Below are 57,671 nucleotides of genomic sequence, written 5' to 3' on the forward strand. Positions count from 1 at the left end.
CCTTTTTAAGCGGCGATGATGATGCCATTGAAAAAATCAAAAGTAGTCTTTTCTTGGTGGAAAAAATCAACCGTTATGTCCGTTCGATTGCACCGATCGGTCCCTTGTTCCGTGATCTAAAAATCCAAGGGCAAACCTATTTGACAAAAGAACAGATTCGCCGCTGGTATCAAGAAACCAATAACGAACTGCCGATTTACCAAAGAACCCAACTGCTTCAAACGAAATTATTAAAAAAAATCGGCGGCTTGGAAAAAGATGAAGCCAAAAAAGACTGGGTCAAAGAAGCGACCGAAGAACAATTGCAACAAGTATTTGCCAATGATCCTCATCAAGAATACAGCGAAGAAAACGAACGCCGTTTGCGGAAGAAACTTAGACAGCAGATCGTCCGCAAGAAGTTCCGTTCCTTGACGCGGGGAGTGAAAAACTTTCAGTTTATCAACCAAGCCAAGCAATACTTACACTTTTTACAATCGGTTGAGTCTGCTGCAGTCAAAGAAACTGGCATCGAGGCTGCGGCTTGGCAGCAAAGTATTGCCGATATTCGACAAGGCATGCGCCAAAGACAGATCAAACAAGAAGACGCCGTTTTGTTTTTCTTACTGATCAAACAGCTTTATCCTGTTCACGTCGAAGAAAAAGCTCGGTTTATCTTTATCGATGAAATGCAGGATTTTCCACCAGCACAAGTGGCTCTACTGCGTCAGCTTTATCCAAAGGCTGGCATCACCCTGTGCGGCGATTTGAATCAAAAAGTGTATGGCAATGAAACGATCGTCGGGGCATTAGCAGAATTATTCCCCCGCGAAAGTGTGAAACGTTATCAATTGAAAACCAGCTATCGTTCGACTAAGGAAATCACAGATTTCGCCAATCAATTTTTAGTTGGCAGTGATCAAGTGGAATTGACGGCTCGTAAAGGGGCGGTACCAACAATTGTTAAAGGAACTGCAACTGAAAATCTGGCTTTCCTAGAAACCAGTATTCGTGACGCCGCTGAGAATCAGCGTTGGCGCACCGCGATCATTTGTAAAACCGCAAAGGATTGCCAGCAGTTATATGCCCAGCTGGCAGAAACAATGCAGGAACAAGTGCAGCTGATCACCTCTGAAGAAGACTTCATGAAACGCAATGTGATGATCTTCCCGGCCTTTTTAGCAAAAGGGCTAGAGTTTGACCAAGTATTTGTCTGGACACCAGGTTCCACTTTCGTGACTGAACAAGACCAATTGATTTTTTATACAATGGCGACACGGGCGATGCATCAGTTGACCGTCCTCACCCAAGAGGAATTGCCGCTGCTAGCAAAAGCTGATCCTACCACTTATCAGTTCCAAGAAGCATCAACGATCGGATAACAAAAAACATCACGATCGGCGAGTTCCCAAAGGAAACAAGCCGATCGTGATGTTTTTTTAGCCTTTTAACTCGCCAATAAATAAACGGGTTTCTGGATAGCGCATCCCTACGATGGTTAAAATCATTTGCAGCTCAGAAACGTGTTCGGGATCTTCTGGAACGAATAATTTTGTATGTCGTCCAATGCTGCCGTTATCGATCAAGCGATGGGTACGATTCCACTCACTAAATTCTTCAATCGTCGTAAAGCGACTAAGAGGAAAGCCAGCGCCATCCAGAATTTCTGTCAATCGAAAAAGTACATAGGAACTGTCGATGACAAATTCTTTTCTATGAGGCAAAGCACGCGTTCGTTTATAATCAATAATTGCTTTTTCTGGTCGGTGCTCTAAAAGCCAATCCAACAGCAAGAAGAACCCTTCCATTCGATACTCATCGATAAAGAGCCGTTCAGAGTATTCCGACATGCGAAAGACTAATGGAATCAAGAATCGCTCTTTATAAATTAATAAGGGTGCGCGATCAACGACGACATTTAAATAACGATTCAAATAAGAAGAACCACGATAATCACCTAGACGATACCCTTCTACCCCATACTTTTGATATTTCCGACAAAGAGCCGAGCAGTCAGAAATCGATACAGACACTTCTGCTAGCTTTTCAAAACCACTTAAGATTCGATTAAATGGCTCTAAAACGATTTTTTCTTCCATGTCTGCCCCCCTAACGATTTGTTTGCTTATGTAGTAAATCATAACACATAAAATGTATAGAAACCAACTGAAAAGATGATCAACACAGAAGAATTTTCAGTAAATGAGCAACGCTACCGCTTCATTATTTCTCTTGCATAAGCGACAAAGCCTCTACATAAAAAAACATACTAAAAAAATGGCAGCCAGATTGTCTCTAGGCTGCCAAGTGACACTTATTCTTCCGCATCTGCCACATTGTGATAGACGTTTTGTACGTCTTCAAGATCTTCTAACACATCGATCATTTTTTCGAATTTTTCTAGATCGTCACCCGTCAAGGTTACTTCATTTTGAGGAATCATTTGCATTTCTGCAATTGAGAATTCAGTGATTCCTTTTTCTTTCAAGGCTTCTTGAATGGCATGGAAGTCACTTGGTTCACCGTGAACGATGATTTGTCCATCTTCTTCAACGACATCACGAACATCGATCTCTTTGTCCATCAAGTATTCTAAGATTTCATCCGCATCGTCACCGGCAAAGCCAAAGAGTGCCGTGTTATCAAACATATAAGCAACGGCCCCTGAAACACCCATATTCCCGCCGTTTTTACCAAAAGCGGCCCGAACATCGGCTGCGGTACGGTTGACGTTATTTGTCAACGTATCGACGATCACCATTGATCCATTTGGTCCAAATCCTTCGTATCGAAGTTCTGAGTATTGTTCATCGCCAGAACCTTTGGCTTTTTCAATCGCACGGTCAATAATGTGTTTTGGCACATTGTAGGTTTTCGCACGTTCGATAACAAAGCGTAATTTTTGGTTCGCGTGAGGATCAGGATCACCCGATTTTGCTGCTGCGTAGATTTCGATTCCAAATTTTGCATAAACTCGGCTATTGTTTGCATCTTTAGCAGTTTTTTTCGCTACGATATTTGCCCATTTACGACCCATGATTTCACTTCGCTTTCTTGTTTTTAAAAATCCTTATTCATTATACTTGTCAAATGGCGTTCTGTGAAGTAATTTTCACTTATTTATCAATAAAAAGCGGAATTCTTCGAAAATTTTGTTCTGTGATTTGAGGATTCCCTTGCTGATAAATCTGGTCGATCCGCAATGACAAGCCATAGCGCTGTGCTTCTTGCTTACCAAATTTAGCGATCAGCGGCAGGGTCAGCTCTTTTTTGACCTCTTTTAAATAGTGCTGCCCTTGCTTCGTATACCCTAAGACTCGAATAAAGGAATGTTCTTGAGCTTCCTTCATTTCAGCTTTTGTCACTTGGAACAATACATAACAAGCAAGACGCTGCAGTCTCGTTTGGGTATAGCGTTTTGTCTTTAACAACTTGATAAAATCTGCAAAAGAATCCGCCGCCGTCACATATTGTTTTAGTCGATATTCTAGTCCTTCTTCCATCTGGTAAATAGCAGCTAATTTTTCGATTGGGGCAGAAATGATCTGGTATTGAAGATACGGCCAAAAGGCTTCCCAGTCGACTGTTGCTTGTGAAAGAAAGTTTTGTGTGGCTTCAGGAACAAAATCCACAACAGCTGCACCTTGTTTGATTGCTTGGCGAATGGCTGTTGCACTGGCGATTGTTGGATGATCGAATTGTTCTGAATGATAAGACGCCGCAACGCGTTGGATGGGGACCAAACGCATTGGTTTTTCATAATGCAGCACTTCCCGTGCATACGCCATACCCAACAGATGATTCGGCTGGTCTTTTTCTGCATGGTACTCAGGATAAAGCTCACTGAGGACCATACTCATTTTTTTACTATAGGTAGCATTTTGCCTAGCTATGCGTTGAAATGCGTCATCGATCATCCGCTGATTTTCTTTTTCAAACTGAGCGAACTTTGCATAGTCAAAGGGTTGTTTCGCATCTGTTCCAAAACACAAAGAATCACATTGCAGATTTTGTAAGATCCTAATCGCTCCCTCTGCAAAAAAATCAGCAGACTGGACGGCCCAAGCGGATGGCAGTTCAACGACCAAATCGACGCCATTTTGCAATGCCGCTTGGGCTCGTTGCCATTTATCGATGATTGCTGGTTCGCCACGCTGTAAAAAATTCCCACTCATCACAGCTACAATGACATCAGCGTTGGTTTCTTGCCTGGCTTTGTCCACATGGTATTGGTGGCCATGGTGAAAAGGGTTATATTCTACGACTAGTCCGCAAGCCTTCATCGACATCCCTCCTGTTTTACATAACGGTTACTTATGGCAGACAAAAAACCAGCGACGGCTTTTTTCATTTGGTTTTGTATCGATAAAATCAGCGTAGCATTCAACATTAGCAAAACCAGCATTTTCTAACATTCTTAAATAGCTTTCAAGAGGATAGGTTCTTTCTTGATGAAGCTCATCTAAGCGTTCAAACAACCCATTCTCTTGTGCAACAAAAAAGGTCAAGAAGTGTTCAATGCTATGGTCTTTTTCGCCTTGATAGCTTTCCCAAAGAAAGGCAAATTCATCGGTTTGGTAATGATAGCTATAATCAGGAAAGACTTCATCGATTTGATATACGGAATGCACATCAAATAAAAAGACGCCATCTTCTTCTAAACAACTGTAAACACCATCAAACACTTGCTGCACACTCTGCTCGTCTTCCATGTAGCAAAGGGAGTCAGAATAGCAGGTAATTGCTTGATAGGTGCCAACATCTACGAGATCCAGCATGTCACCCGCAACAAATTGCACAGCCGCCTCTTCTTTTTCAGCCCGTTGACTAGCGATCATCAGCATCTCTTCTGAAAGATCTAACCCAGTCACGTCAAAACCAGCCTTGGCAAACTCAACGGCTAACGCACCAGTTCCACAAGCCAATTCTAACAGCTGTTTTCTTTTTCCTAAATGACGACAAGAAAAATCCAGCCACTTTTTATAGAGACTGGAATCCATTACTTCGTCATAGACAAATGCGAAGGTTTCGTAAGCCATTACGCCACGACCCATTCATTAAGATCCACCAGCGGCGCATCAGACCATAATTTTTCTAGGTTGTAAAAAGCACGTTCTGAGGCACTGAATACGTGAACGATCACGTCACCTAAGTCGATCAAGACCCATTTTCCACCATCTTTTCCTTCGACACGGCGAACAGATACTTGATTTTCTTCTTCTTTATCGATGACTTCATCAATGATCGCATTGATTTGACGTTCGCTATTTCCTGAACAGATCACAAAGTAATCTGCTAGCAAAGAGATTTCCCGCACATCTAATGCCATAATATCTTCGGCATGTTTGGAATCGGCGGCTTTTACAGCAATTTCTAATATTTTCTGACTATCTATGGTAATTCCCTCCTATATTTGGCTACCCAAAAATTGTAGGTTTCGATCGTTTTTGGGTAGATAACTGCTTCTGTTTCGATCAAATGAAGCAAGGTATGTTTCGTTTCGTAAGCAACAGCGGCATCTAAGTCAATCATTGCGATCTCTCTGGCTTCAACGACTCCAGGAAACGTACGTCCGGGTTCGATATAATCTGCCACATAGATGATTTTATCTAACAGGCTCATCTTAGCAGCTCCGGTGGTGTGCAAACGGATCGCTTGTAAGATTTCTTCGTCATCGATTTCTAATTCTCGTTGAACGAAATCAGCACCGACAAGTCCATGCCAGATGGCATTGTTCCAGTTCAAGAGATCCAAGTCGAATCCGTCTCTACGAATGACTAATTGAAATTCTTCATCGCTGCGTTCTTTCGCATAATCATGCGTCAAGGCGGCGATGCTGGCTTTGACCGGTGAAGCACCATATTTTTCCGCAAGGGCAACGGCCGTTTTTTCGACACCTAACACATGCTCAAAGCGCTTTTGACTCATCTGCATTTGGACCTTTTGCATCAAAAGTTCCCGTTCTGCTTGTGTGTAGTGTTCACTCTTCATCCAAGTACAACCCCTTTTCTTGAATATAGTGTAACACATTATCTGGCAATAAGTAGCGAACCGAACAACCTTGTTGCACTTTTTTACGAATTGTTGTTGAGCTGACATCCATTAGCGGGATATCGATCCAAATAATCGGGTATGGGCTATCGATCGGCACTTCTGGACGACGAACCCCCACAAAAGTCACCAATTCCATCAGCTCATCGATTTGATGCCATTTTGGTAAATAGTTCACCATATCCCCGCCAATGATAAAATAATAATTGGTATCTGGATTCTTAGCTGTCAATTCCCGCATCGTATCAACCGTATAACTCTTACCTTTTCGTTCCAACTCAATGGTCTCTACAGCAAATCGCGGATTATCGGCGATCGCCAACTCCAACATCGCCAAGCGGTGCTCAGCTGGGATCGTCTTTTTCTCATCAACATGAGGCGGTAAATACTCAGGCATGAAATAAACTTTATCCAGCCCTAATGCTTGCCCTACTTGCTCACCCATAACCAGATGTGCGTAGTGTACTGGATTAAAATTCCCACCAAGAATGCCCACTTGCTTTTTCGGTACAAGTTCTTGTGTTTGTGTCTCTAAAACCGTTTGTACCTTTCCAAATGTTTGTCCTTGCATGCCTTCTCCCTCCTAAATTGAACGAACTTTGCTTGAAATCGTTTGGTATTTTTCTTTGCTTGACGGTTTGAATAAAACGATCACTCGTCCGATGATCTGTACCACTTCACAGCCGACTTTCTCACGGATCGTTTCAGCTGCTTCGTCAGCAACCTCATCAGTATTTTGGAGCAATGAGACTTTGATCAATTCTCGTTTTTCTAGCGCTTCCTCAATTTGCGCCATCATCGCGTCATTCAAGCCGCCTTTGCCGATTTGAAAAATCGGGTTTAAATGGTGCGCTTCACTTCGTAAAAATCTTTTTTGTTTTCCTCGTAAGTCCATATTCTTCCTTCTTCCTTATACTAATGCTTTACGTCTAAGCACATCGACACCCTTTGGCGCCCACCCAGCGATGACACACGGTTTGGTGATCGTGATCCAGCCAAGTCCAGCAAAAACGATATCGGTTTTTTCTTTGATTGAAAATTCGAAACGGACGAGTTCAGGAAAATCCGCCACTTCATCTGCTCGCGGCGGCTGCAGCAGCCCACCAACATGTTTCTCATAAAACTCATCGGCTTTCGTTAATTTGGTCCGATGGATCGCCACATCATTTGCTACATAAGCAATAAATGAACTGCGTTCTCCTTGAATGAAATCAAATCGGGCAAGTCCTCCTAAGAACAAAGTTTGTTCTGGATTCAACTGATACACCTTTGGTTTGATCTCTTTGGCTGGTGCCACGATTTTTAGATCTTTTTTACCTAAATAATGCGCCATTTGATGACGATGAATGATTCCTGGTGTGTCGATCAAGAAGTGTCCGTCATCCAATGGAATCTCGATTTTATCCAATGTGGTTCCTGGGAAACGCGAAGTCGTGATCAATTCGTTGATCCCCGCTGTTTGTTTGATGATTTGATTGATCAATGTTGATTTTCCAACATTCGTCACACCCACCACATAGACATCGCGTCCTTCACGATACGTTTCGATCGCTTGCAGTAAAGCTTCCGTTTCACCTGGCTTCTTGGCACTCGTCAATAATACATCCACTGGTCTTAAACCAGCTTCATGAGCACGTTCCTTCATCCATTGGGTCATCTTCGATTTTTTCAAAGATTTTGGTAAAATATCCACCTTGTTGCCCACTAATAAAACAGGATTATTGCCGACAAAGCGGTGCAGTCCTGGGATCAATGAACCATTAAAATCGAAAATATCAACGACATTAACGATCAAGGCTTCTTTTTCCCCGATTTCATTCAGTAGACGCAGAAAATCATCGTCGGTAAGGGAAACATCTTGGATTTCATTGTAATGGCGCAAACGGAAGCAGCGTTGACAATAGACTTCTCCTGATTCAAGTCCTTTTTCTAATGCGGATTGCGGGGTGTAGCCCAATTCATTGGGGTTCGTTGTCTGAATCACTGCCCCGCAGCCGATACAGTGAATTTCTTCGATTCCTTCTGTCATATTAAATTCCTCCACGCCATTTTAACTCTGGGTTGTGCTTCAATAAATAGTTCATGATTTTTCTTTCTGCGGCTCGATTAAATTGGGTTTTCCAAGAATCCGTTGGGATCACTGGTTTCACTAAAATACTGCGAACACCGGCACGATTGGCACCTCGTACATCCGTCATGATTTGATCGCCGATCATCACGACCTCTTCTTTTTTCAAGCCTAATTGTTGATAGCCTTGTTTGATCCCTCTTGAAAAGGGTTTTAATGCGCGGTGTACGTACTTTAAACCAAAGGGCGCAACTGCCCGTGCCACTCGTTCACTATTGTTGTTGGAAACGACAACTACCGGTATCCCAGCATTTTTCATTTCCAGTAGCCAGTTTTTTAGTTCTTCGGTTCCGTCAGGATTGTTCCAAGCAATCAAGGTATTATCAAGATCGGTCAAAATCCCTTTGATCCCCTGTGCCTTTAGTTGGCTAGGGGTGATTTTATAAATCGCATCGACCATCCAAGTCGGTTTATAATTTGAAAACATAAAATCTCCTTTGCTGCATGATTTCTTCACGTATTAAAAATCGGCGACTAGTCATCGATCCAAATTGTCGATCCTTAAAAAGAAACAGTCCGATCTGCCTACAATCACGCAGATGGTTTCTATCAAGATCAGACCTCTTCAACCTGTAATTATACAATAGAATCTTTTTGAATACTAGCAAGTGCGCCAGTTTCTGCAGGTTTCTTGTAAAAGAACTGAAAAAGGAACCTGCCAAGACAACCGTTTGTCCTATCACTTCTTTAAAGTAGTCTTTTTTCCGTCAAAAAAGCATCCTTTTACTGAAAGGATGCTTAGGAAAGGTCCAAATTTATCACTAACAACTGCGAACTTCTCGCAGTTTACAATACTTTACTCAAAAAATCAATGGTTCGTGGATTTTTCGGATGATCAAAGATCTGTTCTGGCGTTCCTTCCTCCATAATGATTCCCTGATCCATAAATAAAATCCGATCCGCGACTTCTTTCGCAAAGCCCATTTCATGAGTGACGATGACCATCGTCATTCCTTGCTGAGCCAAACGCTGCATGACGGACAATACTTCGCCAACCATTTCTGGGTCTAACGCTGAAGTCGGTTCATCAAAGAGCATCACGTCTGGTTCCATCGCCAAGGCACGTGCGATAGCGATTCGTTGCATTTGTCCACCAGAAAGACTTTGAGGATAGGCTTTTGCTTTGTCTGGTAAGCCAACATCATTTAGTAGTTGTTTTGCCAACTGATCAGCCGCCGATTTTGCTACCTTCTTGACTTTCGTCGGGGACAAAGTAATGTTTTCTAAAACCGTCATATTCGGAAAAAGATTAAAATTTTGAAATACCATACCCATTTTTTCACGCATCTTATACAAATCATTCTTTGGATCGGTAATATCGGTTCCTTCAAAAAAGATTTTTCCGCTTGTCGGTACTTCTAATAGGTTCAAACAGCGTAAAAACGTGCTTTTTCCTGACCCAGATGGCCCAATCACCACAACGACTTCTCCTTGATCGATCGTCGTTGTGATCCCTTTTAGCACTTGATTGCTGCCAAAGGTTTTGTGTAAATCTTGAATATCTAACATCATAGCTTGTCTTCTCCTTTTAACGACGATAGCCTTTGCCTAGTTTCTTTTCCCATAAACTCAATAGTCGCGAAGTCGTAAACGTCAAGATGAAGTAAATGACCGCCGCCACATAGAAAGGCGTTAATGGTTGGAAAGAACTGGTGACAACGATCTGCGCACTGTTCATCAGCTCGTAGATGCCGATCGTTGAAAGCAAAGAGGAATCCTTAATCAAAACGATAAATTCATTGCCTAGTGGCGGCAAAATGTTGCGTAGTGCTTGTGGCAATACGACATAACGCATCGTTTGAAAAGGCCGCAACCCTAAAGAACCAGCCGCTTCTGTTTGACCGTAATCAACGGCATTGATTCCCCCTCGGACGATCTCAGCAACATATGCCCCAGAATTAAGCGAGAGCGCAATGATCCCAGGAAATAGCCGCCCAAAATCAAGACTCAACACGCCGATCGAGACCGTCGGCAAGGCAAACATTCCTTGCAAAAGACCAAAAGCGATCAATATCTGCACCAGCATCGGTGTGCCGCGGATGACTTCAATATACGCATTAGCAAACCAGCGCAAAGGCGTCACTTTTGATAATTTCATTAGGGCGAAAATCACCCCTAGAATCGTTCCAAAGATCACGGTGATGATAGAGATCACGATGGTGATCACCACACCAGAAAGAAAATAAGGGTAATATATCGCTAAAAAGGATAAATCCATAATTGTGTCTACTCCGTTCTATCTATTGCGCCGCATTTTCGTTGGCTAGATCTGTGTTCTTTTGTACATACTCATCGATTGTACCATCTTCAATCAATTCTTTCAAAATACTGTTTAGTTCTTCTTGTAATTCGATACTCCCTTTAGGTAAAGCAATTGCATAAGAATCGCCTTCAGATGCTTCTAATGCTACATCAGTGATCACGAGGTCATCATTTTGTGCAACATACGATTCAGCAACCGCACTTTCAAGGACCAAACCGTCGATCGAGCCTTGTTTCAATTCATTGACTAGATTCGGAACTTTGGCGATGGAAACCAATTGCGAATCAGCTAATTGATCTTGAACGATCATTTCTTGGATCGAGCCTTTTTGAGCGCCTACTTTTTTGCCAGACAAGCTTTCGATTGAATCAAATGCCGATTCATTGTTTTTATTAACAACTAATTTTTGTTCTGGTGTAAAATAGTTATCGGTGAAATCAAAAGTCTGTTTACGTTCGTCAGTTGCTGAGATGCCTGAAACAGCGATATCGGCTTTCCCTTGTTGCAAAGCAGTCAAAACAGCATTGAAATCAAGGTCCAAAATATTCACTTCGACACCAAGACGATCAGCGATCTCATTGACCATATCGATATCTGCGCCCACGATCGTATCTTTGCCATCGATCAAGGCATGAAATTCAAACGGGGCAAAGTCAGCAGAAGTTGCCACATTTAACACACCAGCTGCTTTGATGGCTTCCAATTGATTATCCGCCGAACCGCTGGCACTAGAACTTCCAGTACTCGATGAGCCGCCATTCCCACAAGCTCCTAAAACCAAAATCCCCGTCAATACAACAAGTGCTCCAAATAATTTTTTCATTAAAAACGCTCCTCTTCAAAACAAATATTTATGCAATATAATCTTCTTATATTCAGAATATATACATAATAGCACAGAATAATTAAATTTTAAACTAAAAACTTCGCCATTTGTACGATTTATTCAATAACACTTTTAATAAAAAAATACTAGGATACCCATCCTCTAATCAGAGTGGATATCCTAGTTTTTAAAATCGGCGAAAACGTTGATACCTTGCCTCAAGCAATTCATCTGTTTGCAAGGTAGAAAGTTCGGCAAGTTTCGTTGAAATTGCCGCTTTCATCTGTTCCATCAATTGCTCTTTCGGTAAAAAGGCCTCTTCATGGGTTTCTGCAATCACTTTTTCAATAACACCGAGTTCATATAGTTCTTGAGCTGTGATCTTCATCAAGCCAGCAGCTTCTTTGGCACGGCTGCCATCTTTCCATAGGATCGAAGCAAAGCCTTCGGGAGATAAAATGGCATAGATCGAATGTTCCATCATCCAAACCTCATCGCCTAATGCCAGTGCTAAGGCACCGCCGCTGCCGCCTTCACCAATGATGATTGCCAAGATCGGCACCGTTAAATCGGACATTTCCATCAAGTTACGGGCAATCGCTTCGCCTTCTCCGCGCTCTTCCGCGCCAATACCGCAAAACGCCCCTGCTGTATTGATCAATGTGACCACAGGTCGCTGAAATTTTTCTGCTTGCTTCATTAAGCGTAACGCTTTGCGATAACCTTCAGGATGTGGCGAGCCAAAGTTTCTGCGTAAATTTTCAGGCAGATTACGGCCTTTTTGAATACCGATCACGGTCACTGGCTTGCCATCTAAACAAGCAATGCCGCCAACAACGGCTTCATCTTCGCCAAACAGACGGTCTCCATGAAACTCTTCAAACTCAGAAAAAATGCCGTCAAAGTAATCCAGTGCCGTCAAACGGTCTTTGCTGCGAGCGAGTTCAACGATCTCGTGGGCTGCTCTAGTCATTGCGATCCCATCCTTTCCGCGTATGCAAAGAAATCAAATGGTGAATTTTCTCCCGCAAGTTCGTCCGTGGAACGATTTGATCGACAAAGCCATGATCTAACAGAAACTCTGCCTTTTGAAAGTCTTCAGGTAGTTCCTGACGAATGGTTTGTTCAATCACACGTCGTCCAGCAAAACCGATCAAGGCTTGCGGTTCTGCCAGGATGATATCCCCTTCCATCGCAAAACTAGCGGTGACGCCACCGGTTGTCGGGTCCGTTAAAACCGTTAGATAAAACAAGCCAGCTTTACTGTGGCGTTTTACCGCGGCAGAGATTTTTGCCATTTGCATCAGTGACAAAATTCCTTCTTGCATCCGTGCACCACCTGAAGCGGTAAAAAGAACAACTGGTAGCTGTTTTTCGATCGCACGTTCAAACAAACGGGTGATCTTCTCCCCCACGACCGTTCCCATACTGCCCATGATGAAATTCGCATCCATGATCCCGATCGCTAATGGCAATCCTTGAACTTTTGCTTCTCCTGTGAGGACAGCCTCATGCAACCCAGTTTTTTCTTGCATTTGTGCGACTTTATCCAAATATCCAGGAAAATCAAGAGGATCTTTTGTGGTTACATCTGTGTCCCATTCTTCAAAACTTTTCTCATCAATCGTGATAGCGATCCGTTCCCAGGCACTGATTCGGAAATTATACCCGCAGTGAGGACAGACTTTCTCTGCCCCCATCTCCTTCGTATAAAGCGTTCGTTTGCAACTAGGACATTTCGCCCAAAGATTATCTGGTACGACTGGTTCGTTCGTTGGCAGCTGACCTCGATTAGGATTGATGCGAATGTAGTTTTTCTTCTTAAATAAAGCCACTCATCTTCCCTCCTATTGTTCAGGTGTCCAATTTGGCAAAAATTCCTCTTGTAAAAAGGCGGTTGTATAGTCTCCCGCAATCACTTTCGGGTGACTGATCAAGTCCATTTGGAATTCTGCATTCGTAATGACACCATCGGTCACTAATTCGGCTAACGCCCGCTGCATCTTCATCAACGCTTCGAAACGGTTCTCGCCGTGAACGATCACTTTAGCGATCATAGAATCATAATAAGGTGGGATCGTGTAGCCAGAATACATGGCACTGTCTACACGAACGCCTAGACCGCCGCTTGGTAAAAACAAATTGTTGATCTTGCCTGGTGACGGTGCAAAATTGAAGGCTGGATTTTCTGCATTGATCCGACATTCGATCGCCGCGCCCGTCATCTTGATGTCTGCTTGCGTCAAACCTAGCGGTTCGCCACTAGCGACTTCAAGTTGTTTTTTGACTAAATCAATGTTTGTCACCATTTCGGTGATCGGGTGTTCCACTTGGATTCGAGTGTTCATTTCCATGAAATAAAACTCCCCAGTGTCCGCCATTAAAAACTCGATCGTGCCAGCATTACGATACCCTACCGCTTGTGCGGCACGCACCGCTGCTTCTCCTAGTTCTGCTCGCTTGCTTTCAGAAATCACCACAGAAGGGGATTCTTCCAACACTTTTTGGTTGTTGCGTTGTAGCGAGCAATCGCGTTCACCAAGGTGGATAATATTACCAAAAGAATCACCTAACACTTGCACTTCTATGTGTCGAGCAGGATAAATGATTTTTTCAATGTACATTTCATCGTTGCCAAATGCTGCTTTTGCTTCTTGCTGTGCGGAAGCAAAATGATGCGGCAACGCTTCTTTATCGGTGACTTTACGTATCCCTTTACCGCCACCGCCGGCCGCTGCTTTGAGCATGACTGGGTAACCAATCTCTTCAGCGATCGTTAAAGCTTCTTCCACATCAGAAATCGCGCCTTTGCTTCCGGGAATGACCGGTACTTCTGCTTCGATCATCAAGCGTCTTGCATTGATTTTGTTTCCCATTGCATCGATAGTCTCACTCTTTGGCCCAATAAAGACGATATTGCATTCCTCGCACATCGCAGCAAAGCGGCTATTCTCTGAAAGGAAGCCAAATCCAGGATGGATCGCCTCAGCCTTTGTGACGATCGCAGCGCTTAGGATCTGCTGTACATTCAAATAAGAGTCGGCTGCTTTGGCAGGTCCGATACAAATCGCTTCATCGGCAAGCTCTGTATGCAACGCTTCTTTATCTGCTTCTGAATAAACGGCGACCGTTTGAATACCTAATTCGCGACAAGCGCGAATGATTCGTACGGCGATTTCGCCACGGTTTGCGATCAATACTTTAGAAAACATGTCTCACCTATCCAATCATGAAAGTCAATTCTGCTTCCGCCACTTTTTTCCCATCAACATAGGCAATTCCTTTGCCGATGCCAGCTGCAGATTTCACTTTGATTATTTCTACTTCTAAGATCAAGGTATCGCCTGGTGTTACTTTTTTTCTGAATTTCGCTTTGTCTAAACCGCCAAAGTAGGCAGTTTTCCCACGAAAATCTTCCAATGATAGCAATGCCACAGCACCTGCTTGTGCCATTGCTTCCACGATCAATACTCCGGGCATCACTGGTTCATGGGGAAAATGACCTTGGAAAAACGGCTCATTGATAGTAACGTTTTTCTTCGCAACGACCCGTTTGCCTTCTTCTAACTCCTCTACCCGATCCACTAAAAGCATCGGATAACGATGAGGGATGATTTCTTTGATTTCTTGAATCGTTAATGCGCTCATTTTTTTACCCTTCTTTCACACGGAATAATGGTTGATTGTATTCAACGATTTGTTCGCTTTCAACCAAGACTTCAACTAATTCGCCATCGACGTCGCTGACGATTTCATTCATGACTTTCATCGCTTCAACGATACAGAGAATATCACCTTTTTTCACGTGATCGCCGATTTGTTTGAAGTTGTCTTTATCAGGACTTGGTTTCAAATAAACGACACCCACTAATGGAGAGACAACTTCTTTGCCCTCTAAAACAGGTTTTGCCGTTTCTACTGTGTCAGGTGTTGCTGAGACAGCAGGCGTTGGTGCAACAGGAGTTGGCGCAGCATTCGCTGCAGGAGCAGGTGCAGAGGATGCATTTTGTAGCCCACTTGTCGTATTTTTATTAAAATAAAGTTCAAATGTCTCTTTTTTTAATTGAAGCTCAGTTAACGTCGATTGATCGAATTGGCTGAGCAGCTCTTTTACCTCATGTGTTTCCAATTACGCTTCCTCCCAACGTTTCAACAAGATCACTGCATTATGACCGCCAAACCCAAGTGAATTACTCATGGCATAGGTCAATTCTGCTGGTTGGCTTTGATTGATAACAACGTTCAAGTCGATCTCAGGATCTTGTTCTGTCACGTTGATGGTTGGTGGAATAAATTGATGTTGTAATGCTAATAGTGAAGCAATGGCTTCGATTCCACCAGCCGCCCCAAGCAAATGGCCAGTCATTGACTTTGTACTGCTGACATATGGTTTTTTATAGTCTTCGCCCAATCCGTATTGGATCGATGTCGCTTCTGCACTGTCATTGGCAGGCGTGCTTGTACCGTGGGCATTGATGTAGCCAACTTCAGCTGGGGAGATCGCTGCTTCTTGCATCGCCAATTTCATTGCTTTTCCAGCACCTGATCCATCAGGATTTGGCGCAGTCATATGGTAGGCATCACAGTTCGCACCGTATCCTACGACTTCACCTAAAATCGTTGCCCCACGTTTTTGCGCATGCGCCAATGATTCTAAAATGAAGACGCCAGCGCCTTCACCCATGACAAACCCACTACGATTTTTATCAAACGGAACGGAAGCTTTGTCAGGGTCTGATTCAGTGGTTAACGCCGTCAGAGACGCAAAACCAGCAATACCGATTTCACAGATCGTCGCTTCTGAACCACCAGCGATCATGACATCTGCATAGCCATGCTTGATGTTCCGAAAAGCTTCACCGATTGAATGGGTACCAGAAGCACAGGCGGAAACAGTCGTCGTACAAATGCCTTTCGCACCTACCCGTAACGCAATGTTGCCGGCAACCATATTTACGATCGACATCGGTACGAACATTGGTGATACCCGATTTGCTCCTTTGTCATGCATCCGAATCACTTGGTCTTGAATCGTTGGCAAGCCGCCGATCCCTGAACCAACCATCACGCCAAAACGATCCACATCAATGGTTTCTGTATCTAACTTCGCCATTTCCATCGCTTCTAACGCCGCATAAATTCCATAAATGGAAAAAAGATCCATCCGCTTCGTATCTTTTTTAACGAAGTACTTTTCTAACGGAAAATCTTTGACTTCAGCGGCAACTGAGATCCCTGTTGCTTCTGCGTCAAATTTTGTAATCGGGCCGATGCCGTTGGTCCCGTTTTGTAAACTTGCTAAAAATGTTTCTGGGTCATTTCCGATTGGAGAAGTGACGCCGTATCCTGTAACTACTACTCGATTCATCTATTCTTCCTCCTACCCTTGCATTGCCATCCCGCCGTCTACACTGATCACCTGACCAGTGATGTAGGGGCTTTTTGCTAAAAAGACTGCTGTTTGCGCAACATCCTGTGTGGAACCAAAACGCTGTAATGGAATATTTGCCAATGATTGTTCTTTGACTTTATCCGACAGCACTTCAGTCATCTCTGTTTCGATAAATCCTGGGGCGATCGCATTGCAGGTGATCCCCCGAGCGGCACCTTCACGAGCGGCAGATTTCGTAAAACCGATCACGCCAGCTTTACTTGCCGCATAGTTGGCTTGCCCGATATTTCCCGTCAAGCCGACCACACTCGTCAAATTGATGATGCGGCCTTCTCGCAGCTTCATCATTTTTTTCAACGCGTGCTGCGTCATATTGAAGGTACCAGTCAAATTGATTTTGATCACTGAATCAAAATCTTCGGGTTTCATTCTCAACAATAATTTGTCATTCGTGATCCCGGCATTATTGACTAAAATGTGGATCGGTCCGACTGCCGCTTCTGCTTCCAAAAGCATGGCTGCCGCTTGATCAAAATCAGAAATGTCCCCATTGATCGCTACACATTTCACGCCGTAGCTGGTGATGCGATCGATCAGTGATTGGGGAATTTCTTTTCGTCCATTTAAAACGATATTCGCTCCTTCTTTGGCAAAGGCTTCCGCGATGGTAAAACCGATTCCTCGCGAGCTACCAGTTACAAAGACGTTTTTATTTTGCAGATCCATAAATTCCTCCTAGTTGAATCGGGCTAGTGTATCTGCCAATGTTTGGCTATCTTCTACACGCGCAGTCTGGATTTCCTTGTCTATTTTCTTCATAAAACCGCTCAATACTTTTCCTGGTCCGATCTCGATGACTTGTTGGATGCCAAGCTGCTTCAGTGTCGCAATGCTTTCGTAAAAACGTACTGGCGATTTCACCTGCAGCGTCAACAGTTCCTTGATTTGGTCTTGCTGCATTGGCTGCGCGGTCGTATTGCTGATAACAGGTACTTGTAACTCATCAAAGGTGATTTGAGCTAATTCCTGTGCTAATTGCTGCGATGCGGGTTCCAACAAAGCAGTATGGAAAGGACCGCTGACATTTAAAGGAATCACCCGTTTGGTTCCAGCAGCTTGTAACAATTCCACCGCTTTATCCACTGCCGGCGCTTCACCGCCAATGACGATCTGCTGCGGCGTATTGTAATTCGCTGGTGTCACGATCCCCACTTGACTTGCTTCTTTACAGATTTCTTCAATCGTTTCAGCGGGTGTGTTCATCACAGCGACCATTTTCCCAACACCTGCTGGCGCCGCACTTGCCATATACCGACCGCGCTTTTGTACCAATGCGACTGCTGTCTGGAAATCAAGCGCACCACTAGCGACTAAGGCTGTATATTCGCCTAAACTCAAGCCAGCAACAGCATCTGCTTTGATTCCTTGCGCATCCAAAAGACGCCAAAAAGCCGTACTTACCGTTAAGATGGCAGGCTGCGTATATTCCGTCTGGTTTAAACGTTCGTTTTCAGTAAAGCATAGCTCGGCCATGTCATATCCTAGAATGGTGCTGGCTTTTTCAAACGTCTCACGAACGATTGCTTCTTGGTGATAGAGCTCTTCTCCCATTTGGGGGTACTGTGCGCCTTGACCGCTAAATAAAAAGGCTGTCTTCATCTTGCACTCCTTCTTTACTTTGATCGTTGTCGTTGGAGAACATGGCTTCTTGCAGTTCATCTATGAATCAGCAAAAACACGTTCTTAAAAAGGAAAGGCTAGGCTGTCTGCCTAGCCTTTGTTTTATGCTTGTTGTTTTTCTACATATTTAACTAGATCTTCAACGGTTGTGATACCATCTTCTGTTTCGATCTTCACATCGAATTCATCTTCGATCTCGTTAATGATTTGGAAAAGATCCAAGCTGTCTGCTTCTAAATCTTCTTGGATGTTTGTGTTCAATTTGATTTCTTCTTTTTCTTTTCCTAATTCTTCTGCTACGATTTCTTGAATTTTTTCGAATACCATGTGTATATTCCTCCAATGTGTTTTTCAATAGTAATTTTGTTTCGTGAACAAGTTATAAGGTGGCTAACATAGTTCCCCATGTCAATCCGCCGCCAAAACCTGAGAACACCACTTTTTGACCACTGCCAAGTGACAGTGTACCTCGTTTGATTTCTTCATCTAGCAATAACGGAATCGAGGCTGCCGAAGTATTGCCATAATCTTGCATATTTTGCAAAAATTTCTCACGGGGCTGCTTCAGCTTGCGAGCAACTTTGTCTAAAATACGTGAATTTGCTTGGTGAAGCAAAAAATAATCGATTGCTTCATCTTGTGTCAGATCATTGATCGAGGCGACCACATCACGCGTCGCAAAATCAAAGATTTCTCGTCCAATCATTTGCATACAAGCACTATACGCCGGAGCGTTTTGTGAAAAAGGATTCTCATTCGTTCGAAAACCAGATGTTAAGGACATGCCTCGCGTCCCATCTGCTTTTAAAGACTCTTTGAGCAAATGCTGCTCTGAAGATGCTTCCAGCAATAGACCGCCGGCACCATCTCCGAATAAAACAGCCGTCGAACGGTCGTTCCAATCCAAGACTTTTGAAAGTACTTCTCCACCGATGACCAATCCTTTTTTAGCGCCCGTTCGAATCAGTTTTTCAGCCATAGACAATGCATACACGAAACCAGCACATGCTGCACTGATATCAAAAGCAAAGGCATTGACTGCCCCAATCGCCCCTTGGACTTGGCAAGCAACCGCCGGTGTATTGAAATCCGGTGTGATCGTCGCTACCAAGATAAAATCTAGACTTTCTGCTGAAAGCTGAGCATCTTGTAAGAGCGTTTGAGCGACGCGAATACAAAGGTCTGAAGTGTTTTCGCCAACAGCGACTCTTCTTTTTTTGATTCCCGTGCGAGAATGGATCCATTCATCTGAAGTATCCATCAAATTTGATAGATCATCATTTGTTACGATTTTTTCTGGAACATAACTTGCAGTCGCGGTAATTTTTCCAAACATATTCATCCATTATTCTCACTTATAATCTTGTAAAAAGTCATGCAGATTTTTCAGTGCTTTCAACAGTGCCTGTTCCTCTTCAGGAGACATCTGACTCAAGACACCTTTCACCATCTCACGATGAAAATGCTGATGAACACGATAAAGGAGTTTTCCTTTTTTCGTCAAACCTAGTTTGACGACTCGCCGATCATCTTCACTGCGAATCCGTTCTACATATTCTTTTTTCACCAAACGATTGATCGCGATGGTCAAAGTCCCAACAGTGATCGAAAGCTCTTTGGCAACTTCAGTCGTGGTCTTTTTTTTGTACATCCCGATGGCTTCGATGGTATGCATTTCGGTAATTGAAAGGTCTTTGAATTGAGATTTTTTCAATTCAGATTCTTCAATCACTAAGATGTCATTAAAGACGCTGACTAAGTAGTCATTAACTGTTTCTAAATTGGGTTCCATAACCTTCACCATCCGAATACTTTGATAATCAAATCATTTGATAGTCAAACTATATCGGAAGTTATTGAGAAATGCAAGAATTTTTTCGAACTTTTTTTATTTTTAAGCGCATTTTTATTTAAGAATTGATTTTCTAAGATTTTAAAAGCTGCGAGTTGACAAAATAATCTGTTTCCGTTATAGAGAAATTTCCTTTGAATGTCAAAGTTTATCATTGCGTTGCCTCCACTCTATTTCTAATTTTTTCTTGTCAATGGCCAGCAAACGTTGCTCTCTTACGCTTCATCTGCTACTCTTTGGAGGAAGGAGAGGAACGATCGATGAATCCGAACAAAGAGTTTCTAAAAAACAAAGCAAATGCACTGCCTGAAAATCCTGGTGTTTATCTAATGAAAGATCAGCACAACGAAGTCTTGTATGTAGGAAAAGCCAAATCATTGAAACAGCGTGTCGTTTCTTACTTCCGAAAAAATCAGCAGCATGCCAATAAGGTGCTTCGACTTGTTTATAATGTCGTTGATTTTGAAACGATCGAAACAGATACAGAATTGGATGCACTATTACTTGAATGTCGTTTGATCCAAGCTTTTCATCCTATCTACAACCGACAAATGAACCATTCAGCGAACTATTGCTTTGTTGATTTGACGAATCATAGCTTCACGATCACTCAAACACCACAAATTGGCAGTTATGGCCCCTTTCGGCAAACAAAAAAATTGCCTGTGTTGTTTCAATTATTGTCAGAAACGTTTCAATTGCCGACTGTCAACGAACTGACGCTATTAACCTTACGTAAACAACTCCCTCAAATGGAGGCGTATCCCTTGGAAGAGAAGTGGCGAGAGATCGGCTGTTTTTTTGCAGGAAAGAAGACCGACTGTTTTTCACTCCTTAAAAAACGCTTAGCATATCTGATTGATCACCTATTGTTTGAACAAGCTAGTGTACTGCAGCGCCAGATCCATTTAGCACAAAGCTTTTACCAAGAAATCGTGAGGGTCAATCAGTTTATTCAAGAACCAGAAGTGATTTTTTCTATTCTCCTTGACTTAGAGGAGCCAGGATCACAGACGACTCAAATCAAATACTATCAAGTTAGCTTTGGCAAGTTGATCCAAACAAAAGTTCTTTCTCCCGAGGAAACATTCCAGCCACTCCCGCCAGCAAGCGCTGCGCTTCCTTTAGCCCCGGAAGATCTCGATCCATTAGGGATCATCCTTAATCACTTGTATCGCCAAGAAAAAGCAGCAGATAAATAAAAAACAGCAAGCCCAAGTAGGCTTGCTGTTTAGAAATGAGAAAGCGACGACGAACGTCCCACTCATTCTTATTGGATCAAATCATAGATTTCCATGGCTACAATATCAACATTATCAAATTGATAAGATTGACTTGATTCTGCTTCCGTTAATTCAAACGTTTCTGTCGAATTGTCATAAGTAACGGTACATTTTTCGACGCCTTCTTTTTCAAAACGACGTACTTGAACTTCATTGTCTTGCGCTTCGACCATCGCTTCTAAACGTTTGATGATAGCGACTAATTGCGAACTTTTCATTCGTAAGCCTCCTTTTTCTGTCCGTTATATTGTATCAAAACATCCTCTATCTTGCATTGATTTTTCGTATTTTTTTTGTCATTTTAAGATTTTTTTCCATCTTGCCACCAAAGTTTAATCAGCGCCTGCGTTCCGTCATTTTCGAAGCCTTTTTCAGCTAACTGATCATACAATTTTTTAGCTAAAGCGGTGCTTGGCAAATCCAATCCCATCTTCTTGGCCTCATCCAAAGCGATCCCCAAATCTTTGATGAAATGTTTGACAAAAAAGCCTGGTGAATAATCCTCTTTTAGGATACGAGGACTGTAATTCGTCATGGACCAATTGGCTGCCCCACCGCCAGAAAGCGTGTCAATCACTCGTGGTAAATCAAGACCGGCTTGATTCGCATAGACCAGCATTTCTGTCATCCCCGTCATGGTTCCGGCAATCATGATCTGATTGGCCATTTTCGTATGCTGACCTTTTCCTGCCCCTCCTTGAAGTTGAAACGTCTTTCCTAATACTTCAAAAAGTGGTTTTACTTGTTGGTAAGCTTCTTCATCGCCACCAACCATAATCGTTAGCGTAGCGTTTCTCGCACCAAGATCCCCACCAGAAACTGGCGCATCGATACTCGCTGCTCCTTTTTCCTTCGCTGTCTGGTAGATTCGTTCTGCCAAATCAGGTGTACTGGTGGTAAAATCCACCAATGTTTTGCCCGTCACAGCCGTTTGAAAAATCCCTTGAGGCCCATAGTAAACCTCTTCAACATCGGATGGATAACCAACCATTGTAAAGATGATTTCACTTTCTGATGCAACTTCTGTTGGGGTGTCACACCAAATTGCTCCATTCGCAACGAGTTCATCTGTTTTTTCTTTCGTCCGATTGTAAACATTCACTGTATGTCCTGCAGCTAAGAGATGACCAACCATCGCTTGACCCATGACACCAGTACCGATAAATCCTAATTCCATGCAGATCCCTCCAAAATAAAAAAGTTCATGTCTTTAGTATACGCTAAAAACATGAACTTGCGAAAATTTTCTGTTTAATCGATCGTTCGGCGAAAGGCCTTTAATTTTACTTTGAATTTTTCTAGTGTCTGCTCGGTTTCTTTTTCGATGCGTTCTGTTTCATAATAAGCGACCATGTCATGGTAGAAAGATAGCATCGACTCACCGAAGCGCAATGCCGAGATCTCGTACATTTTTCTAGCAAGAACTTCGGGATCAGCAGGAATCTTTCGTTCATAATAATCAATAAATGCTTTTGCGAAATCCCGATCACTCTCATAGGTGACGCCTAAAGACGGATCATCGATCAAGGTATTTAAGTAGTCATTGCCTTCAACGACTAATGGCGTTCCAGCAGCCATTGCTTCCGTGTAAGTCAGTCCTTGTGTTTCTGATGTGGACGCACTAACGAAGTAATCCGCAGCGTGGTAATAGATCGCCACTTTATCATTTGCCACTTCACCGACGAATTGAACATGGTCAGATAAAGCCATATCCACCACTTTTTCTTCTAATTTTTCTTTATGCGGACCTTTCCCAACAATCACTAATTGCGCATCAGGAATCTTCGTTAAAATTTCTGGCATGCCGTCGATGATTGCTTGGATATTTTTTTCATAAGAAATACGACTGAGGGAAAGCAGCATGGGCTGATTCTCAGTGATGCCCAATTTCTCCCGCAATTCTTTTTTCATGTCAGTTGTAATATCCGGTCGGCGAAACTTCTCAACTTCGATCCCTGTGGGGATGATCCGCATTGGTGAAACCACACCATACCCTCTCAGCGTATCGATGACCCGTTCACTTGGACAAACAACACCTGTCGAGTGGTTGGCAAATAGCCGTGAAAGATATTTCACGTGAGATGGCCGCAAGACCTTTCCGTTTGCGATATAGTGCAAGTAATCTTCATACATTGTATGGTAGGTATGGATCACAGGAATCTGCAATTTACGCCCCACCATTTTCCCCAACATCCCAGAACCAAACTCTGTATGGGTATGGATCAATTCCAATTCTAATTCTTTGGCGATCAAATAGGCATACAACATGCCGCGAACCACGATTCGCCGATCTTTGAAGGACACAAACGGGACACTTGGCATGCGAATGATATCTTCTTCATCCAGATCAGCATTTGGATCGGTCGTTGTAAAGATATACACTTTATGGCCTTTTTTCTCAAGCTCTTCTTTCAATGTCTTGATCGATGTCGCCACACCACTTACCTGGGGGAAGTAGGTGTCTGTAAAAAATCCGATTTTCAAAACGGTACCTCCAAACTTTACATTAGTTTCTTCATTCCGTATTCATCACTTTTGTATAAACCTCTTGTAATTTAAACCCAATTTCATCAATACTCTTTTGCTTTGCTGTTTCATAACCCGCTTCACTCAATGGTGGCAACGTGCCCTCCACGATTCCTTTGATTTTCTCAATAAATCCTTCATTGGTTTTTTCCATGTATGCATTGCGCCCATTACTTAGCCACCCTTTATAAACAGGAATATCCCGAACAAGCACATTTTGGCGGCTGGCTAACGCCTCAAGGACTACGATCCCTTCTGTTTCTTCATAAGAAGGAAAGAAGAATAAATCGGCAGCGGAATATGCGCCTTCGATAATGTCTCCTTTGATATAACCTGGAAACAACACATTTTCTGGATGGTCTTCATTGACGAGGTCGCGGATCTGTTTAGGAATCGTCATCATTGGTGTATGACCAAACCAGATAAACGTATACTCAGGCAACTGTCTAGCTATCTCTACAAAATCAAGAATGCCTTTTCGTTCAAAAAATAAACCGACGGATATAATGACTTTTTGATCTGGTAAGAGATTGAAATACTCGCGAAAGGCTTTTTCTTTCTCTTGATCCGGCTGATATTTGTCAAGATCGATGCCGTTTGAGATTGCCTCGATCGGTACTTGGATACCATACCCTTCCAAAAGTTCTTTCGAATAAGGAGTCGGGGTGATCAACTGATCGGCTCTAGAATAAAGATTGATCAAATATTTTTTATATAATGGCGAAAGCTGGTTTGAGCCGATAAATGAATTCCGAAAATCCTCTTCTGTAGAATGGGCATGGTAAATCACTTTTTTCCCTTGTCTTTTGGCTTTGTTGACCATGTGCATACTATTGATCCCATACGTGTTGATATGAAGGATATCATAGTCCTCATCATTTTTATCAAGAGTAAAAGGAATCCCGACAGATGTCAGCGCTCGTTGCTGATGGGCCAACGCTCGACCGATACCTGATTTAGCTAATAATTTTTCTCCTTCAAAATAAAGAAGTACTTTCAAAGATGATTCCTCCTTGGAAATGCTTATATCTGATATTAGTATACCATAGGCAATCGGAGACATACTCCTACCATGGTCCTAGATTTTGTTCCCCATTTAATCATGATACGTGAAAAACCTACGGAATCATAGCTTTATACAAAGATATGACAAAATTGTTCGTTTTCTGAAAAAACGAGCAGGCTGTTGCAAGTCAAATCGAACAAGATGGCTTCTTATAACAAAAAAAAGGCAACAAGCAAAATTGCTTGTTGCCTAGAAATGATTAGTTAACATACTGTTCGATTAGCTCAACAACTTCTTCCATTGTATCGCAATCTTCTAAAGCACGTTTTGCTAATTCTTGCATGTCAGTCGTTGACAAGCGTTTCATTAAGCTACGTGTTTTCAGAACAGATGTTGCACTCATTGAGAACTCATCTAAGCCCATACCTACAAGAAGTGGCACAGCAGTTTGATCGCCCGCCATTTCTCCACACATACCAGCCCATTTGCCTTCAGCATGCGCTGAGTCGATCACGTTTTTGATCAAACGTAAAATTGATGGGTTGTATGGTTGGTACAAGTAAGACACGCGCTCGTTCATGCGGTCTGCAGCCATTGTGTATTGGATCAAGTCATTGGTACCAATACTGAAGAAGTCAACTTCCTTCGCAAACTTGTCTGCTAAGACAGCAGCTGCTGGAATTTCGATCATGATTCCGACTTGGATCTCGTTAGAAACCTCAACGCCTTCGTCAATCAATTTTTGACGCTCTTCTTCATACATTTTCTTCGCAGTACGGAACTCTTTCAATGTTGCCACCATTGGGAACATGATACGTAAGTTGCCGTGAGCAGAAGCACGTAACAACGCACGAAGTTGGGTACGGAACATGTCATCCCCAAGTTCAGATAAGCTGATACGCAATGCACGATAGCCTAAGAAAGGATTCATTTCATGAGGCAATTTTAGGTAAGGAAGTTCTTTATCGCCACCGATATCCATTGTACGGACAACCACTGGTTTGCCAGCCATTCCTTCTAAAACTGCTTTGTATGCTTTGTATTGGTCTTCTTCTGTTGGGAAATCAGGAGAATCCATGTACAAGAATTCAGTACGGTATAAACCGACTGCTTCTGCACCATTGTTGTGGACACCTTCTAAATCTTTTGGCGTTCCAATGTTCGCAGCTAATTCAAAGTGCTTGCCATCAGCGGTAACTGTTTCGGCATCTTTCAATTTTTCCCATTCTGCTTTTTGTTCTGCGTAGGCTTTCCCAGCTTCAACAAATTCAGCTGCTTGGTCATCTGTCGGGTTGACGATAACGTCACCGATAATACCGTTAACAGCTAAGATGTCGCCCGCTTTCACTTTTGCAGTGATCTCCATTGTTCCAACGATTGCTGGGATTTCAAGAGAACGTGCCATGATAGCGGAATGAGAAGTACGTCCACCGATATCTGTTACAAAAGCTTTTACAAAGTTGCGGTCTAATTGTGCAGTATCACTTGGTGTCAAGTCATGCGCAACAACGACTACTTCTTCGTTGATCATTGAAGGATTAGGCAAAGTCACATTCAGCAAATGCGCCAAGATACGTTTTGCGACATCTTTAATGTCAGCTGCCCGTTCTTGCATGTAAGCATTGTCATCCATTGCTTCAAACATACCAATATACATGTCAGTAACTTCTTTCAACGCAGCTTCTGCATTGACTTTGTTATCTGTCACGTTTTGTTTGATTTGACCAATCATCTCAGGATCTGAAAGAACCATTAAATGAGCATCAAATACTTGTGCTTCTGCTTCACCTAAAGTTTGCGCTGCTTTGTCACGGATTTGTTGTAATTCCGCTGTTGACTTCGCTAACGCATCATCTAAGCGTGCTTCCTCTGCTGCAGTATCTTCAACTGATACTTTTGAAAAAGATAAATCAGGTTGTACTAACAGGTAGGCTTTCGCAACGGCTACACCATCACTAGCAGCAATTCCTTTTAGCATCTCAACCATTATTCAGACAAACCTTCTTTTTTCATTGTTTCTACGATTGCAGCGATTGCATCTGCTTCGTCAGCACCTTCAGCAGTGATAGTTACATCAGAACCTTGGCCAACGCCTAATGACATTACGCCCATGATTGATTTAAGGTTTACTGATTTACCTTTGTACTCTAAGTTGATATCAGAGTTGAATTTGCTTGCTGTTTGAACCAATAATGTAGCTGGACGTGCGTGAATCCCTGTCTCAGCAACTACGTGAAAATCTTTCTTTTCCATATTGATCAATCTCCTTTATGATACGTTTTTTTGTGTGAAGGCAAAATTTCCATGCATGCAATGACACCCGAAAAAAATCGCCCTTTCAACTGTTAAGATTACCATTTTTTTCCTCGATAGACAACCGTTTTCTCTTAAATAAACGATTGAAATAAATGTCCTATTTATTTTCTTGCACATAACGGTAGATGATCTTCCCATTTAAGCCCGCTTCTCCGACAAAAGAAGACCGATCTTCCAACTGGAGCCAGACATCTCTAAACGCCAGGAATTCTGGCTGTTGGACAATCAATTCTTGGATCTCTCCATTGCGCAAACGCGTTATTTCTGAAGCAAAATCTCTGTTCTCCATCCTCAATTCTCACCTCTTTCTTTCTATTATAATGGAATTACTTTTTATTTAAAAGACGCTTCTGCTAATGAAAGAGCGGCAAAAATTTTTACGAGTAAAATTCTTGCAGTCTGACAAAAAGTTAGTATAATAGAATTATGGTCAGTAAAGGTCAATAACACATTACCTCGAAGATGACCGTTTCTATGCACACAGCCCCTTTTCTTTTACAAGTGTAAAAAAGCGCCGTAAAATAAGGGTGTTGGAACAAATATGAAAGGTCGTGAATCTATGCTTTGTCAAAATTGCGGCAAAAATGAAGCGTCTATTCATTTATATGCCAGTGTCAATGGTCAAAGAAAACAACTCGATTATTGTCAAAGTTGTTACCAAAAATTAAAAGCTCAATCTGGGAATGCTGCAGCTGCAATGGCGCAAGATCCTTTTGGATTCGGCAATATTGATGATCTATTTCGTCAAATGTCTCGCCAGATGCAGCAAGGAAATACCCCTTATGAACAAACCCCTCCGACGCAAACCGGCGGTAACGGTTTTGTCGGCGGTCAGCCTCCACGCAATAACCAAGCACCTGCAGGTCTGTTAGGAGAATACGGTATCAATATTACCCAAATGGCTCGTGATGGCGAAGTCGATCCAGTCGTTGGTCGTGATTCAGAGATCAAACGAGTGATTGAGATCCTTAATCGTCGAACAAAAAACAACCCTGTGCTTATTGGAGAACCTGGGGTTGGGAAAACTGCCGTCGTTGAAGGGTTAGCCCAAAAAATCGTCGATGGCGATGTACCACAAAAACTGATGGACAAAGAAGTCATTCGTTTGGACGTTGCGTCTCTTGTTCAAGGCACAGGTATTCGTGGCCAATTTGAAGAACGCATCCAAAAATTGATTGAAGAAATCAAGCAAGCAGAAAACGTGATTTTGTTCATTGATGAAGTCCATGAAATCGTTGGCGCTGGTGCAGCTGGCGACGGAAATATGGATGCTGGAAACATCTTAAAACCAGCTCTTGCCCGTGGAGAACTACAAATGGTCGGAGCAACGACGTTAAATGAATACCGCATCATCGAAAAAGATGCTGCTTTAGAACGCCGTTTGCAACCAGTACGTGTGGATGAACCTTCTGTGGAAGAAACGATCCGCATCTTAAAAGGTTTGCAACCACGTTATGAAGATTATCATCATGTGAAATATACTGATGAAGCGATTGCAGCTGCCGCTACCCTTTCTAACCGATACATCCAAGACCGATTCTTGCCTGATAAAGCAATCGATCTACTAGATGAAACAGGTTCTAAGAAAAACTTAACGATCCAAATCGTTGATCCAAAAACGATCGAAAAGAAATTACAAGAAGCAGAAGAACAAAAACAAGCTGCCTCTCGAGAAGAAGATTTCGAAAAAGCTGCTTACTATCGCGATCAAATCAATAAATTGCAAAAAATGAAGGAACGCCAAATCAGCGAAGAAGAAACGCCAGTCATTACCGAAAAAGACATGGAACAAATCGTTGAAGAACGGACAAATATTCCAGTTGGTGAATTGAAAGAAAAAGAACAAACGCAATTGAAAAATCTTGCGGATGACTTGAAAGCTAAAGTTATCGGACAAGATGAAGCGATCGATAAAGTAGCCAAAGCGATCCGCAGAAATCGGGTCGGTTTAGGCAAACAAAACCGTCCAATTGGCTCTTTCTTATTCGTCGGTCCAACCGGTGTCGGGAAAACCGAATTAGCAAAACAATTAGCCTATGAGATGTTTGGTTCTGAAGAATCGATGATTCGTTTCGATATGTCAGAATACATGGAAAAACACAGTGTATCCAAACTGATTGGCTCTCCTCCTGGTTACGTTGGCTATGAAGAAGCGGGTCAATTGACGGAAAAAGTTCGTCGGAATCCATATAGCCTGATTTTATTAGACGAAGTGGAAAAAGCCCATCCTGATGTATTGCATATGTTCTTGCAAATTCTCGATGATGGTCGTTTGACGGATGCCCAAGGACGTACAGTCAGCTTTAAAGATACCTTGATCATCATGACAAGTAATGCTGGAACTGGCAAAGTTGAAGCCAACGTCGGCTTTGGAGCAGCGCGTGAAGGCATCACTCGTTCCGTGTTAAATCAATTGAACAATTACTTTACGCCAGAATTTCTCAATCGCTTTGACGGGATCATCGAATTCAAAGCACTTAGCAAGGAAAACTTGTTATCGATCGTGTCCCTTATGCTGCATGATGTCAATCAAACACTTAGTCATCAAAAATTGCATATCGATGTTCCACAAGACGTGCAAGAAAAACTGGTCGATCTAGGTTACAGCGCAACGATGGGTGCTCGCCCATTGCGCAGGACCATCCAAGATCAAATCGAAGACGGGATTGCTGAATATTATCTTGAGCATCCTCAAGTTCGTCAATTAAAAGCACAATTGGAGGATTCCGATAAAATCGTTGTAACTTCAGCTGAATCCTCTGCACTTCCTGAAGAAACACCTTCTGCTGAAGAGGAAAAACCATCGGAAACAGATGAGCAATAACGTGTCAAAACGGTGACCAAACCGTTCGTTTTGCCAGACAACCATGTTTTGCCAAAAAATTGGGTAATTCCGAGTTGTCTGGCTTTTCTTTTGAAAAAAAACGACCTATAATGTTATTAATAAATACATAGAATGTGAGGTGAGTCTGGTGAAATTAATCAACGTTACAAACAGCCATTCTCGACTAGTATTGAATCAACTTGAAAATACCGACGCAGAACTTGTAAAGGTTTACACTGCCGGAGACACGACAGTGATCTTTACCTCAGCGCCGAACCACAATGAAATTTTGCTGATCAATAAAAAACGGAATATTCGCCCGACGGAGGTAGAAGAAATCAAAAATTACTTCTTGAAAAAATTACCTGATGGCTCCTATGATCCTGCTACGATCTCTGTGATTCAAATGCCCGAAGTGGTAGAAATCTCCATCAAAAAAACGTTGTCTTCCTCACGTTAGCTTTGCCTAATCACGTGTTTAAAAAATATCTATAAAAGGTGACTGTCGCAGCCCTCTTTTATAGATATCTTTTTTTGTCTTCTCTCCTCCTTCTTTCGTCTAGTACTTCGACCAACGCTACCTGATAGTCAAGCAAAAAAAGAGAGCGTTACGCTCTCTTTTTCAAGTATATTTATTAGAAATCATCGACTGGATCATCACATGTAGATTGTGCCAATCCTTGGTACTATGAACATTGCCAAAAAATGTAAATTTCTGTGACTCATTATGGATCAGCACGCCATCAGAAACCAGTATGTCTGAGTCTCCTAAGTTCGAACTAAAGTGAATCACATTTTCATTGTAAATTTTCAATAGTTTGTTCTTAATGACCGGAATATATTCTGGGTGGTTCAAAAGAGAAATACCAATGCGAATCGGTTCCTCTTTTTGGATAGGTAAATAAGATGCTGTAATCTGAGCGATTTTCCTTAAGAAAAGGGCTTCTTTTTCTATTACAAACGAATGGCGCTGCAAGACGGTCGCAATCAACTCCTCCACCTCTAATACACGTTCGTTCGTAGAGGACAAATCTTCAGTAGACACAAAACTATCCAAAAAGAGATGAAGACAGCCCCATGTATTCATCACTAATTCATAGGTAAGAAACGCTTCGATCGCTTTGGAAAGATCATACTTTTGCGACAAGACAGCCACAACATCGGCAGAAAATTCGACCAATGGATTCCCCGAGAGGTTTCGCAGCTGTTTCCCCAAAAGAAGTTTCTCTTGATCCGAGATCGTTTCAGGTATGAAGAGAAAAACCCAGAAGTGATAAAAAATCTGTTCTTTCTCGATATCTTGCTGACTTCTGATCGGCAGCAGCTTGATCACTTGCTTTTCCCCATTGAGTTGCTTGATTTGCTCATAAATAGCGATGGAAGCTTCGTCTAATTCATTGACGATATAGCCCCTCAACACCGCATTTTCAATGATTGAAAACATAATGTCGTGCTTCACTTTAGTAGTTTTCAACGGCTCATATTCTTTCGCAGCTAATTCAACGCTTGCACGGGTGCGCTGATTGATGTAAACATTGCAAGCCATGATCTCAACTAAATAATGGTACATCCGCACACAAGGCTCTGCCCCTGTCAGATCAATGGAATCTGTATTGTTATTGATAGTAATCGGGACATTTTGGATAACCAGCATTTTTTTCAGATAGCTGATCAATTTATAACAATAAGAAATACTAAAAATCAATTCTTCTGAGATGTCCACCATACGGGTCTTTCTTTTTCTTAACAAATAGGATAATAGACGATAATAAGGAGATTCTAAGAAATACTTCTTCTTTAGATTCACAAAAATATGCAGGCTTTGTTCTTCGTTTAATTCTCGTGACAAATAAACGGTTCTCTTTTTCAGCAAAAAAATAGACTCGTCAAAGGTCGTAAACTCTCTCATATCTTCGGCGATTTCATTGATCAATATTTTCACCTGATACAAAGATTTGTTTATCGTTTCACATATTTTATCAAGAGACAGCTGCTTCTCCAAAATGATATTTCTAATAATAGTTAATTTATCTACCTGTTTTTTGGTTAAATAAAACCTATACAACTTTTCTATATACTCCAAAATTTTTTACCCGCCTTATTTAAAAAGTATCCTAGTTTCCAATTATAGTAAAATAAACTTAAATTTGAGCCTCTTTTTTCATTAAACGGACAATTTTAATAAAAACTTCAGAAAAATCCCCGCTTCTTTAAAACAGAACGGGTGAGAAAAACTTGTGAAACGATTCTTACCTTTTATAACAAAAAAGTGTTGGAAACCATTAAAAAGATCCTGTGAATTAGCTGTTTCCATAGACTTAGAAAAAATTCGTATTCTTTCATTGATTGGTAAGTGACTTGGAGAGTAAAATCATTTTCTAGCTGGACAAACTTCTTTGAGGAATCAAGTTCATTTCAAAGAGCTTGTAATAAAATATCTTCTCTTTTTAGCCAGCAATCTTTGTATTCATAAATGTTGATGATCGACAATTCATCACTGATCTCATTAATTGACCGCATAATTTCTTCATCATCCGAATCAACATTGCCAATGACATGCAAATCATAATGAATACCAGATTTATCCACGCACTCAACGATATAACTGATGACATCTCCCCAAAAATGTTCCAATCGATGCGTGCCTCCTGCTTTTTCTAGCCTTGAACGTTCAGCGATACACAAAACGTTTTTCGAAGAGTATTGCAAGATGTTGATTTCCCCTAGTGATTCTGCTAAGTAGTCAAGAACCGATTGACGATCATCCTCTTGATCCACAATTAAATTTCTCTCTAAAATCGTGTTCGTCTTGTTGCTGAAAAAGCGCACAGTCAACATGGTAGCATTCTTTTGTCCACTGAAATTTATTCTGGTTTGCAGCATTTTGATTCACTCCTTAAAAGAACTTTGATCCTCTGCTATTAAGGATATAGTAAGAACCAGCTGATTTTTATCGTCTTTTTTTCAAAAAAACTACAAATAAAATAATCATTGTCACTCTTTTTCTTTCTACTGACTAAAAGACCTGTCGATTAGAAACGAGTAGCAACTTCATAAAATTAAGAAAGACAAAAAAACTCTTTCAAAGCTTTCTTCAAAGAGTCTGATTGTATATTCTTAAAAAAATATGCTTCCTATTAAAATCTATGGTTCATGAGATAGCCATCCCACACAGTTAGTTTTTTGAGATTTCTTTATAACGAAACAAACATGAACGTTTATTAACACAGGAGTAACCCTTGATGTCTCTGTCGCTTGAAGCTAGAAGAATTGTAGGTGCAGATTACTAATTGAATGAAAACGTTAATTGATATTTTTTCATAAGTAACTTCGATATACCTATCCAATAGGAACGCATAAATAGAATCATACTTTTCAATCCCCACCCTACGCAACTGTTCATACGCGTAAAGCTACTTCCAAAATAGTTTCTTAAAAATGATAAAAAGTTGATTTCTATTGAATTGCAGGGGTTCACTAAAGAAATATTAAACATGAATTTTCAGAACTAGTTTCTCTGACAGCGACTGATTCAGAGCAAATTCTCAGAGACTACGAATAACATTTTTTTCGTTTTTTAGGTCCAATTCTAGTTGGAACGACAATTCTTTTAACTCTGAGAAGACTTTGACTTAAAATAAAAGCCAAAATATAACCCTGCAACAAATTTACTTTCATAGTGATTATTACCGAATTGATAATTCGTAGACAGAAAGATAGGTCGACTTGATAATCAGCATCATTTGACCACTAGAATATTTAATTAAATTATTGTATAAAAAAATCAGATTAATAAAATACTTTCTACTTTTTCATTAAAAATAGCGAAAAAACGGATAATAACATAATACACCATCATTGTATACTTTATTTAAGCAGTAAATCATCTGCAAAAATTAAAGTGAGGTTTTATTATGAAGAAAGTTATTTTGGGTACAACATTGGCAACATCTTTACTACTAGTAGGAGGAATCACTGCGTCAGCGACTATTGGAGACCCGGTTACCGCTCCCCCAATCGCTGTTACTATCACCGAACCAGAAAATGGTGTTAGCTTTACATTTAACACCTTGACTTTAAATGAATTCGAAATTAGTGAAGACTTATTGGATGGAACTCAGGAAGGAACTATTGAAAACGTTGGTGGAACATTAACAAACTTGACCCGTGACTCTATGAGCGTTACCATTAGAGTTTCTTCTGGATCTGATGGTATCTACTTCTCAAATTCACTGAAAGAAATCTCTTTGACAGCAATAACTGCAGACCCTATCGCTCGTTCAACAGAAGGCGAGCCCGTTGACTTCACATTCAATCGTCAAACTGCTTTGCTAGATGGCACACCCACTATCACAGTAACTGCATCAGATACTACTGACTCAGGCAATGGTCAACAACTTTAATTCTTAAAAAGGATAGCATATGGATAAAATATCAAAACACAGAGACTCTTTTCTAAGAGTTTCTGTGTTCTTCCTCATATTGACAATAATCGCAAATATAAATATAAGTATTGCAACAGCGAATGAGACGACGAATACTTTAAAACTATCACTTAGTGATACCGAATATGAAACATCAAGAAATACTCTTACTTTTCCTTCTGATGTTGATAAAAAGTATACATTTGAAATTAAACTGGAAAACATTGGAGCTGGTGATTCATCAATAGCGGTCACTCCCTTTTCTTCAACTGCTATTTCAAGAGAATCCTCTATTTTGTACACCTCGAATACAGAGAACCTTCTCGATGATAAATACGACTTTTCAAATTATGTTACTATCGCTTCAGATGCTATAGACGAAGAGAATCAAATAGAAATTGCCCCTAATGAATCTGTTGGTGTCAGCATTACCATAAATGTTCCAGACGACATAGAGCTTGAAGGTACTGTAATGGGTGGAATTAATTTTAAGCAAATATTAGGTGTTCAAACAGCTGAAGATTCTATTAGTATTGCGTCTGCCTACGAGTCTATCATTTTTATCAACTTACTTTTTAGTGAAGTGGAAGAGATCAAAGACGTCGTTTATGAAGACTTCTCCTTCGTTGCTCTTCAGGACATGGCAAACCTACAATTTTATGCACTTAACTATAATCCTATTTTAGGCAACTTAAACAATGCGCTCTACGAACTAATAAACCCCAATGGAGAAACAATTGCCTCTGGGGAGTTAGCAGATTCCGTTCTTTTAACGCCGTTAACCAAATCAAGAATGCAGATTCCTTTAATAGACGATAGTGAACTTATTGAAGGCGAATACCGTTTAACTATAGAAACAACTAGAAAAGCGATCACGACTACTTTTTCTTATGAGAAAGAAGACTTGGATAACTTCAAAAAAGAGAACCGTCCAACGAACACTGCCGATGTTCAGACAAATAATCAAATCCTTATCTGGATCATCTTTGTTCTCGTTGCAGCGTTGGCAGCTGAAGTCATCTATATTTTTAAATCAAAAAGAAAAAGAGAGGGCTAGTGTTGTGACCCCAAAAGTTAGCTTTTAGGACTAACTTTTGGAGGTCGCTTCAAAGCTCCTTTTTTTAGTACCACCAATTAGTCTCAAACTTATTCAGCAAAAGCACTTTTCACCTAGTATTAGAAAAAGATGTGCAAAAAAACCGCTCCTATTCAGCTAAGCGGTTTTTTCTACACTAGTTTTAAACATATCTTTTATCAAAAATCACTTCTTTTGTAAAAATTGTCGCTATCTCGTACTGGCACTCTTCCTCTAAACGATCCTCATGGACAGTATCATCATTGATATCCTCAAGTGATTCTTCTTGGCTGAATGAATCATTCTCTAATGAGTCTTCTTCCTCTGGGCGTTCAGATTCATCTTCAATGCCATTGTCTTCTTGCTTTTCATCCTCTTGGTCTTCATCTGTCAAGTTTTCATCTGGAATCTCTTCTTTTTCCTCATCCGTCTGATTCATTTTCATCTCTTTCGTAAAGGTCTCTGAATCATCAATTGCTGTAAACGTGACTGATAGGTAGTACTCAGAGTTGGCATCAAGATATTCCTTTATGTTCAATGTTGCAGCTACGTTAAGAATCATTGATGTTTCATCAGTATCCTCAATCAGAATGATCTTCTCTTCCGAACCGTTCACGCTGTTTAGTTCTGCTGAAAATCCTTCTCCGACAGTCGTGATCGTTACGTCAAAAGCACCTTCACTGCCGTTGCTATTGACGGTCAGCTGAAGATCTTGTGTGGTTTTCAACAAATAATAGTGTTCGTCCTTAAAGTCAATCGTGTTCAAATCAAAAATCAACGTTTCGGAAACCTCATCAGCTGCAGCCTCTATTGTTGGAAAGAAAAATATCGCCGAAAATATGAATAACAAACTTTTTAGCACTACCTGGTCCCCTTTCTGGTTTCAGAAATCACTTTTATTTAATAAATAATCATTTGCTTTAGCAAAATCGATAGATAGATAACTAGTAGACTAGCAATAAGACTAATTCATTTTGGCGTCCCGAAGCCATGGTTCACCAACTGAAAACTTAAACCATCTGTTAGAAGTGCTTCAAATGAAGTTTCAAGGGCTATCACCGATTCATGCTCAGATAAAGAAAGCTTAGGCTTCACTAGTAGCATCTGACAAAAAGAACATGTCCTCGATCAAATGATTAAACGACCTCTATCACTGGCAATCTATTCTCTGCTATCCCTCTACTTTCAAACAAGTGAAAATTTCCTGAATCATCAAATGGGCCTATGATATTTTTCTATTCATTTCAAATGCATTTCCTTGTGGTCACCTTTAATACTACGCTCTTTTTCCGACTCATTTTATCTTCTTTTAAAAGAATGGTTATAAATTAGGATAATTGTCTGATCATTGGACGATTGCCCCCAATCATGCAACCTTCCTTCTGTATCAAAAGCACGTTTTCAGCAAAAAAAGCCCCTTCTTATCCATTTGAATAAGAAAGGACTTTCTACGATCGTTCAATTAAAAAAGATTAGCCTAACGTACAAACTTGCACCTACCTAGACAGTCTCGCGGGAAACGACTCTTACATCAAACTCTTCAATTCGACGTCTGGGTACTTATCTGCGAACCAACGCATTGCAAATTGATTTTCAAATAAGAACAATGGCTGGTCGAAACGGTCTTTCGCTAAAATGTTACGGCTTGAGCTCATACGCTCATCCAAGTCTTTCGGATCGATCCAACGGGCGATCTTGTGGCCCATTGGGGTCATAATGACTTCGGCATTGTACTCATTCATCATGCGGTATTGGAAAACTTCAAATTGCAGTTGCCCGACAGCACCGATGATATACTCATCACTAAGATACGTCTTGTACAACTGGATGGCTCCTTCTTGGACCAACTGATAGATTCCTTTGTGGAAAGATTTTTGTTTCATCACATTTTTTGCAGTGACTTTCATAAAGAGTTCCGGAGTAAATGATGGTAGCTCTTCGTAAGCAACTTTTAGTTTTCCTTCATAGATCGTATCGCCAATTTGGTAATTTCCCGTATCATAAACCCCGATGATATCTCCAGCGACTGCTTCTTCAATATTTTCTCGGGTATCTGCCATAAATTGTGTCACATTGCTGAGTTTCATTTTTTTGCCAGTACGCTCAAGTGTCACGTCCATGCCTCGTTCAAAGGTTCCTGAACAAATACGGACAAAGGCGATCCGGTCACGATGGGCAGGGTTCATATTTGCTTGGATCTTGAACACAAACCCAGACATTTCTGGTTCATATGGACTGACTTCATCACCAGCCAAAGTTTTGTGACCGTAAGGCGCTGGTGCAAAGGACAAGAAGGTTTCCAAAAAGGTCTGCACACCGAAATTCGTAAGGGCGGAACCAAAGAACACGGGCGTTTGATCGCCTCGTGCGATTTTTTCTGTATCAAAGGCATCGCCAGCTTCTTGCAGTAATTCTACTTCTTCTAAAACTTGTTGGAACAACCCGTCTTCGGCAAATGGATGATCTGCAGGAAATTGACCATTTTCATCTAGGGCAACTAAACGTTCCCCACCGTGATTGTCTGGACGATAAAATTCGACCCGTTGGTTATGGATATCATACAGTCCTTCTAAGCCTTTCCCCATGCCGATCGGCCAATTCATTGGAAATGATTCGATCTCTAAAAGATCTTCTAGTTCTTCTAATAATTCTAATGGTTCGCGGCCATCACGGTCGAGTTTATTGATAAAGGTAAAGATCGGAATACCGCGTTTTTTAACGACCTGGAAGAGTTTTTTCGTTTGCGCTTCGATCCCTTTTGCGCTATCGATCACCATGACCGCACTATCCACCGCCATCAAGGTACGGTAGGTATCTTCAGAAAAGTCCTCATGCCCAGGGGTATCTAAAATATTGACCCGTTTGCCTTGGTAATCAAACTGCATAACGGAACTGGTCACGGAGATCCCCCGTTGTTTTTCAATTTCCATCCAGTCGGACTTTGCGAAATTCCCAGTCTTTTTCCCTTTGACCGTACCAGCTTGGCGAATCGCGCCACCGAATAATAATAATTGTTCTGTAATGGTTGTTTTCCCCGCATCCGGGTGGGAAATAATCGCAAAGGTACGGCGACTATCTACTTGTTGTTTTAATTTTGGATTATCCATTGATTCTATTGCTCCATTTCTTGTATTTACAATGCGAACAGTGACCATTTTAGACTGTCGCTAGTTTTCTGACCAAATCAGTATATCATGGATAAGGGTGATAAAAAAGCAAAAAAAGACAAGAAACCCCTTTGACTACTCTCTTTTACAGAGTTAGGCAAAGGGCGTTCCTTCCATTTGATGGAAATAAATTAAAATGCTGGCAGTAAGGTATCGCTATGGTCGTTTTCTAAAAATTCGCGAACTTTATCGCTAGTCATGGCACGGCGCAAGACGGCGATTTTTTCAGAATCTTGATTGTCTTCTCGAGCAACCAATGAGATAGCAAAGCGATCATCGATCGTTTTTTCTAAGAAAAGGGCATCGGCTGGTTTCAAACCGATTTTCGCAATATAGGTTGGGTAGTTGTATACCAAGGATACATTCGGCTCATCATAGGCTTCCGCAAGATTCAGTAAATCAACAGATAACCATTCAAAATTTTTCGGATTTTCGGTAACGTCTTTAAGTGTTCCATTGACACCAACGCCTTCTTTAAGAGTGATCAACCCTTCTTCTGCTAAAATCGCTAACGCTCGACCTTCGTTAGACACATCATTCGGCAATGCAACTTTTGTTCCTTCTGGAATATCATTGATATCCGTATACTCTTTGGAATAAAAACCGACTTTTGCGTTGTAGATTTTATCTAATGCCACTAGGTTTGCATCTTTTTCTTCATTATACATTTGCATATATGGTTCATGTTGCGCAAAGTTGGCATCGACCTCGTCATTATTCAGCAGCTCATTGTACTGGATATTGTCATTGACTTGGACCAACTGGATTTCCCAGCCATCTTCCACTGCTTCCGCTGCAACTTTTACGACATCGGTCATTGGTGTCGTTTGCGAAGCGACTTTGATGATTTTCTCTTCGCTCGCCTCATCAGAGCTGGAACCGCAAGCTCCCAATACACCTAATGCCAATACACTCAATCCTAAAACAAATCCTTTTTTCACTTTCATTCCTCCTATTTTCGTTTATCAAGTTTTCTTGCTGCCTGATTGCCAATCCCTTGCAGGATAAAGACCAAAAGAATCATGATGATAATTGCAAAATACATGACGCCATATTCATAGCGTTGATAGCCATAGCGGATCGCAAAATCGCCGATACCACCACCGCCGACGATCCCCATCACTGTTGAATAAGAAACCATGCTGACTGCTGTCGTCGTTAAAGATAAAATCAAGCCGCTTCTAGCTTCCACCAGTAAAAACGACCAAACGTATTGCCATTGACTGACACCAAGGGATTTCGCCAAATAAGAAACTTCTTCGGGGACATCCAGCAATACTTGCTCCGTCAAACGAGCAAAAATACTCATAGCAACGATGCTCAAAGGGAAACTGGCGGGAATTGGTCCAAATGAGCTACCTAAAAGCATTCGCGTCAGTGGAATCAAGGCTACGACAAATAATAGAAACGGAAATGAGCGGATAATCGTCACAACGAGATTCAAACCCTCATAAAGAAATGAGATTTTTTTCCCACGACTGCGGCTAAGAAAGAGCCAGACACCTAGCGGTAGTCCTAAGACAATGGCTGCGAGCATCGAAATCCCCATCATGATCGCTGTTTCTTTCAAAGACTGAAGTAATTCAGGTAAATAATACAAAATACTCTCACTGATCGTCATGCAGCAAACTCCTCTCCACTTTGTCCACATAAGAGCTTTCTTTGCGGACAATTGGCTGCGGATGATTGACAAATTCCGCCGCAAAGACGGTATCTTCCAATACAAACACACGTTGACAAATTTGTCTGACTGCGGTTAGCTCATGACTAACGAAAATGACTGCTGGCTGAAACGTCTGTTGAACTTTTTGCAGTAAAGCAAGTACATCGGCTTTCGTATCTTCATCCAGCGCACTAGTGGGTTCGTCACACAGCAAGATTTTCGGCTCACGGATCAACGCCCGTGCGATAGCTACTCGTTGTTTCTCCCCACCGCTCAACTTGGCTGGATAACTGTCGGCTTTGTCTTCCATCCCAACAAATGAAAGCATCTCCAACACCTTCTCCGATGATTTCCCCATTAACTTCAAGGGCAAATAGACATTTTCAAAAACGGTTCGATTGTGTAGCAGATTGTAATTTTGAAAAATCATGCCGATTTCCTGCTGCGCATGTAGCAGTTGCTTTTTGTTTAAGGGATCGATTCGTTTCCCGTCAAAGAGCAGCTCCCCACTGTCAGGTGTCTCAATTAAGTTCAAAAGCCGAAGCAACGTTGATTTCCCCGAGCCGCTTTTGCCGACGACCCCAACAATTTCCCCCGGCTGAACAGCAAAAGAAAGACCATCTAGGACGCTTCGATCGTAACGCTTTGTGATGTTGATGGCTTCTAGCATCTTTTTTCCTCCTAATCAAACAGCAACGCAAGAAATTCAGCGTTAGTCATCTGATGGATAAATTGCTCGATGGCAATATCCTTTAGCAAGCGGCTAATGGTGTTTTGTTCAAAATCAATACCTCGTAGCATCGCTTCAAGTTCACTGATCTCTTTTTGTCCAAAAAAATCACCGGTAATTTGAATCGCTGCAATCTTGCCTTTGTTGACAGTAAAATCGACTTCAACGATCCCAACCTGCGCAAACCGCTTTCTTTTTTGCCATTCAAAAGCAGGCGCTTCATTAAAAATCCACTCATTGTTCGCGTAACGTTCTTCAAACAACGTTTGGATCGCTTGGCGATCCGCATCCGTCAAGACGATCTCTTGCTCACTGATTTCATCAATCGATTCTACTTCATAGATATGGCAAAGGAGTGTATCTCGAAATGCCTTGGTATCCATTGATTGGTATTGTTCTGCCAAATACGGTTTAATATTCGTCACACTTTTCCGTACGGATTTCGTTGCTTTAGAGGCAATTTTTTCTTGGGCAACGTGTAGAACTTTTGTTAATTCTTCTAGATCCACATCATACATCAATGTGCCATGAGAATACGTTCGGCCTTTTTTTGTATACATCGCATTGCCAGAAAACTTTTTCCCATCAATGAACAGATCATTGCGGCCATGTACTTCAACCTTCTTGGCTCCCATTGCCGCTAAACCTTTCATGATCGGTTGTGTTGCACTTTGGTAGTCACCAAAACTCGTGGCATCTTTTTTAGTGACAAAACTAAAGCTCATGTTGCCTAGATCATCATACACCGCTCCACCGCCAGATGTCCTGCGAGTCAACACGATATTGCGACTCCTTAAATAGTCAAAATCAATCTCTTGATACGCATTTTGATTTCTGCCGATTATAACACATGGTTTTTGTATGTATAACAGAAGACAAGGTTCTGAAACATCTACGTTATTCATTAAATACTCTTCAGTTGCCAAATTGTAACGGATATCCTCACTAAGCATACGGTAAAATTTCATTTCAAGCCCCTCGTTCTTATTAGATTTCTATGGATATTCTCGCTTTTCTTACGGAAAATTGCAATCAAACTGCTTAACGATAAGATACACTTGTTTTTTTATCTGTTTTTAAACTGTATTATTGATTAGATTTATCGTAACCGTTTCTTACAAACAAATCAAGGGGAATAAGTAAAAAAAAGGAACAAAAAAGACCAAAGCAGTTGCCTTGGTCTTTCTCATTTCATTCATGCGGAACTTTAACGGCGAGGCTCATCTTCCTCAAAATCTTTGCGGAAATAGCGGCGTTCTTCTTCTGGTTCCACTTCGCCTTCTTCTGGATCATGGAAGATTACACGGATCTTCAAGACACGTGATCCTTCCATTTCTTCAGAAATCAATTTCACGTTATCGACTTCAAAGGAAAGTTTCTCTCCTTCATCTGGAATCATTCCTAAAGCAGTGATCAAGTAGCCTGCCATCGTATCGACGTCGCTCATATGCAAGCTCATATTGAAAGCTTCATTGAAATCATCGATCAGCATCCGACCTTGGATCACGTATTCTTTATCAGAGATTTTTTCATAAAGCTCTTCGACCTCATCGGATTCATCATCGATCTCACCGACGATTTCTTCAAGCAAGTCTTCTAACGTAACTAACCCAACGACTCCGCCGTATTCATCAAGCAAGATCGCCATTTGGTTTTGGGTTTTCTTTAATTCATAAAGCAAATCATCGATAAAGACTGTTTCTGGAACAAACAATGGTTCTTGCAAGATCTGCTTGATGTCCATTGTTTCAAAACCGTATTTGTAGGCACATTTCAAAAGGTTTTTGGTATGCAAAATCCCAACGACTTTGTCTTTATCTTCATTATATACAGGAATACGAGAATAATTTTCTGCTAAAATTTCAGTCAAAATTTCTTCTACTGAGTCATTGATATCCACCATAAAGGCAGAGGTTCGAGGAACCATGACTTCACGGGCGACTTTCGTATCTAATGAAAAGATCCCTTGCAGCATCTCTAATTCATCTTCTTCAAAGACCCCTTCTGTTTCCAACATATACCGCATTTCATCACGGGTCATCTTTGTGTCTTCATCGTCAAATTCCATTGGAGTGATCCGCGCCAATAAGCTTGTTGAAGCAGATAAGAACCAGACGAAGGGCTTTGCAATAATCCCGATCGTTCGAATCACACCAGAAGTGAACTGGGCAACTTCTTCTGATTTGTTCATGGCGATACGTTTTGGATACAACTCACCGAAAACGATCGACACATAGGTCAAGATCGCTAAAACGATAATGTTCGCTAAGCTTTTAGCCGCCGTTCCTCCACCTAATAAAGGTGCCAGACGGGTCGACAAGGTATCTGCCAGAGATGCCCCAGATAAGATATTCACCAAGGTAATCCCAACTTGGATCGTTGACAAGAAATTTGTTGGATTATCAATGATTTTCAATAATTTTTGTGATTTGACATTTCCTTCTTCCGCTTTTTGCTCCACACGGTTTTTGTTGACTGAGACGACTGCGATCTCAGAGGCCGCTAGAAAAGCGTTGATCAATGTCAAAACGATCAATAATAAAATTTGCGCTAGAAGCGACTGACTCTCGGGGTCAGCATTCATAATAGCATTCTCTCCTTATTTTTTCATATTCTAAAAAAAATCGTGGGCTTAGCCCACGATAAAATCCTATCACAAAGTTTTTTTCTTTGCAATAAAAAACACCAGTCATTGATTACTCGATCAACCGTTCTTGATTTTTCTTGATTTTGTCATCTTTGATCAGACGAACAATAAAGACCACGATCGTCCGACAAATTGCGTAAAACGGTACTCCTAAGAAAATTCCCAGCAAACCTGCCAGATTTCCAGCGACCAATAAAACCAAGATGATCGTTAATGGATGGATCGCTAATGATTTTCCGATCACATTCGGGTAGATAACATTTCCATCTAATTGTTGGACGACTAGTACCACGACACAGCACAGCAATGCGCGGAACGGTTCATCAAAGACCGTTACTAAGACTGCTGGAATCAAGCCAAGATACGGACCTAAATAAGGAATCAAGTTTGTGACCCCTGCGATCACCCCAAAAAGAAAGGCATAGTTGACGCCGATCATCCAGTACCCAATAAACGTGAAGGTAGCGACAAAAATACATTCGATCGCTTGCCCACTGATGTAATTGGATAGTGTCTTGTTTAAATCACCTAGCAACCCAACAATCTGATCTCGTCTTCTTTCTGGAAAGACTGTTTTCAGATTAGGAACTAGCTTTTCTCCATCCTTCAACATATAGAAAAGGATGAATGGGACTGTAACGATGATCATCGTCGCGGAAGCAATCGTACTGACGATCGATCCTAAGCTAGTGGATAACCCACTAAGAAACTGCTGCAGCAAAGAACCATAAGAAAGATTTAGGTTTTCTAACTGCTGCGCGATATCGATTTGTTTGAAAAATGGATCATCTGCGATCCTTGAGATCCAGCTTTCCATATTTTTGGCAAATGTTGGAATATTTTCCGCCAATGAAGTAATCTGACTCACCAGATTAGGAATAACGCTGACGAAAATCAAGATGATTGCTGCTACTAATAACAATAGAACCAATATGACAGCAAACAGTCGTTTTATTTTTGTCGTTTTCATCAAAAATAGGACGATTGGATTTAGCAGATAATACAGAAAGCCAGCAATCAATACTGGTGCAAATAAAGTAGAAAAAAACGTGCCGATCGGTGCAAATAGAAAATTGACTTTACTTAACACAAACACGAGTGTCACTAAAACCAATGCTTCCAATGACCAAAAGAACAGTTTTGATTGTTTGAATTTGTCGAACAAAAGATTCCCTCCCTTTTTTATAACATTATAGTTGATTTTGTAAAAAAAAGCTTGCGACTTTAGCCGCAAAAAAAAGAAATTTGTAAAAAAAGTGGTATACTAATAAAAATAACGGAGAAATCATAGCTGAGGTGAGTTTTTTTTTATGCATATCGCACAAACAAAAGATACGCTAAGTGAGATCTATTTGGCGTCATTGAAAATACGAAATCAAGTGTTCGTAAAAGAGCAAGGGGTTCCATTAGCATTAGAAGTAGATGAAAATGAGGCATTGGCTGTTCATTTCGTCTTATATGACAATGACAATGAAGCAGTCGCAACCTTACGTTTTTTACCGATCTCTGATCATGAGGTGAAATTACAGCGAATGGCGGTGCCAGCTGCTCATCGAGGTTCAGGCTACGGCAGGCAGTTGATCGAGGGAGCGGAAGCATTCATTCAAAAACAAGGAATCAAAAAAGTCACGTTAGGGGCACAGTTAACTGCCAAAGAATTTTACTTGAAGTTAGGTTATCAGCCTGAAGGCGATGTCTTTTTAGACGCGGATATGCCCCATATCAAAATGAGCAAAACCTTTTAACGAGCAGTGATTACTTAAAACAGCGACCCCAAAACAGATCCTTTCTCTGTTTTGGGGTCGCTGCTTTTTATTCCTCTGCTTCAACGATCTCTTCAATCGCTGTCAGCAACGCTTGCGCCACCCTTTGATCATAGCCTTCACTTGTAATCACCGCTAAATCAGTGTCACTGTTCAAATAGCCTAACTCCAACAAAACTGCTGGAATATATTGCTCTCGTAAAACATAATAGTTACCAAAACGAGTGCCGTTGGAACTCAATGCCACTGAACTACTCAAACTGGAAGTGATCGTTTCTGCCATCTCTTTTGCCCCAGTATAGTAATAGTAAGTTGTCAGTCCTTGAATGCTATTTGTTAGCTCTGAATTATCGTAATGAATGCTGATAAATAGATCTGGTTCCTCCGAGAGTGAAGCTGCAGTAATTTCAGACAGCGCTAAATAGCGATCTTCGGTGCGTGTATAACTAACTTGAATTCCCGCTTGGGTCAGTACTTCGCCAATCGTTTGGACGGTGGCTAACGTCAAATCTTTTTCCATGATCGTTTGATCCGTTGACAGTGCCCCAGAATCTTCGCCGCCGTGCCCCGCATCAAGAACGACTTTAAAGTCTGACAATTTTTTTGGAGTCTCCGAAAGTGGAACTTCTTGGATGGATGCAGAATGCTTTTCAATGTAACCCGTTATTCCATCGTCTGTTTGGATTTCAACCATCTCTTCTGTTTGACTAAGTACGGTTGCCCAACTTCCACGGTGGATCTTCCCGATGACGGTCTCTTGACTTGTTGTCTGATAGATCGATACATAATCGTTCTCACTTTCAATCGCTGCATCGTATTCTGAGGGATCCACGTAAATTTGGACCATACTTGCCGTTTGTGCGACCTCTTCTGCTTGAGCGTCCGACTCGGTTTGAGCCGTGCTTTCTTGGGTCTCTTCTTGAACAAAATGATCATTTCTCAACACAGCAAAACCTGCCGCAAAAAGTAGAATCATGGTAGTACCGATAACAAGCTTCCCTTTTTTCTTCATTTGCTTCCCCCACTTTTTTCTTGGTCTTTCTATCATGGGACTAGCAGCTTAAACAGAACTTAAAGGCAACTGCTAGAAGCAACCCTCTCACAGCACAAAAAAACTTCAACCGAAATGGTTGAAGTTTCTCGGGAAAAATGAGCGATCCGACCCATTTCACTTATTTTTGAGACAACTGCTTGTAGCGATCATACCAAATGTCCACATACCCTTGCGAAAAGGGTCCTTTGCCATTATTGATCCAATCTACTAAAATTTTGACATTTTCTTTCAAGATAAAATCAATGTCTTGCGGATATTGCATAATCTTACTGTGCAATTCATACTCATCCACATCTAGTAAACGTTTCTCGCCATCAGGAAATACTTTGATATCAAGGTCATAATCGATATATTTCAATGCCTCTTCATCAAGTAAATACGGTGAAGCAAGATTACAATAATAGGAAACCCCCTTTTCTCGAATCATTGCAATAACATTAAACCAGTATTTTTTATGAAAATATACAATTGCTGGTTCACGGGTAACCCAGCGTCTTCCATCTGATTCGGTCACTAATGTATGATCGTTGACCCCTATCACTGAGAATTCACTGGTCTTTAAGACCATCGTATCCCGCCACGTTCGATGCAAATTGCCGTCATGTTTGTAGCTTTGAATGCTGACAAACTCTCCTTCTTTTGGAACTCGCATAGCAACCCTTCCCTCAGCAAGAAAACTTGCGTTTTGTTTGGGTGTTCATTACACCGACATCGTTAATATTATAGCAATAAAAGAAAGCTTTGCCTAGAAATCTTTATCGAGTTTCTGATATTTCTTTAATTGATCCACCAATTTCTGCTGGGGTTTTGGGAAAACATAGTTTTGAAAGGATTCTTTTGCTGCCCATTCGCTGTCTTGTAACGTGAGCTCTCCACGTTTTCTGCCGTAAAATAAAAGGACGTGCCATTTCAAATGACTAAAGATATGAGTGATTTCGCCAAAATGTCGTTTTTGCCAAACGACAGGTAGATCAGGAAAAATCTCGAGTGCATCATCTTCGGCAATCAAATCCAACTGCAGCTGCTCCTCTTTTGCCCATGTTCGCTGCAGAGCCTCGTACTGTTCTTTCGTCACTTCTACCAAAGGAAAATGCCACATAGAAGCCAATAAGCCTGTTTCAGGTCGCTGCACGAGTAAAAACGAGCCTTGATCTTCGATGGCGCCTGCAATGTAATAGACATCTTTGGGCTTTGCTTTTTTCGATTTCACTGGAAAGTCTGTTTGTCGATTCTCCGCATAAGCAAGACAATACTGACTGATGGGACACTCTTCACATTTCGGTGTGGTGGGTGTACAGATTCGTGAGCCAAGATCCATCAAGGCTTGATTAAACTCACCAGGTTCATCGGGGGAAATGATCGTTCTCATCGCCTCGTCAAATGGTCTTCGGCTGCTGGCTTTCGCAATATCTGCTTCGATACAAAATAACCGACTGACGACACGCATCACATTTCCATCGATTGCCGGTTCTGGCAAGCCAAAAGCAATACTGCCAATGGCTCCAGCTGTGTAGGGACCAATTCCTTTTAATGAGCGAATCTCTTCAATTGATCGGGGCATTTCTCCGTCGAATTCGGCAACGATTTGCTGGGCGGCAGCCTTAAGGTTACGGGCACGAGAGTAATAACCTAAACCTTCCCAAACCTTTAAAAGCTTTTGTTCTTCGGCTGCCGCCAAGTCTTGGATCGTCGGGAATTGTTCCATAAAACGATAGAAATAGCCAATCACTGTTTCCACTCGTGTTTGTTGAAGCATGATCTCTGAGATCCAGATTGCATACGGATCGTTGGTCGCCCGCCAAGGCAGATTGCGTTTTTCTTTATGATACCAAGTTAAAAATGTTTCTTGGAACGTCTTGATTTTTTCTTCATCCCAAGTTTCCCATTGCTTACTCATCCATTACTTCCTCATCTAAGAATCGTTGTATATCATCGATGGCAAACCCTTTTTGATAAAGGCCTTGCTTGATTTTCATTTTTCGTTTCATCAACGGTAATCGCTGATGCCGCCGCATAAGGCGAGCACCTTCTCTTTGGAGCGCTTCATTTTCTTGGTCCTCATCTTTTTCCATTGGTAATTCATCCAAAATCATTTGAATGACTCCTTGATGAAAACCTTTTTGCATCAAATGCATTTTTATCTTTTGGATCATTTCCTTATGGCTTTTGTTGTGAAAACGACGCCTCGCTTTTTCAGCCGTATGATAACCGACTTCAAACTGCATTTCCTCGGTATACAAAGGCAATACTTCCTGAATCACGGGATCTTTTAATCCTTTTTTTCTCAATTGCTGACTGATGACCACGGGTCCTTTGTCACTCATGCGGACTTGGGTGCGAATGTAGCTCTCTCCATAGTTTTTGTCATCGATCAAATTCAGCTCTTTCAGACGTTCAACGACTAAGTCTCGGTCTTGTTTTTCGATTTCTTTGTCTTTCAAATAGGTACGGACTTCCATTTCAGAACGCAGCTGATAGCTAATATAGTTCATGGCTTGCTGCAATCCTAAATCAAACCCCGCACTTTTTTTGATTTCTTTTAATTCTTCTTCACTCAGTTCCTTGCCTTTTAATAGCCGAAAACGGACCAAAAGATCTTCTGAGACCCGCAGCGTTTCACCTTCTGATGTCGCCACTTCATAAAATGGTCCTTTTCCTTTACTGATACGAATAATTGTATTCATCTTCTTCACCTCGCGAACGTACATTCTATTTTACCACAACTACGATGAAATTCCTTCTAATCAAGCTGAAAAAATGTGGTAAAATGAACTGACTATTTTATTTAAGGAGTTCACATGGCAAATACACAAGTCCAGCTTGGACAAAAACTACAACTAACGATCAAACGCTTGGGGATCAACGGAGAAGGCATCGGGTATTACAAAAAGCTGATCATCTTTGTTCCCCGTGTTCTACCGGGGGAACAGGTCATTGCCGAAGTCACCAAAGCATCTCCCCGCTTTGCTGAAGCCAAGATGACCAAAATCATCAAGCCAAGCAGCGATCGCATCCAACCACCCTGCAGGTTTTACGACCGGTGCGGCGGCTGCCAATTGCAGCACTTAGTCTACGACAAACAATTAGACTTCAAAAAAGACCTATTGAAACAAGCACTTGAAAAATTTAAGCCAAAAGGCTACCAACAGTTTGAACTAAGGGATACTTTAGGCATGAATGTTCCTTGGCATTACCGCAACAAAGCACAATTTCAATTGCGTTACAACAGTCAAACCAAACGAATCGAAGCGGGTTTATACGAAATGGAGTCTCATCGCTTAGTCGCCATTGATGATTGCCTCGTACAAGAACAAGATACGCAAAAAGTGATCAACGGCATCGTCCAATTGTTGAATAAATACCAGATCCCGATTTACGATGAACGCAAAAACAGCGGGATTCTACGGACATTGATGGTTCGTATCGGGATCGCGACTGGCGAAGTTCAAGTCGTGTTTATTACCAACTCTGTCAAACTGCCGCAAAAAAATGCGCTGATTCGCGAGATCAATCAGCGCTTGCCGCAAGTCGTTTCCATCATGCAAAATGTGCAAAACAAAAAAACGTCCGTCGTGATGGGCGAGGAAACGATTCATCTTTGGGGCAAAGAAGCGATCGAAGAACGGTTGAATGAACTGACCTTCGACTTGTCCGCCCGCGCATTCTTCCAGCTGAATCCACAGCAAACCAGCATCTTGTATCAAGAAGGGTTAAAAGCCCTTGACTTGAGCAAAAATGAAACAGTCGTTGATGCCTATTGCGGTGTGGGAACGATTGGGTTGAGCGTGGCTCCTTATGCCAAAGAAGTCCGCGGCATGGACATTATTCCTCAAGCAATTGAAAATGCCCAAGAAAATGCACGCCGCATTGGTGCCCAAAATACCCATTATGAAACGGGAACTGCTGAGGAGCTCTTACCAAAATGGTTCAATGAAGGCTTCAAACCTGATAGCATCATTGTTGATCCGCCAAGGACAGGCTTGGATGAACGATTATTGCAAGCTTTGCTGAAACAACCACCGAAGAAGATGGTCTATATATCTTGTAATGTTTCTACTTTAGCAAGAGACTTGGTCCAATTAGCCAAAGTGTTTCACGTAGAATATCTGCAATCAGTAGATATGTTTCCACAAACCGCCCGCTGCGAAGTAGTGGTAAAATTGACTCGCAAATAATCATTCGCCTGACAAATCACAAGATGATTTGTCAGGCGAATATTGTTTTCGTTGTCTTTTAAGCATAACGATTAATTGATTTGTAAGACGAGGACTTTCGTGGCAATAAAGGTGTCCCCTACTCGCTGCCCATAAAGACTTACCGATCGTTCAAGCTGCAGATCCGCACGTGACCCCTCCACGATTCGAGAATTATGCGATTGTGCATCATATAAAATTACTTTTATCTCAGTCTCGCTAGTAATCGTAAAAGATAATCTTTCCTCAGATGCGATCGCCATATCAAAGACTTCGCCGTCTTCCCCTGTTCCTTGAGAAATGTTCGTCAATTCCATCTCAAAACGATCACCATCAATAAGAATGAGTGTGCCCGTTTCATCTGCTTGTGCCAATTCCTCATTCGCTCGCTCTGCATCAGTCTGAGTCACTTGTTGCGCTTTTGTCTGATCGGTTTGATCGTGATTATTTTGGGTCTCGTCTCCACTTTGACTTGTTTGCGTTTGCGGCGTATTGATTTGGTTGTTGATCGGTACGTTGTCGTTGTTTGTCTGTGGGTCATTCGCAGCAACACCACAACCACTAAGTAATGCCACAAACAAGATAATTGCTGTTTGTTTTTTTATCATAAAAAACACCTTCCTTTTATTCATAGCGTAATGCTTCGATCGGTTTTAATTTCGACGCTTTATAAGCGGGTAAGTAACCAAAAATAGTACCGATCAGCATTGAAAATGACACACTGATCAAAATGGATAACAATGAGATCGTCATCGGATACTCTAACAGACGCAAAGCGATCAGGCTGATGAGCAGACCGACGATGATGCCAATCAGCCCCCCGATCACCGATAAAACGATTGCTTCTGTCAAAAATTGCTGCAAAATCACTTTACGTTTGGCACCCAATGCTTTCTTCAAACCGATCTCTCTGGTACGCTCTGTCACACTGACCAGCATCGTATTCATTACACCGATCCCACCGACGAGTAAGGAAATGCTAGCAATTCCCCCCAGTAAAATCATATTCGATCGATTGATATCATCGGTCATTTTCTGCACTTCATCATAGTTGCGGATGGAAAAAACAAAATCTGAAGGCGGAATACTCTTGGTCAATTCATGGCTGGCTTGAACGACTGCTGATTCTAAGACGTCCGCATTCGTTGCCTGAAACAGCACTGTTGGCCTTTGGTTGAGCTTTCCTTCGACGAAACTTTGGCTGCCTCGAGGGATGAAGACATATTTCCCTGACAGTTGCTCCGTGTCAGAAACAGCTACGCCAACGATGCGAAAGGGCGTCCCATTGATTTCGATCAGTTGATTGATAGGATCACGATACGAGAAAAAAATTTCCACCAAATCTTTCGTAATCACCGCAACTTGTTTTTGTGTCTGCAATTCGGTTTCAGTCATTGCTCTGCCAGCAAGGATCGTATGGGGCAAAATTTCAAAGAACCCGCCATCCATGCCTAGCACTGTCGTATCGGTTTGCTGGTCTCTTTGGAAAACTGTCAGATTGGCTTCATAGAACAAGCTAACGTTCTTGGCGTGATCAATAGTCAACAGCTTTTGCAGCTCTCCTTCTGATAGTTGCGGGGCGTAATCAGGCAAACGATCATTTCTGCCGCTTTCGCCCGCTAAAAAAGCACTTCTAGCGTCATATTCGATCCGCATCGAGTTAGTATCACCACCAATCAGCTGCTTTTTCATGTTCTCAGTATTTCCGTTGATGATACTCACAATGGAAATGATGGAGGCAATCCCGACAATGATTCCTAGCATCGTCAACAAGGAACGCAAACGATGCTGGTAGATTGCTTGAATGGCTAAGCGAATATTTTCGGTCATCTTTTGCCCTCCTCAACAACTTCACCATCTTTAATGACGATTTGCCGCTTTGCATAGTCCGCGACTTCTTGTTCGTGGGTAATCAAAACCACTGTTTTTCCTAGATGATTCAGCTTAGTAAATAGCGCCATGATCTCATGACTATTAGCGGTATCTAAAGAACCTGTCGGCTCATCTGCTAAGATCACATTTGCTTCTCCTGCTAATGCCCGAGCGATCGCTACTCGTTGTTTTTGCCCCCCCGACAACTGATTGATCCTAAAATCGATCCGATCCCTCAATCCGACACTTTCTAAGGCGTGAATAGCTCGAGACGTACGTTCTTCCTGATTGATACCAGCATACAAGAGCGGTAAGGCAGCATTTTGTAAAACGGATAGTTTGGGCAACAGTTCAAAATTTTGAAACACGAAGCCGATTTTTTGATTGCGGATCTCGGACAGTTCGTCTTCACTCAATTGACTGGTATTTTTACCATCAAGTAGATAGCTGCCCGTTGTTGGCGTGTCTAAACAGCCAATAATATTCATCAAGGTCGACTTGCCTGATCCTGACCGGCCCATGATGGAAACAAATTCGCCAGCATTGATTGTTAAGTTGATTTTTTTCAAAACGTGAATTTCGCTAGTGCCCTGTGGGAACGTTTTGCAGACATCAATCAGTTGGATCATTTGGTTTCACATCCATTCCTTCTTGGATCCGAACTGTTGGGAAGACGAGCACCACTTGCATATCCAGTTCACTTTCTAACAGATACATGGCTTCATCCGTTTCATCTTCCATGATTTCCACGGATAGTTTACTGATTTTATGGTCCTCAACGACGTAGATGAAGGGCCTATCTTCTTCATAAAACACGAAAGATTTGGGCAGCTTGATCGCGGTTTGCTCTTCCTCAATGCGTTCTACAAAACAATGGATGCCAATACTAGGTGGCTCTTCACTTTCATCTAAAACGACCTCAAAACTAAATTGCGACAAATTGGGGTTTGCGCCTTGTTCTTCAACCACTACCGAAGGCTCTTTCATATCCCCAACTCGGGTGAACTTTCCAGTCCATCGCTGACTGCCGCCATTACGGTCTCTAAGTTCAACCTTTTGACCAGGCTCAAGTTGATTGCGGCGAAATTCATCCACAGTCCCTTTTAAAAAGAGCCGACTGGTATCAACGATCGTCATAAAAGGATTCTCTGGAGCCGCTTCACTTGCGCTTCGATTCATTTGTCGCTCGTCCACGTCTTTAACGATTCCATCAATTTCGGCTTCCACGACGTCTGAGCCATGTTGCTCTTTGACTGAACGTAGTTCTAATTCTGCCCGTTCCAGCTCTAATTCGGCATCGCCAATGCTGCTTTCCAAGTTTTGCGCTTCTAGCAGTAATTGACTTTGCTGCATTTCCAAATCGGTTTTACGATCTTCCAGCCCTTCTTTGTCCTCTTCTTCCGCACTGGCAATTTTTTGTTTCGTCTCCTCCAGCTGATTCGTGACCTTATTGTATTGTTCCCATTTTTGATTCGTTTGCCGTCTTGCTTGTTCCACAGCTCTCGAGCGATTTGCCGTCGCCTGTTCTGCTTCTTTAATGGCCAAAGCCCCCTCAGGGTTAGAGTAAACAAAAAGAGCTTGCCCTGCTTTGACTTGATCCCCTGCCTCTACTTTTTTCTCAACAACTGATCCTCTTGAGCTATCCACCTTGACTTCAACCGTTCTTGCTGGTTCAACGACTCCTACTAAGTAAAAATCTGCTCTCGGTTGCAGATCTTGCAAAGTTATTTGAGTGATGGAAGGTTCTTCACGACGAGCAATCCCCCAGGCACTCGTCCAGCCTAAACTGCCGATGATCAGTAAACTACTGATGATCATAAAACTCTTTTTTGATTTGTTCATATGCTTTCTCAAACATCTCACCTTCCTGATTGGTTAATCGAATGACCACCTTTATTTAACCATTGAATCAATTTCCGTTTTGAACGTTTCTCTTAATATCTGCTGAAAATTTCTTAAGAAAATAGAATTTTTCCATTCTTTTTTTATTAATATGAAGAATTAGCTATTCGCTCTTACTCCTCTTTGCTATAATCAAGAAAGAATCAAGAACGAGTTAGAAAGGACTGTTTCATGCGTAGTAAATATTCTTCATTTGTTTTTTTTCTGGTTGGCTTCTTCTTATTGGTAGGAGCCTTATGGCTATTAAAGGAAACGAGACTCATTCAAATGGTGCTAGATAATTTTTTGTCAAACCTTGTTACAGATGGCGTTGTGGAAACAAGTGATGGCGAAGGCGGGATGATCGTTGGTACCTTTGTCGACTGGCGCCCTATTAAACAATTGTTCTTGGCATTCTCCCTCTTTCTCGTTTTTGCCGTTACCTTGATTTGCTATTTTATCTATCGTTATGTTTCAAGGAAAAAAATTGCAAGGATCGCCGAAGGAATTCAGCTCTTTTTCTCTCAATCGGAAGCAAGTTCGACGGGCAGCCTAGCGATCGATCATGAATTATTAAAAATAAAAGATTCGATGAACCGCAATGAGGCTCTTTTAAAGGAAGAAACACAGCGCACCAAGGACTTGATCACCTATTTGGCGCATGACTTGAAGACTCCCTTAGCTTCAGTGATCGGCTATCTCAACCTATTGTTGGATACGAAAAACTTGACCAATGAACAAATGACGCAATCCTTGACGATTGCTCTAGAAAAGTCTGAGCGTTTGGAAACGCTGATGAATGAATTTTTCGACATCACCCGTTTTAATCTACAAGTCATCCAATTGTATCAACGGGAACTTGATTTCGTCTTCTTACTGAAGCAAATCCAAGAAGAATTCTATCCGCTGCTGAAAGAAAAAGAACAAACCATCTGCTACTCTGGACCAGAGAGCTTGAAATTAAAAGCCGATAGTGAACAGTTGGCGCGAGTGTTAAACAATCTGTTAAAAAATGCCATTGCCTATGCGCCTGATCAAACCACGATCACAATGCAGCTAACCGTAGACGAACAAGCAGCAACTTTTATCCTAGCGAATCAAAGTGAGCCGATCGAACAAGAACAATTGGAGGCATTATTTGAAAAATTTTATCGTCTGGATCAAGCTCGTTCAACCAAGACAGGTGGAGCAGGTCTCGGATTGGCGATCGCCAAAGAAATTATTTTGGCGCATCAGGGAATGATCCGAGCTGCTAGCAAGAACAATGAGATTCAAATGATCGTCACATTGCCTTTAGCGACAAACCAACACGAAAAAACGAGAAAGTCAGTTCACTGAAAAGGAAGGTCAATACGAGTGGAAAAGATACTTTTAGTTGAAGATGAAAAAGAAATTTCAGATTTGATTGCCTTTTATTTACGAAACGAAAATTTTTCTGTCATCACTTGTGCAGATGGGAATGAAGCTCAGGTACAGATCGAGCAAAACAGCTTTTCTTTGGCAATTCTTGATGTCATGCTGCCAGATATCACAGGCTTTGACCTGTGTAAAATCATCCGCAAAAAGCATCATTACCCAATTATTATGTTGACAGCTAAATCTGAGGAAATTGATAAGATCACTGGTTTGACCCTTGGTGCCGATGATTACATCACCAAGCCCTTTCGTCCGTTGGAAGTGATCGCTCGGGTGAAAGCTCAGATACGCCGCTCGACCCAATACAACGGCTCAGATCAAAACAAATTGATCGTGAGGGAGTTGGAATTAGATGTCAATAAGCGAAAATGTTTCTTGCAAGAAGAAGAACTTTTCCTGACGCCCATCGAATTTTCCATTTTAAAATTATTGATGGAGCGAAAAGGCCAAGTGGTAAGCTCTGAGGAAATGTTTCAAGAGGTTTGGGGCGAAAAATATTACACGTCTTCCAATAATACTATCATGGTCCACGTTCGAAACCTTCGGGAAAAAATGCACGATACCCACAAGAAGTCCTCTTATATCAAAACCGTTTGGGGGATCGGCTATAAAATTTAACATCAAAAACCGTCCTTTCATTGTACGAAAAGGACGGTTTTCTTGGGACTGAACACAAGTAAATCGAGAAACATAGAAAAAAGCCAGAACTGATTCTGATATGCTCCCCCTATATAGGACACTGAAATATAAAGTGGCTTATATAGGGGGAGTTTGTATGTCTAGAGGAAAAATGAAATTAAGTTCAGAAGAACGGCTAGCTTTTGTAGAAAGAGCTTTAAAAAATGAAGCTAGCATAAACAGCCTGGCCAAAGAAGCACAAGTAAGTTTCAGTACGATAGAAAGGTGGATCACTCTTTATGAGAATGAAGGACCCACAGGTTTACTCCCTACAAAAAGGAATCAATCATACTCAACAGAGTTGAAACTGAATGCGGTCCATGATTATTTAGCTGGAACATATGGTAGCTTAAGAGCTGTCGCCAAGAAATACGGGCTTCGTAACAAAAAACAATTAGAAGACTGGTTAAAGATATATAATACTCATAGAAACTTCAAATCAGAAAGTGGTGGAAGTAGAATGAGTAAATCCAGAAAAACAACATTGAATGAACGAATTAAAATTGTGCATGACTGTATTATCAACGGTCGAGACTATGGGAAAACCGCGATTCAGTACCAAGTCTCTTACCAACAAGTTCGGAACTGGGTGTTGAAATACGACGAGATGGGAGAAAAAGGCTTAGAAGACCGTCGAGGGCAACGAGCGGGAAGTAAACCAGCCAGAACACCCGAAGAAGAAATGCGCGATAAACTGGCTCAACAAGAACGACGGATCAAGTTGCTTGAAATGGAAAATGACCTGTTAAAAAAAGTCAGCGAGTTAGAAAGGAGGCGGGATTTGAATTAGTTCGTCATACGTTTGAATACCAATCGATCAAAGAGCTGCACGAGACAAAAAGCTATCCAATTAACACCATGTGTACCCTGCTCCATGTCACAAGATCGGCCTATTATCGTTGGTTAAAAAATCCCAAACTGCCTGAAGTGGTATTGAATGAACAGTTGGCAGACCTTGTTCGTTATATTTATGAAGCAGACA

At 41.6% G+C, this 57,671-nt stretch carries 61 protein-coding genes (2 of these 61 only partly in view); 12 read left to right on the forward strand and 49 right to left on the reverse strand.

The annotated features are described in order from the left end of the window. Positions 1–1,361, forward strand: partial view of an RNA polymerase recycling motor HelD gene (gene helD, locus IGJ15_RS08820; RefSeq protein WP_194186098.1) — the 3' portion only. 919 nt of this gene lie to the left of the window's left edge; the window shows 1,361 of its 2,280 coding nt (coding positions 920–2,280); the start codon falls outside the window, past its left edge; the stop codon is at positions 1,359–1,361. 57 nt (positions 1,362–1,418) lie between these two features. Here the strand turns inward: helD and IGJ15_RS08825 are convergent, their stop codons facing one another. From IGJ15_RS08825 to fabT, 24 genes are all read right to left on the reverse strand, one after another. Further along, positions 1,419–2,078, reverse strand: coding sequence for a hypothetical protein (locus IGJ15_RS08825; protein WP_005225912.1), 660 nt, complete (start codon positions 2,076–2,078; stop codon positions 1,419–1,421). 215 nt (positions 2,079–2,293) lie between these two features. Next, on the reverse strand, positions 2,294–3,016 hold the full coding sequence (locus IGJ15_RS08830) for a YebC/PmpR family DNA-binding transcriptional regulator (RefSeq protein WP_005225911.1): 723 nt from the start codon (positions 3,014–3,016) through the stop codon (positions 2,294–2,296). Positions 3,017–3,095: 79 nt separating this feature from the next. Continuing rightward, positions 3,096–4,262 carry a nucleotidyltransferase gene (locus IGJ15_RS08835; protein WP_194186099.1) on the reverse strand — a complete coding sequence of 389 codons (1,167 nt, stop codon included), beginning with the start codon at positions 4,260–4,262 and terminating at the stop codon, positions 3,096–3,098. Positions 4,263–4,289: 27 nt separating this feature from the next. Beyond that, positions 4,290–5,018 carry a class I SAM-dependent DNA methyltransferase gene (locus IGJ15_RS08840; RefSeq protein ID WP_034695540.1) on the reverse strand — a complete coding sequence of 243 codons (729 nt, stop codon included), beginning with the start codon at positions 5,016–5,018 and terminating at the stop codon, positions 4,290–4,292. Beyond that, positions 5,018–5,359, reverse strand: a complete 342-nt coding sequence (rsfS, locus tag IGJ15_RS08845; protein ID WP_034695537.1) for a ribosome silencing factor — start codon at positions 5,357–5,359, stop codon at positions 5,018–5,020. Before rsfS ends, IGJ15_RS08840 begins: the two co-directional genes overlap by 1 nt. An 11-nt stretch (positions 5,360–5,370) precedes the next feature. After that, positions 5,371–5,970 carry a bis(5'-nucleosyl)-tetraphosphatase (symmetrical) YqeK gene (gene yqeK, locus IGJ15_RS08850; protein ID WP_005225907.1) on the reverse strand — a complete coding sequence of 200 codons (600 nt, stop codon included), beginning with the start codon at positions 5,968–5,970 and terminating at the stop codon, positions 5,371–5,373. Beyond that, complete coding sequence (locus IGJ15_RS08855; protein WP_005225906.1) at positions 5,960–6,601, reverse strand: nicotinate-nucleotide adenylyltransferase; 642 nt, start codon at positions 6,599–6,601, stop codon at positions 5,960–5,962. The genes yqeK and IGJ15_RS08855 overlap by 11 nt, the downstream gene beginning before the upstream one ends. 12 nt (positions 6,602–6,613) lie before the next feature. Continuing rightward, entirely contained in the window at positions 6,614–6,925 is a 312-nt protein-coding gene (yhbY, locus tag IGJ15_RS08860; protein ID WP_005225905.1) for a ribosome assembly RNA-binding protein YhbY, read from the reverse strand. 15 nt (positions 6,926–6,940) lie between these two features. Continuing rightward, complete coding sequence (gene yqeH / locus IGJ15_RS08865; protein WP_010748089.1) at positions 6,941–8,059, reverse strand: ribosome biogenesis GTPase YqeH; 1,119 nt, start codon at positions 8,057–8,059, stop codon at positions 6,941–6,943. A gap of 1 nt (position 8,060) precedes the next feature. Then, complete coding sequence (locus IGJ15_RS08870) at positions 8,061–8,585, reverse strand: YqeG family HAD IIIA-type phosphatase (protein WP_005225903.1); 525 nt, start codon at positions 8,583–8,585, stop codon at positions 8,061–8,063. 359 nt (positions 8,586–8,944) lie between these two features. Then, entirely contained in the window at positions 8,945–9,670 is a 726-nt protein-coding gene (locus IGJ15_RS08875) for an amino acid ABC transporter ATP-binding protein (protein ID WP_005225901.1), read from the reverse strand. A gap of 16 nt (positions 9,671–9,686) precedes the next feature. Beyond that, positions 9,687–10,376, reverse strand: coding sequence for an amino acid ABC transporter permease (locus IGJ15_RS08880; RefSeq protein WP_005225900.1), 690 nt, complete (start codon positions 10,374–10,376; stop codon positions 9,687–9,689). Positions 10,377–10,398: 22 nt separating this feature from the next. Continuing rightward, positions 10,399–11,244 carry a transporter substrate-binding domain-containing protein gene (locus tag IGJ15_RS08885; protein ID WP_010748088.1) on the reverse strand — a complete coding sequence of 282 codons (846 nt, stop codon included), beginning with the start codon at positions 11,242–11,244 and terminating at the stop codon, positions 10,399–10,401. 190 nt (positions 11,245–11,434) lie between these two features. Beyond that, entirely contained in the window at positions 11,435–12,220 is a 786-nt protein-coding gene (locus IGJ15_RS08890; RefSeq protein ID WP_010748087.1) for an acetyl-CoA carboxylase carboxyl transferase subunit alpha, read from the reverse strand. Further along, positions 12,213–13,082, reverse strand: coding sequence for an acetyl-CoA carboxylase, carboxyltransferase subunit beta (accD, locus tag IGJ15_RS08895; protein WP_005225897.1), 870 nt, complete (start codon positions 13,080–13,082; stop codon positions 12,213–12,215). The genes IGJ15_RS08890 and accD overlap by 8 nt, the downstream gene beginning before the upstream one ends. A gap of 12 nt (positions 13,083–13,094) precedes the next feature. Beyond that, entirely contained in the window at positions 13,095–14,459 is a 1,365-nt protein-coding gene (locus IGJ15_RS08900) for an acetyl-CoA carboxylase biotin carboxylase subunit (protein WP_010748086.1), read from the reverse strand. Between the two features lie 7 nt (positions 14,460–14,466). Then, positions 14,467–14,895 (reverse strand): 3-hydroxyacyl-ACP dehydratase FabZ, encoded by a 429-nt coding sequence (gene fabZ / locus IGJ15_RS08905; RefSeq protein WP_005225895.1) that lies wholly within the window; start codon positions 14,893–14,895, stop codon positions 14,467–14,469. Positions 14,896–14,899: 4 nt separating this feature from the next. Further along, positions 14,900–15,376 carry an acetyl-CoA carboxylase biotin carboxyl carrier protein gene (accB, locus tag IGJ15_RS08910; protein ID WP_010748085.1) on the reverse strand — a complete coding sequence of 159 codons (477 nt, stop codon included), beginning with the start codon at positions 15,374–15,376 and terminating at the stop codon, positions 14,900–14,902. Further along, the gene (gene fabF, locus IGJ15_RS08915) at positions 15,377–16,615 is read right to left on the reverse strand and encodes a beta-ketoacyl-ACP synthase II (protein WP_010748084.1); all 1,239 of its coding nucleotides are present in this window, start codon (positions 16,613–16,615) and stop codon (positions 15,377–15,379) included. It abuts the gene before it with no gap. A gap of 12 nt (positions 16,616–16,627) precedes the next feature. After that, positions 16,628–17,365 carry a 3-oxoacyl-[acyl-carrier-protein] reductase gene (fabG, locus tag IGJ15_RS08920; RefSeq protein ID WP_010748083.1) on the reverse strand — a complete coding sequence of 246 codons (738 nt, stop codon included), beginning with the start codon at positions 17,363–17,365 and terminating at the stop codon, positions 16,628–16,630. A 9-nt stretch (positions 17,366–17,374) separates the two neighbouring features. After that, positions 17,375–18,298 (reverse strand): ACP S-malonyltransferase, encoded by a 924-nt coding sequence (gene fabD / locus IGJ15_RS08925; RefSeq protein ID WP_010748082.1) that lies wholly within the window; start codon positions 18,296–18,298, stop codon positions 17,375–17,377. Positions 18,299–18,421: 123 nt separating this feature from the next. Continuing rightward, complete coding sequence (locus IGJ15_RS08930) at positions 18,422–18,646, reverse strand: acyl carrier protein (protein ID WP_005225890.1); 225 nt, start codon at positions 18,644–18,646, stop codon at positions 18,422–18,424. A 52-nt stretch (positions 18,647–18,698) separates the two neighbouring features. Continuing rightward, on the reverse strand, positions 18,699–19,661 hold the full coding sequence (locus IGJ15_RS08935; protein WP_034695533.1) for a beta-ketoacyl-ACP synthase III: 963 nt from the start codon (positions 19,659–19,661) through the stop codon (positions 18,699–18,701). A gap of 9 nt (positions 19,662–19,670) precedes the next feature. Then, positions 19,671–20,111, reverse strand: a complete 441-nt coding sequence (gene fabT / locus IGJ15_RS08940) for a fatty acid biosynthesis transcriptional regulator FabT (protein ID WP_008378199.1) — start codon at positions 20,109–20,111, stop codon at positions 19,671–19,673. A gap of 320 nt (positions 20,112–20,431) precedes the next feature. Here fabT and IGJ15_RS08945 point away from each other — a divergent pair, with 320 nt between their 5' ends. After that, positions 20,432–21,373, forward strand: coding sequence for a GIY-YIG nuclease family protein (locus tag IGJ15_RS08945; RefSeq protein ID WP_010748079.1), 942 nt, complete (start codon positions 20,432–20,434; stop codon positions 21,371–21,373). Between the two features lie 68 nt (positions 21,374–21,441). On the opposite strand, the gene IGJ15_RS08950 is transcribed toward IGJ15_RS08945, so the two are convergent. The 7 genes from IGJ15_RS08950 to IGJ15_RS08980 form a co-directional block, all read right to left on the reverse strand. Beyond that, positions 21,442–21,672, reverse strand: a complete 231-nt coding sequence (locus IGJ15_RS08950; protein ID WP_005225886.1) for a YkuJ family protein — start codon at positions 21,670–21,672, stop codon at positions 21,442–21,444. A gap of 83 nt (positions 21,673–21,755) precedes the next feature. Further along, on the reverse strand, positions 21,756–22,631 hold the full coding sequence (locus IGJ15_RS08955) for an NAD(P)-dependent oxidoreductase (protein WP_010748078.1): 876 nt from the start codon (positions 22,629–22,631) through the stop codon (positions 21,756–21,758). A gap of 74 nt (positions 22,632–22,705) precedes the next feature. Then, positions 22,706–23,938 (reverse strand): glycosyltransferase family 4 protein, encoded by a 1,233-nt coding sequence (locus IGJ15_RS08960; protein ID WP_005225884.1) that lies wholly within the window; start codon positions 23,936–23,938, stop codon positions 22,706–22,708. A gap of 31 nt (positions 23,939–23,969) precedes the next feature. Beyond that, a complete protein-coding gene (locus IGJ15_RS08965) occupies positions 23,970–24,980 on the reverse strand; it encodes a glycosyltransferase (RefSeq protein ID WP_010748077.1) in 1,011 nt (336 codons plus the stop codon). A 265-nt stretch (positions 24,981–25,245) separates the two neighbouring features. Further along, positions 25,246–26,973 carry a phosphoenolpyruvate--protein phosphotransferase gene (gene ptsP / locus IGJ15_RS08970; RefSeq protein ID WP_005225882.1) on the reverse strand — a complete coding sequence of 576 codons (1,728 nt, stop codon included), beginning with the start codon at positions 26,971–26,973 and terminating at the stop codon, positions 25,246–25,248. Then, positions 26,973–27,239: a phosphocarrier protein HPr gene (locus IGJ15_RS08975; RefSeq protein ID WP_003126335.1), complete on the reverse strand. Its 267-nt coding sequence runs from the start codon at positions 27,237–27,239 to the stop codon at positions 26,973–26,975. Before IGJ15_RS08975 ends, ptsP begins: the two co-directional genes overlap by 1 nt. Positions 27,240–27,399: 160 nt before the next feature. Continuing rightward, positions 27,400–27,591 carry a hypothetical protein gene (locus IGJ15_RS08980; RefSeq protein ID WP_005225880.1) on the reverse strand — a complete coding sequence of 64 codons (192 nt, stop codon included), beginning with the start codon at positions 27,589–27,591 and terminating at the stop codon, positions 27,400–27,402. A gap of 270 nt (positions 27,592–27,861) precedes the next feature. Here IGJ15_RS08980 and IGJ15_RS08985 point away from each other — a divergent pair, with 270 nt between their 5' ends. Together IGJ15_RS08985 and IGJ15_RS08990 are read left to right on the forward strand one after the other, a co-directional pair. Then, entirely contained in the window at positions 27,862–30,126 is a 2,265-nt protein-coding gene (locus tag IGJ15_RS08985) for an ATP-dependent Clp protease ATP-binding subunit (protein ID WP_172462585.1), read from the forward strand. 148 nt (positions 30,127–30,274) lie between these two features. Continuing rightward, positions 30,275–30,586, forward strand: coding sequence for a DUF1827 family protein (locus IGJ15_RS08990; RefSeq protein WP_005225878.1), 312 nt, complete (start codon positions 30,275–30,277; stop codon positions 30,584–30,586). Between the two features lie 162 nt (positions 30,587–30,748). Here the strand turns inward: IGJ15_RS08990 and IGJ15_RS08995 are convergent, their stop codons facing one another. Beyond that, the gene (locus tag IGJ15_RS08995; protein WP_225582179.1) at positions 30,749–32,068 is read right to left on the reverse strand and encodes a helix-turn-helix domain-containing protein; all 1,320 of its coding nucleotides are present in this window, start codon (positions 32,066–32,068) and stop codon (positions 30,749–30,751) included. 473 nt (positions 32,069–32,541) lie between these two features. Further along, positions 32,542–33,009, reverse strand: coding sequence for a hypothetical protein (locus IGJ15_RS09000; RefSeq protein WP_010748074.1), 468 nt, complete (start codon positions 33,007–33,009; stop codon positions 32,542–32,544). A gap of 1,031 nt (positions 33,010–34,040) precedes the next feature. Here IGJ15_RS09000 and IGJ15_RS09005 point away from each other — a divergent pair. Both IGJ15_RS09005 and IGJ15_RS09010 read left to right on the forward strand, forming a co-directional pair. Then, complete coding sequence (locus IGJ15_RS09005) at positions 34,041–34,529, forward strand: hypothetical protein (protein ID WP_194186101.1); 489 nt, start codon at positions 34,041–34,043, stop codon at positions 34,527–34,529. A gap of 19 nt (positions 34,530–34,548) precedes the next feature. After that, entirely contained in the window at positions 34,549–35,607 is a 1,059-nt protein-coding gene (locus IGJ15_RS09010) for a WxL protein peptidoglycan domain-containing protein (protein ID WP_010748072.1), read from the forward strand. A 181-nt stretch (positions 35,608–35,788) separates the two neighbouring features. Here the strand turns inward: IGJ15_RS09010 and IGJ15_RS09015 are convergent, their stop codons facing one another. The 8 genes from IGJ15_RS09015 to IGJ15_RS09050 all read right to left on the reverse strand — a co-directional run bounded on the left by IGJ15_RS09015 (position 35,789) and on the right by IGJ15_RS09050 (position 44,997). Then, positions 35,789–36,487, reverse strand: coding sequence for a hypothetical protein (locus IGJ15_RS09015; protein ID WP_010748071.1), 699 nt, complete (start codon positions 36,485–36,487; stop codon positions 35,789–35,791). 664 nt (positions 36,488–37,151) lie between these two features. After that, complete coding sequence (locus tag IGJ15_RS09020) at positions 37,152–38,732, reverse strand: peptide chain release factor 3 (protein WP_005225872.1); 1,581 nt, start codon at positions 38,730–38,732, stop codon at positions 37,152–37,154. Positions 38,733–38,923: 191 nt separating this feature from the next. After that, positions 38,924–39,739 (reverse strand): MetQ/NlpA family ABC transporter substrate-binding protein, encoded by an 816-nt coding sequence (locus IGJ15_RS09025; RefSeq protein WP_118214900.1) that lies wholly within the window; start codon positions 39,737–39,739, stop codon positions 38,924–38,926. 5 nt (positions 39,740–39,744) lie between these two features. Continuing rightward, a complete protein-coding gene (locus IGJ15_RS09030; protein ID WP_010748069.1) occupies positions 39,745–40,413 on the reverse strand; it encodes a methionine ABC transporter permease in 669 nt (222 codons plus the stop codon). Further along, entirely contained in the window at positions 40,400–41,125 is a 726-nt protein-coding gene (locus tag IGJ15_RS09035; RefSeq protein WP_010748068.1) for a methionine ABC transporter ATP-binding protein, read from the reverse strand. Before IGJ15_RS09035 ends, IGJ15_RS09030 begins: the two co-directional genes overlap by 14 nt. Before the next feature lie 11 nt (positions 41,126–41,136). After that, entirely contained in the window at positions 41,137–42,153 is a 1,017-nt protein-coding gene (locus IGJ15_RS09040; protein WP_010748067.1) for a lipoate--protein ligase, read from the reverse strand. 239 nt (positions 42,154–42,392) lie between these two features. Then, positions 42,393–43,769: a hemolysin family protein gene (locus IGJ15_RS09045; RefSeq protein WP_005225867.1), complete on the reverse strand. Its 1,377-nt coding sequence runs from the start codon at positions 43,767–43,769 to the stop codon at positions 42,393–42,395. Between the two features lie 112 nt (positions 43,770–43,881). Beyond that, positions 43,882–44,997, reverse strand: coding sequence for an AI-2E family transporter (locus IGJ15_RS09050; protein WP_010748066.1), 1,116 nt, complete (start codon positions 44,995–44,997; stop codon positions 43,882–43,884). A gap of 145 nt (positions 44,998–45,142) precedes the next feature. Here IGJ15_RS09050 and IGJ15_RS09055 point away from each other — a divergent pair, with 145 nt between their 5' ends. Beyond that, entirely contained in the window at positions 45,143–45,577 is a 435-nt protein-coding gene (locus IGJ15_RS09055; RefSeq protein ID WP_010748065.1) for a GNAT family N-acetyltransferase, read from the forward strand. 67 nt (positions 45,578–45,644) lie between these two features. Here IGJ15_RS09055 and IGJ15_RS09060 read toward each other — a convergent pair whose 3' ends face one another. The 4 genes from IGJ15_RS09060 to recX form a co-directional block, all read right to left on the reverse strand. Next, the gene (locus IGJ15_RS09060) at positions 45,645–46,607 is read right to left on the reverse strand and encodes an N-acetylmuramoyl-L-alanine amidase (protein ID WP_010748064.1); all 963 of its coding nucleotides are present in this window, start codon (positions 46,605–46,607) and stop codon (positions 45,645–45,647) included. A gap of 160 nt (positions 46,608–46,767) precedes the next feature. Beyond that, complete coding sequence (gene ntdP / locus IGJ15_RS09065) at positions 46,768–47,301, reverse strand: nucleoside tri-diphosphate phosphatase (RefSeq protein WP_005225863.1); 534 nt, start codon at positions 47,299–47,301, stop codon at positions 46,768–46,770. Between the two features lie 93 nt (positions 47,302–47,394). Next, positions 47,395–48,546, reverse strand: coding sequence for an A/G-specific adenine glycosylase (gene mutY / locus IGJ15_RS09070; RefSeq protein WP_010748063.1), 1,152 nt, complete (start codon positions 48,544–48,546; stop codon positions 47,395–47,397). Beyond that, entirely contained in the window at positions 48,539–49,333 is a 795-nt protein-coding gene (gene recX / locus IGJ15_RS09075; RefSeq protein ID WP_010748062.1) for a recombination regulator RecX, read from the reverse strand. The genes mutY and recX overlap by 8 nt, the downstream gene beginning before the upstream one ends. 114 nt (positions 49,334–49,447) lie before the next feature. On the opposite strand from recX, the gene rlmD reads away from it, so the two are divergent. Beyond that, positions 49,448–50,824, forward strand: a complete 1,377-nt coding sequence (gene rlmD, locus IGJ15_RS09080; RefSeq protein WP_010748061.1) for a 23S rRNA (uracil(1939)-C(5))-methyltransferase RlmD — start codon at positions 49,448–49,450, stop codon at positions 50,822–50,824. Between the two features lie 71 nt (positions 50,825–50,895). Here the strand turns inward: rlmD and IGJ15_RS09085 are convergent, their stop codons facing one another. From IGJ15_RS09085 to IGJ15_RS09100, 4 genes are read right to left on the reverse strand one after another with little or no spacing between them, the layout of a single operon-like run. Then, positions 50,896–51,450: a hypothetical protein gene (locus IGJ15_RS09085; RefSeq protein WP_010748060.1), complete on the reverse strand. Its 555-nt coding sequence runs from the start codon at positions 51,448–51,450 to the stop codon at positions 50,896–50,898. A gap of 16 nt (positions 51,451–51,466) precedes the next feature. Then, positions 51,467–52,672 (reverse strand): ABC transporter permease, encoded by a 1,206-nt coding sequence (locus tag IGJ15_RS09090; RefSeq protein WP_010748059.1) that lies wholly within the window; start codon positions 52,670–52,672, stop codon positions 51,467–51,469. Beyond that, on the reverse strand, positions 52,669–53,343 hold the full coding sequence (locus tag IGJ15_RS09095; RefSeq protein WP_010748058.1) for an ABC transporter ATP-binding protein: 675 nt from the start codon (positions 53,341–53,343) through the stop codon (positions 52,669–52,671). Before IGJ15_RS09095 ends, IGJ15_RS09090 begins: the two co-directional genes overlap by 4 nt. Continuing rightward, positions 53,327–54,556: an efflux RND transporter periplasmic adaptor subunit gene (locus IGJ15_RS09100; protein ID WP_010748057.1), complete on the reverse strand. Its 1,230-nt coding sequence runs from the start codon at positions 54,554–54,556 to the stop codon at positions 53,327–53,329. Before IGJ15_RS09100 ends, IGJ15_RS09095 begins: the two co-directional genes overlap by 17 nt. Positions 54,557–54,787: 231 nt before the next feature. Here IGJ15_RS09100 and IGJ15_RS09105 point away from each other — a divergent pair, with 231 nt between their 5' ends. The 4 genes from IGJ15_RS09105 to IGJ15_RS09120 form a co-directional block, all read left to right on the forward strand. Continuing rightward, entirely contained in the window at positions 54,788–55,933 is a 1,146-nt protein-coding gene (locus IGJ15_RS09105; protein ID WP_010748056.1) for a sensor histidine kinase, read from the forward strand. Positions 55,934–55,951: 18 nt separating this feature from the next. After that, complete coding sequence (locus tag IGJ15_RS09110; RefSeq protein WP_010748055.1) at positions 55,952–56,629, forward strand: response regulator transcription factor; 678 nt, start codon at positions 55,952–55,954, stop codon at positions 56,627–56,629. Between the two features lie 157 nt (positions 56,630–56,786). Beyond that, entirely contained in the window at positions 56,787–57,479 is a 693-nt protein-coding gene (locus tag IGJ15_RS09115) for a helix-turn-helix domain-containing protein (RefSeq protein ID WP_010748054.1), read from the forward strand. Positions 57,480–57,514: 35 nt separating this feature from the next. Beyond that, on the forward strand, positions 57,515–57,671 hold the 5' portion of the coding sequence (locus tag IGJ15_RS09120; protein WP_311902439.1) for an IS3 family transposase. It continues 578 nt past the right edge of the window; the window shows 157 of its 735 coding nt (coding positions 1–157); its start codon is at positions 57,515–57,517; its stop codon lies off the right edge, out of view.

Origin of the sequence: Enterococcus sp. AZ079 (assembly GCF_050547255.1) — a bacterium.
Taxonomy (GTDB): domain Bacteria; phylum Bacillota; class Bacilli; order Lactobacillales; family Enterococcaceae; genus Enterococcus_D; species Enterococcus_D casseliflavus.

Excerpts from the sequence above, each read along its gene's own strand:
- IGJ15_RS08825 (WP_005225912.1), bottom strand. The coding sequence starts at position 2,078 with ATGGAAGAAAAAATCGTTTTAGAGCCATTTAATCGAATCTTAAGTGGT.
- IGJ15_RS08830 (WP_005225911.1), bottom strand. The coding sequence starts at position 3,016 with ATGGGTCGTAAATGGGCAAATATCGTAGCGAAAAAAACTGCTAAAGAT.
- IGJ15_RS08835 (WP_194186099.1), bottom strand. The coding sequence starts at position 4,262 with ATGAAGGCTTGCGGACTAGTCGTAGAATATAACCCTTTTCACCATGGC.
- IGJ15_RS08840 (WP_034695540.1), bottom strand. The coding sequence starts at position 5,018 with ATGGCTTACGAAACCTTCGCATTTGTCTATGACGAAGTAATGGATTCC.
- yqeK (WP_005225907.1), bottom strand. The coding sequence starts at position 5,970 with ATGAAGAGTGAACACTACACACAAGCAGAACGGGAACTTTTGATGCAA.
- IGJ15_RS08855 (WP_005225906.1), bottom strand. The coding sequence starts at position 6,601 with ATGCAAGGACAAACATTTGGAAAGGTACAAACGGTTTTAGAGACACAA.
- yhbY (WP_005225905.1), bottom strand. The coding sequence starts at position 6,925 with ATGGACTTACGAGGAAAACAAAAAAGATTTTTACGAAGTGAAGCGCAC.
- yqeH (WP_010748089.1), bottom strand. The coding sequence starts at position 8,059 with ATGACAGAAGGAATCGAAGAAATTCACTGTATCGGCTGCGGGGCAGTG.
- IGJ15_RS08870 (WP_005225903.1), bottom strand. The coding sequence starts at position 8,585 with ATGTTTTCAAATTATAAACCGACTTGGATGGTCGATGCGATTTATAAA.
- IGJ15_RS08875 (WP_005225901.1), bottom strand. The coding sequence starts at position 9,670 with ATGATGTTAGATATTCAAGATTTACACAAAACCTTTGGCAGCAATCAA.
- IGJ15_RS08880 (WP_005225900.1), bottom strand. The coding sequence starts at position 10,376 with ATGGATTTATCCTTTTTAGCGATATATTACCCTTATTTTCTTTCTGGT.
- IGJ15_RS08885 (WP_010748088.1), bottom strand. The coding sequence starts at position 11,244 with ATGAAAAAATTATTTGGAGCACTTGTTGTATTGACGGGGATTTTGGTT.
- IGJ15_RS08890 (WP_010748087.1), bottom strand. The coding sequence starts at position 12,220 with ATGACTAGAGCAGCCCACGAGATCGTTGAACTCGCTCGCAGCAAAGAC.
- IGJ15_RS08900 (WP_010748086.1), bottom strand. The coding sequence starts at position 14,459 with ATGTTTTCTAAAGTATTGATCGCAAACCGTGGCGAAATCGCCGTACGA.
- fabZ (WP_005225895.1), bottom strand. The coding sequence starts at position 14,895 with ATGAGCGCATTAACGATTCAAGAAATCAAAGAAATCATCCCTCATCGT.
- fabF (WP_010748084.1), bottom strand. The coding sequence starts at position 16,615 with ATGAATCGAGTAGTAGTTACAGGATACGGCGTCACTTCTCCAATCGGA.
- fabG (WP_010748083.1), bottom strand. The coding sequence starts at position 17,365 with ATGGATCTGCAAAATAAAAACGTCTTTGTAACTGGTAGCTCGCGAGGA.
- fabD (WP_010748082.1), bottom strand. The coding sequence starts at position 18,298 with ATGAAGACAGCCTTTTTATTTAGCGGTCAAGGCGCACAGTACCCCCAA.
- IGJ15_RS08930 (WP_005225890.1), bottom strand. The coding sequence starts at position 18,646 with ATGGTATTCGAAAAAATTCAAGAAATCGTAGCAGAAGAATTAGGAAAA.
- IGJ15_RS08935 (WP_034695533.1), bottom strand. The coding sequence starts at position 19,661 with ATGAATATGTTTGGAAAAATTACCGCGACTGCAAGTTATGTTCCAGAA.
- fabT (WP_008378199.1), bottom strand. The coding sequence starts at position 20,111 with ATGGAACCCAATTTAGAAACAGTTAATGACTACTTAGTCAGCGTCTTT.
- IGJ15_RS08945 (WP_010748079.1), top strand. The coding sequence starts at position 20,432 with ATGAATCCGAACAAAGAGTTTCTAAAAAACAAAGCAAATGCACTGCCT.
- IGJ15_RS08950 (WP_005225886.1), bottom strand. The coding sequence starts at position 21,672 with ATGAAAAGTTCGCAATTAGTCGCTATCATCAAACGTTTAGAAGCGATG.
- IGJ15_RS08955 (WP_010748078.1), bottom strand. The coding sequence starts at position 22,631 with ATGGAATTAGGATTTATCGGTACTGGTGTCATGGGTCAAGCGATGGTT.
- ptsP (WP_005225882.1), bottom strand. The coding sequence starts at position 26,973 with ATGGTTGAGATGCTAAAAGGAATTGCTGCTAGTGATGGTGTAGCCGTT.
- IGJ15_RS08975 (WP_003126335.1), bottom strand. The coding sequence starts at position 27,239 with ATGGAAAAGAAAGATTTTCACGTAGTTGCTGAGACAGGGATTCACGCA.
- IGJ15_RS08980 (WP_005225880.1), bottom strand. The coding sequence starts at position 27,591 with ATGGAGAACAGAGATTTTGCTTCAGAAATAACGCGTTTGCGCAATGGA.
- IGJ15_RS08985 (WP_172462585.1), top strand. The coding sequence starts at position 27,862 with ATGCTTTGTCAAAATTGCGGCAAAAATGAAGCGTCTATTCATTTATAT.
- IGJ15_RS09000 (WP_010748074.1), bottom strand. The coding sequence starts at position 33,009 with ATGCTGCAAACCAGAATAAATTTCAGTGGACAAAAGAATGCTACCATG.
- IGJ15_RS09005 (WP_194186101.1), top strand. The coding sequence starts at position 34,041 with ATGAAGAAAGTTATTTTGGGTACAACATTGGCAACATCTTTACTACTA.
- IGJ15_RS09010 (WP_010748072.1), top strand. The coding sequence starts at position 34,549 with ATGGATAAAATATCAAAACACAGAGACTCTTTTCTAAGAGTTTCTGTG.
- IGJ15_RS09020 (WP_005225872.1), bottom strand. The coding sequence starts at position 38,732 with ATGGATAATCCAAAATTAAAACAACAAGTAGATAGTCGCCGTACCTTT.
- IGJ15_RS09025 (WP_118214900.1), bottom strand. The coding sequence starts at position 39,739 with ATGAAAGTGAAAAAAGGATTTGTTTTAGGATTGAGTGTATTGGCATTA.
- IGJ15_RS09030 (WP_010748069.1), bottom strand. The coding sequence starts at position 40,413 with ATGACGATCAGTGAGAGTATTTTGTATTATTTACCTGAATTACTTCAG.
- IGJ15_RS09035 (WP_010748068.1), bottom strand. The coding sequence starts at position 41,125 with ATGCTAGAAGCCATCAACATCACAAAGCGTTACGATCGAAGCGTCCTA.
- IGJ15_RS09040 (WP_010748067.1), bottom strand. The coding sequence starts at position 42,153 with ATGAAATTTTACCGTATGCTTAGTGAGGATATCCGTTACAATTTGGCA.
- IGJ15_RS09045 (WP_005225867.1), bottom strand. The coding sequence starts at position 43,769 with ATGAATGCTGACCCCGAGAGTCAGTCGCTTCTAGCGCAAATTTTATTA.
- IGJ15_RS09055 (WP_010748065.1), top strand. The coding sequence starts at position 45,143 with ATGCATATCGCACAAACAAAAGATACGCTAAGTGAGATCTATTTGGCG.
- IGJ15_RS09060 (WP_010748064.1), bottom strand. The coding sequence starts at position 46,607 with ATGAAGAAAAAAGGGAAGCTTGTTATCGGTACTACCATGATTCTACTT.
- ntdP (WP_005225863.1), bottom strand. The coding sequence starts at position 47,301 with ATGCGAGTTCCAAAAGAAGGAGAGTTTGTCAGCATTCAAAGCTACAAA.
- mutY (WP_010748063.1), bottom strand. The coding sequence starts at position 48,546 with ATGAGTAAGCAATGGGAAACTTGGGATGAAGAAAAAATCAAGACGTTC.
- recX (WP_010748062.1), bottom strand. The coding sequence starts at position 49,333 with ATGAATACAATTATTCGTATCAGTAAAGGAAAAGGACCATTTTATGAA.
- rlmD (WP_010748061.1), top strand. The coding sequence starts at position 49,448 with ATGGCAAATACACAAGTCCAGCTTGGACAAAAACTACAACTAACGATC.
- IGJ15_RS09085 (WP_010748060.1), bottom strand. The coding sequence starts at position 51,450 with ATGATAAAAAAACAAACAGCAATTATCTTGTTTGTGGCATTACTTAGT.
- IGJ15_RS09090 (WP_010748059.1), bottom strand. The coding sequence starts at position 52,672 with ATGACCGAAAATATTCGCTTAGCCATTCAAGCAATCTACCAGCATCGT.
- IGJ15_RS09095 (WP_010748058.1), bottom strand. The coding sequence starts at position 53,343 with ATGATCCAACTGATTGATGTCTGCAAAACGTTCCCACAGGGCACTAGC.
- IGJ15_RS09100 (WP_010748057.1), bottom strand. The coding sequence starts at position 54,556 with ATGAACAAATCAAAAAAGAGTTTTATGATCATCAGTAGTTTACTGATC.
- IGJ15_RS09105 (WP_010748056.1), top strand. The coding sequence starts at position 54,788 with ATGCGTAGTAAATATTCTTCATTTGTTTTTTTTCTGGTTGGCTTCTTC.
- IGJ15_RS09115 (WP_010748054.1), top strand. The coding sequence starts at position 56,787 with ATGTCTAGAGGAAAAATGAAATTAAGTTCAGAAGAACGGCTAGCTTTT.